At 41.2% G+C, this 57671-nt stretch carries 45 protein-coding genes (2 of these 45 only partly in view); 14 read left to right on the forward strand and 31 right to left on the reverse strand.

The window, feature by feature from the left end; genetic code table 11:
- From SNE25_RS22105 to SNE25_RS22130, 6 genes are all read right to left on the reverse strand, one after another.
- Positions 1 to 82 carry the beginning of a sigma-70 family RNA polymerase sigma factor gene (locus SNE25_RS22105; protein WP_321561182.1) on the reverse strand. It extends 497 nt beyond the left edge of the window, so only the first 82 of its 579 coding nucleotides appear in the window; it begins with the start codon at positions 80 to 82; the stop codon falls past the left edge of the window.
- 151 nt (positions 83 to 233) lie between these two features.
- On the reverse strand, positions 234 to 569 hold the full coding sequence (locus tag SNE25_RS22110; protein WP_321561183.1) for an HTH domain-containing protein: 336 nt from the start codon (positions 567 to 569) through the stop codon (positions 234 to 236).
- A gap of 138 nt (positions 570 to 707) precedes the next feature.
- The gene (locus tag SNE25_RS22115) at positions 708 to 2183 is read right to left on the reverse strand and encodes a DNA/RNA non-specific endonuclease (protein WP_321561184.1); all 1476 of its coding nucleotides are present in this window, start codon (positions 2181 to 2183) and stop codon (positions 708 to 710) included.
- Positions 2184 to 2322: 139 nt separating this feature from the next.
- Positions 2323 to 3441: a hypothetical protein gene (locus SNE25_RS22120; RefSeq protein WP_321561185.1), complete on the reverse strand. Its 1119-nt coding sequence runs from the start codon at positions 3439 to 3441 to the stop codon at positions 2323 to 2325.
- Between the two features lie 10 nt (positions 3442 to 3451).
- Positions 3452 to 6310, reverse strand: coding sequence for a TonB-dependent receptor domain-containing protein (locus SNE25_RS22125; RefSeq protein ID WP_321561186.1), 2859 nt, complete (start codon positions 6308 to 6310; stop codon positions 3452 to 3454).
- Between the two features lie 269 nt (positions 6311 to 6579).
- Positions 6580 to 7785 (reverse strand): FecR family protein, encoded by a 1206-nt coding sequence (locus SNE25_RS22130; RefSeq protein ID WP_321561187.1) that lies wholly within the window; start codon positions 7783 to 7785, stop codon positions 6580 to 6582.
- 499 nt (positions 7786 to 8284) lie between these two features.
- Between SNE25_RS22130 and SNE25_RS22135 the strand changes: the two genes are divergently transcribed.
- Positions 8285 to 9736 (forward strand): serine hydrolase domain-containing protein, encoded by a 1452-nt coding sequence (locus SNE25_RS22135; protein ID WP_321561188.1) that lies wholly within the window; start codon positions 8285 to 8287, stop codon positions 9734 to 9736.
- Between the two features lie 67 nt (positions 9737 to 9803).
- Here the strand turns inward: SNE25_RS22135 and SNE25_RS22140 are convergent, their stop codons facing one another.
- The 6 genes from SNE25_RS22140 to SNE25_RS22165 all read right to left on the reverse strand — a co-directional run bounded on the left by SNE25_RS22140 (position 9804) and on the right by SNE25_RS22165 (position 15217).
- Positions 9804 to 10394, reverse strand: a complete 591-nt coding sequence (locus SNE25_RS22140; RefSeq protein WP_321561189.1) for an RNA polymerase sigma-70 factor — start codon at positions 10392 to 10394, stop codon at positions 9804 to 9806.
- A 256-nt stretch (positions 10395 to 10650) separates the two neighbouring features.
- On the reverse strand, positions 10651 to 10896 hold the full coding sequence (locus tag SNE25_RS22145) for a hypothetical protein (protein WP_321561190.1): 246 nt from the start codon (positions 10894 to 10896) through the stop codon (positions 10651 to 10653).
- A gap of 5 nt (positions 10897 to 10901) precedes the next feature.
- Positions 10902 to 11846 carry a DUF6268 family outer membrane beta-barrel protein gene (locus tag SNE25_RS22150; protein ID WP_321561191.1) on the reverse strand — a complete coding sequence of 315 codons (945 nt, stop codon included), beginning with the start codon at positions 11844 to 11846 and terminating at the stop codon, positions 10902 to 10904.
- Between the two features lie 421 nt (positions 11847 to 12267).
- Positions 12268 to 13326 carry a S41 family peptidase gene (locus SNE25_RS22155; RefSeq protein WP_321561192.1) on the reverse strand — a complete coding sequence of 353 codons (1059 nt, stop codon included), beginning with the start codon at positions 13324 to 13326 and terminating at the stop codon, positions 12268 to 12270.
- 86 nt (positions 13327 to 13412) lie between these two features.
- Complete coding sequence (locus SNE25_RS22160) at positions 13413 to 14066, reverse strand: serine hydrolase domain-containing protein (RefSeq protein ID WP_321561193.1); 654 nt, start codon at positions 14064 to 14066, stop codon at positions 13413 to 13415.
- Positions 14067 to 14248: 182 nt separating this feature from the next.
- Positions 14249 to 15217 carry a sugar phosphate isomerase/epimerase family protein gene (locus SNE25_RS22165; protein ID WP_321561194.1) on the reverse strand — a complete coding sequence of 323 codons (969 nt, stop codon included), beginning with the start codon at positions 15215 to 15217 and terminating at the stop codon, positions 14249 to 14251.
- A gap of 308 nt (positions 15218 to 15525) precedes the next feature.
- Here SNE25_RS22165 and SNE25_RS22170 point away from each other — a divergent pair, with 308 nt between their 5' ends.
- Complete coding sequence (locus SNE25_RS22170; RefSeq protein ID WP_321561195.1) at positions 15526 to 16410, forward strand: SIR2 family protein; 885 nt, start codon at positions 15526 to 15528, stop codon at positions 16408 to 16410.
- 64 nt (positions 16411 to 16474) lie between these two features.
- On the forward strand, positions 16475 to 17668 hold the full coding sequence (locus SNE25_RS22175; RefSeq protein ID WP_321561196.1) for a hypothetical protein: 1194 nt from the start codon (positions 16475 to 16477) through the stop codon (positions 17666 to 17668).
- 24 nt (positions 17669 to 17692) lie between these two features.
- Here the strand turns inward: SNE25_RS22175 and SNE25_RS22180 are convergent, their stop codons facing one another.
- Positions 17693 to 18013 (reverse strand): ArsR/SmtB family transcription factor, encoded by a 321-nt coding sequence (locus SNE25_RS22180; RefSeq protein ID WP_321561197.1) that lies wholly within the window; start codon positions 18011 to 18013, stop codon positions 17693 to 17695.
- 199 nt (positions 18014 to 18212) lie between these two features.
- Here SNE25_RS22180 and SNE25_RS22185 point away from each other — a divergent pair, with 199 nt between their 5' ends.
- From SNE25_RS22185 to SNE25_RS22200, 4 genes are all read left to right on the forward strand, one after another.
- Complete coding sequence (locus SNE25_RS22185; protein ID WP_321561198.1) at positions 18213 to 20984, forward strand: TonB-dependent receptor; 2772 nt, start codon at positions 18213 to 18215, stop codon at positions 20982 to 20984.
- Between the two features lie 65 nt (positions 20985 to 21049).
- Positions 21050 to 22486, forward strand: a complete 1437-nt coding sequence (locus SNE25_RS22190; protein ID WP_321561199.1) for a hypothetical protein — start codon at positions 21050 to 21052, stop codon at positions 22484 to 22486.
- An 83-nt stretch (positions 22487 to 22569) separates the two neighbouring features.
- Complete coding sequence (locus tag SNE25_RS22195; protein ID WP_321561200.1) at positions 22570 to 23238, forward strand: helix-turn-helix transcriptional regulator; 669 nt, start codon at positions 22570 to 22572, stop codon at positions 23236 to 23238.
- A 98-nt stretch (positions 23239 to 23336) separates the two neighbouring features.
- The gene (locus SNE25_RS22200) at positions 23337 to 24947 is read left to right on the forward strand and encodes a beta-N-acetylhexosaminidase (RefSeq protein ID WP_321561201.1); all 1611 of its coding nucleotides are present in this window, start codon (positions 23337 to 23339) and stop codon (positions 24945 to 24947) included.
- A 10-nt stretch (positions 24948 to 24957) separates the two neighbouring features.
- Here the strand turns inward: SNE25_RS22200 and SNE25_RS22205 are convergent, their stop codons facing one another.
- Entirely contained in the window at positions 24958 to 25950 is a 993-nt protein-coding gene (locus SNE25_RS22205) for a nucleoside hydrolase (protein ID WP_321561202.1), read from the reverse strand.
- Between the two features lie 191 nt (positions 25951 to 26141).
- Here SNE25_RS22205 and SNE25_RS22210 point away from each other — a divergent pair, with 191 nt between their 5' ends.
- On the forward strand, positions 26142 to 26420 hold the full coding sequence (locus SNE25_RS22210; protein WP_321561203.1) for a CHC2 zinc finger domain-containing protein: 279 nt from the start codon (positions 26142 to 26144) through the stop codon (positions 26418 to 26420).
- Between the two features lie 21 nt (positions 26421 to 26441).
- Here SNE25_RS22210 and SNE25_RS22215 read toward each other — a convergent pair whose 3' ends face one another.
- The gene (locus SNE25_RS22215) at positions 26442 to 28385 is read right to left on the reverse strand and encodes a tetratricopeptide repeat-containing sensor histidine kinase (protein ID WP_321561204.1); all 1944 of its coding nucleotides are present in this window, start codon (positions 28383 to 28385) and stop codon (positions 26442 to 26444) included.
- Positions 28386 to 28566: 181 nt separating this feature from the next.
- Between SNE25_RS22215 and SNE25_RS22220 the strand changes: the two genes are divergently transcribed.
- Positions 28567 to 28989: a hypothetical protein gene (locus tag SNE25_RS22220; protein WP_321561205.1), complete on the forward strand. Its 423-nt coding sequence runs from the start codon at positions 28567 to 28569 to the stop codon at positions 28987 to 28989.
- A 19-nt stretch (positions 28990 to 29008) separates the two neighbouring features.
- Here the strand turns inward: SNE25_RS22220 and SNE25_RS22225 are convergent, their stop codons facing one another.
- Positions 29009 to 34342 (reverse strand): Ig-like domain-containing protein, encoded by a 5334-nt coding sequence (locus tag SNE25_RS22225; RefSeq protein ID WP_321561206.1) that lies wholly within the window; start codon positions 34340 to 34342, stop codon positions 29009 to 29011.
- 511 nt (positions 34343 to 34853) lie between these two features.
- Here SNE25_RS22225 and SNE25_RS22230 point away from each other — a divergent pair.
- A complete protein-coding gene (locus SNE25_RS22230; RefSeq protein ID WP_321561207.1) occupies positions 34854 to 35942 on the forward strand; it encodes a serine hydrolase domain-containing protein in 1089 nt (362 codons plus the stop codon).
- Positions 35943 to 36296: 354 nt separating this feature from the next.
- Here the strand turns inward: SNE25_RS22230 and SNE25_RS22235 are convergent, their stop codons facing one another.
- From SNE25_RS22235 to SNE25_RS22275, 9 genes are all read right to left on the reverse strand, one after another.
- Positions 36297 to 36695, reverse strand: a complete 399-nt coding sequence (locus tag SNE25_RS22235; RefSeq protein WP_321561208.1) for a hypothetical protein — start codon at positions 36693 to 36695, stop codon at positions 36297 to 36299.
- Between the two features lie 55 nt (positions 36696 to 36750).
- Complete coding sequence (locus SNE25_RS22240; RefSeq protein WP_321561209.1) at positions 36751 to 36972, reverse strand: hypothetical protein; 222 nt, start codon at positions 36970 to 36972, stop codon at positions 36751 to 36753.
- 69 nt (positions 36973 to 37041) lie between these two features.
- Positions 37042 to 37857: a sterol desaturase family protein gene (locus tag SNE25_RS22245; protein ID WP_321561210.1), complete on the reverse strand. Its 816-nt coding sequence runs from the start codon at positions 37855 to 37857 to the stop codon at positions 37042 to 37044.
- Between the two features lie 128 nt (positions 37858 to 37985).
- Positions 37986 to 38426: a VOC family protein gene (locus tag SNE25_RS22250; RefSeq protein ID WP_321561211.1), complete on the reverse strand. Its 441-nt coding sequence runs from the start codon at positions 38424 to 38426 to the stop codon at positions 37986 to 37988.
- A gap of 49 nt (positions 38427 to 38475) precedes the next feature.
- On the reverse strand, positions 38476 to 39255 hold the full coding sequence (locus tag SNE25_RS22255; protein ID WP_321561212.1) for a LytR/AlgR family response regulator transcription factor: 780 nt from the start codon (positions 39253 to 39255) through the stop codon (positions 38476 to 38478).
- The gene (locus tag SNE25_RS22260; protein WP_321561213.1) at positions 39252 to 40274 is read right to left on the reverse strand and encodes a sensor histidine kinase; all 1023 of its coding nucleotides are present in this window, start codon (positions 40272 to 40274) and stop codon (positions 39252 to 39254) included. The genes SNE25_RS22255 and SNE25_RS22260 overlap by 4 nt, the downstream gene beginning before the upstream one ends.
- A 157-nt stretch (positions 40275 to 40431) precedes the next feature.
- Entirely contained in the window at positions 40432 to 41625 is a 1194-nt protein-coding gene (locus tag SNE25_RS22265; protein ID WP_321561214.1) for an MFS transporter, read from the reverse strand.
- A gap of 119 nt (positions 41626 to 41744) precedes the next feature.
- On the reverse strand, positions 41745 to 42206 hold the full coding sequence (locus SNE25_RS22270; RefSeq protein WP_321561215.1) for a cupin domain-containing protein: 462 nt from the start codon (positions 42204 to 42206) through the stop codon (positions 41745 to 41747).
- Between the two features lie 46 nt (positions 42207 to 42252).
- Positions 42253 to 44274: an FAD-dependent oxidoreductase gene (locus tag SNE25_RS22275; protein WP_321561216.1), complete on the reverse strand. Its 2022-nt coding sequence runs from the start codon at positions 44272 to 44274 to the stop codon at positions 42253 to 42255.
- Positions 44275 to 44429: 155 nt separating this feature from the next.
- Between SNE25_RS22275 and SNE25_RS22280 the strand changes: the two genes are divergently transcribed.
- Positions 44430 to 44702 (forward strand): DUF4342 domain-containing protein, encoded by a 273-nt coding sequence (locus tag SNE25_RS22280; protein ID WP_321561217.1) that lies wholly within the window; start codon positions 44430 to 44432, stop codon positions 44700 to 44702.
- Positions 44703 to 44741: 39 nt separating this feature from the next.
- Here SNE25_RS22280 and SNE25_RS22285 read toward each other — a convergent pair whose 3' ends face one another.
- The 3 genes from SNE25_RS22285 to SNE25_RS22295 form a co-directional block, all read right to left on the reverse strand.
- The gene (locus tag SNE25_RS22285; protein ID WP_321561218.1) at positions 44742 to 45626 is read right to left on the reverse strand and encodes an SMP-30/gluconolactonase/LRE family protein; all 885 of its coding nucleotides are present in this window, start codon (positions 45624 to 45626) and stop codon (positions 44742 to 44744) included.
- Between the two features lie 357 nt (positions 45627 to 45983).
- Positions 45984 to 47087 carry an MraY family glycosyltransferase gene (locus SNE25_RS22290; protein WP_321561219.1) on the reverse strand — a complete coding sequence of 368 codons (1104 nt, stop codon included), beginning with the start codon at positions 47085 to 47087 and terminating at the stop codon, positions 45984 to 45986.
- Between the two features lie 64 nt (positions 47088 to 47151).
- Complete coding sequence (locus SNE25_RS22295) at positions 47152 to 47889, reverse strand: glycosyltransferase family 2 protein (RefSeq protein ID WP_321561220.1); 738 nt, start codon at positions 47887 to 47889, stop codon at positions 47152 to 47154.
- Between the two features lie 320 nt (positions 47890 to 48209).
- On the opposite strand from SNE25_RS22295, the gene SNE25_RS22300 reads away from it, so the two are divergent.
- Genes SNE25_RS22300 through SNE25_RS22310 form a run of 3 tightly spaced genes read left to right on the forward strand, consistent with a single transcriptional unit; the run spans position 48210 to position 51278 of the window.
- Positions 48210 to 48761 carry a WcaF family extracellular polysaccharide biosynthesis acetyltransferase gene (locus SNE25_RS22300; protein ID WP_321561221.1) on the forward strand — a complete coding sequence of 184 codons (552 nt, stop codon included), beginning with the start codon at positions 48210 to 48212 and terminating at the stop codon, positions 48759 to 48761.
- A gap of 21 nt (positions 48762 to 48782) precedes the next feature.
- Positions 48783 to 50354: a hypothetical protein gene (locus SNE25_RS22305; RefSeq protein ID WP_321561222.1), complete on the forward strand. Its 1572-nt coding sequence runs from the start codon at positions 48783 to 48785 to the stop codon at positions 50352 to 50354.
- Positions 50355 to 50387: 33 nt separating this feature from the next.
- Positions 50388 to 51278, forward strand: a complete 891-nt coding sequence (locus SNE25_RS22310) for a patatin-like phospholipase family protein (RefSeq protein ID WP_321561223.1) — start codon at positions 50388 to 50390, stop codon at positions 51276 to 51278.
- Positions 51279 to 51300: 22 nt separating this feature from the next.
- Here SNE25_RS22310 and SNE25_RS22315 read toward each other — a convergent pair whose 3' ends face one another.
- The 3 genes from SNE25_RS22315 to SNE25_RS22325 form a co-directional block, all read right to left on the reverse strand.
- A complete protein-coding gene (locus tag SNE25_RS22315; RefSeq protein ID WP_321561224.1) occupies positions 51301 to 52386 on the reverse strand; it encodes an NHL repeat-containing protein in 1086 nt (361 codons plus the stop codon).
- A gap of 348 nt (positions 52387 to 52734) precedes the next feature.
- Entirely contained in the window at positions 52735 to 56013 is a 3279-nt protein-coding gene (locus SNE25_RS22320) for a glycosyl hydrolase (protein WP_321561225.1), read from the reverse strand.
- An 85-nt stretch (positions 56014 to 56098) separates the two neighbouring features.
- Positions 56099 to 57671, reverse strand: partial view of a glycosyl hydrolase gene (locus tag SNE25_RS22325; RefSeq protein ID WP_321561226.1) — the 3' portion only. 1442 nt of this gene lie beyond the right edge of the window; the window shows 1573 of its 3015 coding nt (coding positions 1443-3015); its start codon lies beyond the right edge, outside the window; it ends in the stop codon at positions 56099 to 56101.

A 57671-nucleotide genomic window follows, 5' to 3' on the forward strand; every position in this document is an offset into this window, starting at 1 on the left:
GGAATAGCGGCGTATAATTATCCTTAAATATACTTTCAAATCCATCTAATGTATGCAATGAGGGCATATTTACTGTTTTCATAATAGGATTGCAAATTAAGGTCAGGTATATTTAGATAACAAAATACCAGGGTTAAATTTATATTAAAAAATTTCAGTATTCAATCTTATTACCATCAATTAATTTACAATAGTATTTTATTTAAACCACCAACGCTGCAAATATTCTGTTACTATTTCGAATTATTTTTGTCAATATCTTCGGCTGAAAGTAAGGCCATAACCTCATTTTTTAAAGTATCGGGAATAAGTATAATACTTTGTGAAACCTGCGCAGTATGTTTATATGCCGACTGGATTTCGGTTACTGGAGGGCAATATCCTTTGAGCACGAAACACCCTTTTTGGCTTTCGTACATAACGGTTATCCTCAACTCAGTAAGCAGATATATATCGCGATACACCGTACGGGTACTGATGTGGAACTTTTCCTTTAAATAATCAACGGTTACCACCTTTTTAGTTTGTAAAACCGCCAGCACTTCCAAAAGCCTGTCAACCCTGTTCATTTATTAATACTATTAAATTGCATATAAAAGTGCGGCAGCATATTGACAACTGTATGTCAGCACAAAAAATTATAATGAAACAACAAAGCCGGCTTTTCGTAAGAGCCGGCTTTGTTGTTTGTAAGTTTATTTGTAAGATCAGGCTCCGGGAATACCGGCGTCAAGCTTCACTTCCAAAGCAGCCCTTACATTAGCCGGCAGGCTCGATAATAAGGTATAACCGGTGGCAGTTTCAATATCCTTTACGGTTACAATATACTTTGTCCAATCGCTGTTAATATTGTTGACGTTTGGCGTATTAACTGCGATAACCCTTGTAGAGGCAGTTACCCTGCTCAGGTCACCATTTCCTGCGGGAATAATCACCGCCACCTTCCAAACATTGCTTGGAACATTGATATGACCATTATCAATTGTATTTGCAGCACCGTTTTTACCGGTACCTCCGGTACCATAGCTACCCATGATAATATAAATTTCATTTCCCTCTACCACCTGTTCACGCAAATAATTTTCCATGTTCGCCCAGGTATGTTCGTTGTTATTTGGGGCCTGTGGTATTATATTAGTCATTAAAAATGTAGCATCATTGGCACCTGTGGAGCTTGTACGGTCGGCCGAAGGACAATTATGTCCCCTGTCGAACCCGCTGTTTGTATAATTGGCTGTAACAACCATATACATGCTTGAGGGTAAACCTGCCCAGCCGGCAAAGTCATCTCCACGCGGGCTCGCATTTGTAGTATTTGTAGCATCCAGATGCCAGCTTACCCAGTTAGGCTCGCCTTTGGTAGCGTTATATGATTCGGTATAATATTTCTGGTCGATGAGGTAATTGTCCGAAGATGCAATATTGTTTTGAGCGTTTGACGGATTGCCAAACAGCAAATTGCTGTTATCGCCACTGGCCGGCGGAGCATCAGCACCGGCAGTTACATCACGCGGCGCAGAGCCGGACGGATTTCCGCTGTCACTATCACCGTCACCGCTGCCGTCATCAGGCGTACCTACAACAATACCCGGATCGCCTGTACCCTTAAAGGTAATATCGTCAATATTTATACGGTCGGTGGTGGTACCTACCTTTTTAATCTCAAAACGAACCTTGCCGGTAGTACTTACCTTAAATGAGTCGGTAACCAGTGTAGTATTGGTTTCGTTAATATCGCTGCCAACCTGGGTGTAGGTTTTACCACCATCTGCCGACATTAATAACTGCCAGGCCGATGGCTTGTCGGCACCCGTATATTTGCCATGTTTAATATACAAAGTAGTAAGGCCATTAATATCAAAGTTCATGGCAATATCACCAGCACGTAAACGTACCGATTTAAGACCGTCTTTTAGGTCGGCAGCAAGATTACCTATTACAGCGTCGTTAAAATTCCAACTACCGGTACTTAACGTTACATCGGCCGCGGCATAGGCCGTTTTTGTTCCCTGCTCAAAATCTTCGGTAATGGAATAAGGAGCAGGTGCCGGCGGCGGGTTAACCGGTGGGGTTTTCGTTGTATCGGTTGGAGGAGTAACTGATGGTTCACTAAGATCTTTTTTTGAACAGCCGGCAATGGTTAATATTAAACCAATACCCAGCAATAGGTTTTTAATTTTCATGATATTTTTTTAAGAAAGATGAATAAAGGACAAAGCAACAGCGTGCAACACGCTGTGCAAAAAGCTTAAAAAGGATAAGGTTTAGGGATAAAAGTAATACAGGAGCGTAATTAAGCTATGCTCCTGTATTAACTAATAATTATTTCTCAGGTACGAAAACCTTAAAAATAGAGCCATCATAGGTAAATGTTTTGGCTACGTTAGAAGTTTTACCGAAGCTGTAAACAGTGTAAGTAACTATAAATTTTTGATCGGTAATAGCAGTGCTTTTAAACTTATTTGTTAAAACTGCAATTAGTGCGGCGTTAAGATCATCATCGCTCCAATAAGTAGCATCATCTGGGCTGCTAATGTTAAAATCAGGATATTGTGCAACATTTGCCCTTGCAGCATCCGAACCAGCCTTGGTTTGCGTACCAATGTAAGTGTAATCGTCTTTAACGAGTGTGTAATTCACAGAAACATCTAAAATCCATTTACCACCGCTTTTGCTAAATGAAAGAGAACCTGTAGTTGGTGTCGCAACCCAGTTTGTGCCGTCAAATGTCATTCCGGCTATCCGTTGAAAGTTTTTACCGCCGTAATATTTATAACTTACATATTGAATATTTCCAGCAGCCGAATTTGAAGAAACCACTATGTCATTTTTTAATATTAAATTAAAGTATGTTGCGAGTTTAGCGTCATCTGTTGATGAAAAGTCATTATAGGGATGCCCGGTACTGGCGTATTGAGCGGCGGTAAGTGTATAACATTTCACCCAGGCACCATTAAGATAAATGAACGTATCTGTTTGATTTGGTATAGCCGATGGTGTAACACCAGACTCGAAATAAATATAAGTTAAAAACGACAGCTGGTTGGGCTGAGGATTTGGGTATTTAATACCTAAAAAGCTAATAACCTGTGCCGAAGTAAACTCCAGGTACTTTGGATTAGGTCCAAGAACAGTTGCATAATCAGCAGGAGTAACTGTATAAGATATATCTGTAAGTAAACTATCTGCTGGTTTTACAGAAACAGGCGATAATGTAAAAGTTACCGTTGCACTCGAACCATTATCTAATTGTGGGTATTTAGCGTCTAAAATACCAGGTATCTTAGTTTTGGCATCATCAGTTGACGTAAATGTAGTTGTTGTGGGCAATGTTATAGCCATACCTTTTTTAGTATAACCCTGCGGGGCAACATTTGGCTGCTTTTGGCAGGCGGTAAAAGCCATAGCTACAAAAGCTAATAAATAATATATCTTTTTCATGTAGTTATTTTTAAAATTTAACTTTTATACCTGTAGTGAATGTTCTGCCCAAACCATAATATACGTTGAGGTTTGCAGGATCACCTGTTGCACTTGCATCAAAACCATCTGATATAAATTTGGTATTCAGCAGGTTATTTACATTACCAATAAGTGATGCGTCAAGCCCTGCCAGTTTAAATTTGAATTTCGCATTTAGGTTCCAGGTAGAGTAATTCGGCAATTTATATGGGTGGATGCCTGGCACTGTAATATTGGCAAAGCTGAAGCTTGAATAGTAATTACCAAAGAAATTATAGTTTGTACCTAATCTTAAATCAGGCAAAACGTTAATATCAAGGCCGAACGCCGCAGTGGTTTGTGCAGCGTCGCCTACTTTAACTCCCTTTACCAAAGCCGCTTTAACGGATCCTATTTGTTCATGCTGATCGTTAAATACGGTAGCCGGACCGGTATTTTTGGTATAATACCAATCGCCATAAGAGAACATACCATTTAAGGTAATGGCTTTAATTGGCTGGTAATGTAATTCCAGTTCAGCTCCCTGGTGCATTTCGCTAACACCTGAAATATTTACGCTATATATCTGGTTAGTAGTATTATCTGTATATGAGTTTGAAAACGATTGGTCCATGTATGAACTGCGGTAAAGGTTCAGTTTGGCTACTAAGCCCGATGTTTTAAATTGGTAACCTAATTCATAGCTAAACAATTTTTCGTCTACAGTTCCGGTATTGATACTGTTTGTGAACTTCTGGAACACATTATCAAAATAAGGCGGTTTAGTGATGTAACCAATATTGGCAAACACGTTCATCTGATCATTGATGTTATAGTTTGCACCACCTTTAGCCTGGTACGTGAAAAAATTCACATACTTACTTGACTGATTTGGATCGTTGTTCAGATAGTTATAAAGGTCGACACGTTTATCGCCGGTTCCTGAACCTGATAAGGTGATAAAGGCAGAAAAATCATCCTTAGCGTACTCAGCCTGGGCAAATACGCCTCCGGATTCCACGTAATCTTTATTGTAATAATCTATCTTATCGCCAACTACCGCACGGTGATTCGGGTTATTGATATCACCTGATCTGCTTCCGGCAGCATTACCGGCAGTATACTGATCAAATACATAATCGGCACCTAACAAATCTGTAACCTCTTCATAATGGGTACCTTTATAATACCTGAGGTCAAAACCTGCAGACACATTAAGATACCTGGCGACAGTAGTATTATAGGTACTTCTTAAACCATACCAGGCATGATCATTATGTGAGGCATAAAGATAGGTTGAAGCAGAGCCATCAGGATTAGCCGCATTGGCTTTTTGAACCGCGTCAAAGTCAAATGGTGAATAAGCATTACTTACCCTTGGTGGAATAGTTGAGCCACCAACTGGCGCACCAATTGAGCCACCACCGCCCGTACCGTAAGTAGCATACAACACGGTCGACAGACTTGAATTGTCGTTAATAACCCAGTTATGGTTTAGTGAAAATACAGGTTTGCTGAAAAAGTTGTTATACGGATTGAATTGTTTACCATCCTTAACGCTCAGATAGTAGTTCCATTTAATGTCCTGAGGGGCATTTTGATATTCAGCTATAGAGCGCTCAGGTCTTTGCCCGTGTTTTTGTGTTGCTCCCATTACGGAGAAAGAGATGGTTTGTTTTGGACTTATTACTTTAGACAAGTTGAAAAAGTAGTTATAACCTAAAAAGTTGAGTCCATCGGCAAATCCGTCACCTTTGGTCCGGCCACCCTGGAACGTTGCCGCCCAGCCATTTTCAGTTAGCCCGGTTGATACTAATACTGAGGTTTTTTCATAACCGTCGCTGCCTATGGTTTGTGAAATATAACCACCTTTTTGAGTGTCGGTGTTGCGTGTAGTGATATTGATAGTACCACCAAATGATGGGATAATGATTTTTGACGCACCTAAACCACGTTGTACCTGCAATGAAGTGGTAACATCGGTAAGACCCGACCAGTTTGACCAGAAGATTGATCCGTTTTCCATATCATTAACCGGGATACCGTTAATAGTTAAGGCTACGTTACCTTTTTTTGAACCGCTTGAAAAACCACGGATGCTGATACGTGAGTCGCCAAACCCACCGCCTTGCGCTGTAGCCATGATACCCGGCGTGCTCTGCAATAACTGCGGGATATCACCTGTTCCTAATTTTTCTTCAATAAACTGCTGATTTATGGTTGAAACCGCGATTGGCGTTTTACGATCAACTGCAACGTCGCCGGTTACCACAACTTCGCTCATGGCATTGGCGCTTGCTTTAAGTTGAATTTCGCCAAGGTCGGCATTGCCCGAAAGAGTAATTTCTTTGGTTACATAACCTATATAAGAGATAACCAGCACTGTACCGGCATCCGTGCCTAAATTTAATTTAAAAGCACCGTTTAACCCGGTCGAGGTAGCTTTGCCCCCGCCCTTTACACCTACCGAAGCTCCGATAAGGGGCTCTTTAGTATCAGCATCAATAACCTTACCTATATAAACTGGAGCCAGCATTGTTTGCGTATTTGCACCGGTAGCTGTTTTATCCTGCTTTTCTTTAACCACAATGGTATGGCCAACAATGGCATACGTTACGGGCTGTCCTTTAAATACTTTTTCAAGCACTTTTGTTAAAGGTTGCTGCTTAACGTTTACCGATACCTTGTTACTGCCGGCAACCAGTTCTGTTTGCATAAAAATGTCATAGCCGCTTTGTTGTTCAATTTTATTTAAAACAGTTTCGAGGCTTACATTTTTTTCGGCAAGGGTAATATTCTGGCTAAAACTTGCGGCACTAAGATGAAGGCATACTGCAAATAATAAAGCTGCGATAAGTTTAATGCGCATAATAAATTTCCTTTTTGTAGCCGGATTTATCCGGGAAAAACAATTGGTAATCTTATTAAATGTATTTACCCGCCTGCTTTCACATACAGGCGCTGGAAATGTAGAAAAATCCATATTTTTGTTTGGGTTGTTTAGTAAAAAGTGTATTAGTCAATATGATTTATATTGTCAGCCCAATATTTAGCCGGAGGAGTGCTCGCAACACTTTCCGGTTTTTTTGTGGGCCAAACCTGACAACCGGCCTTGCGGGCTGCCATAATTGGTTCGTTTTATGATTTTACAATAATTTTCCTCCCGTTAATTGTGAAGTTTATACCGCTTGTTTTAAGTATTTCAAATATTTCTGAAACAGGCACATCTCTGGATATGCGCCCCCTGTAATGCTTTTGAGCCACATTACCCTGGTATTCCACATCCACATCATACCATCTCGACAACTGGCGCATAATGGGGCGCAGCTCGGTATTGCGGAATAGGAACTTGCCATTTTTCCAGGATACGGCCTCGTCCAAATCCGCACCTTCCTTTACGTTAATAGCATTTATGGTGTTTATTGATTGCTCACCCGGTTTAAGTTTGATGGTTGCTCCGCTGGTGCTGCTCATTACTTTTACACTGCCTTCGAGCAGGGTGGTTTTTGTAACTGCCTCATCCGCGTAACTGTTAATATTAAAGTGTGTACCTAAAACCGTTACTGTTTGGGTCGCTGTTTTTACAAAAAATGGTTTAAGCGCGTTTTTGCTCACTTCAAAATAAGCTTCGCCGGTTAACTCGACCTTACGCTCATTGCCAGTAAACGCGGTGGGGTATTTTAATGACGAAGCCGCATTTAACCAAACCCGTGTACCATCTGGTAAAACAACCTCATATTGCCCGCCACGCGGGGTAGTTAAAGTGTTCATGGCAACAAGCTGGGCTACTACCGGAACCTGGTCCGCCTGGCTGCTGGCCGTAACGTCATAAATCACTTTTCCACTCTGGGTTTTGTTAATGATTACGTTTCGCTGGCTGGCAATTTTACCGTTTTTGGTATCATCAAGAATTATTTGTGAGCCATCGGCCAGGGTTAATACAGCTTTGCTGCCACCCGGTAAAAGATCTTTTTGCTGATGGGCTAAAACTTTTTGCTCATCACCCTTTTTATACTTGCTCAGGGTAATTCCCAGGGCCAGCAGTACAGCTATAGCGGCAGCGTAACCCAACAACCTTCCGGTTATCTTTGGTTTATCTTCAGCACTTTTAAATCCTGTTTTTTTAACAATATTTTTCCAGGCTTTGTCTTTATTGGTTGCCGAAAGCAGCTCCAATTCATTGTTAATATTAGCTTCATCAATTAGCTTTCTGAATAATTCCTGGTTGCGCTCATCTGACTGGAGCCATTGCTCCAGTTCGTTTTTTTCCTGTGCTGTGAGCTCGTTGCGCAGGTATTTTGCGATCAGACTACCCAGGTCAAAGTATGGTTTATAATTACTCATAGTTGCTTTTCGTACATAAAGACACCTTACCATTAAAAAAGGATAAAGTGATGTGCATTTTTTTTAAGTTTTTGTGTGTGTTATTTTTGAGCTTCTAATACACAGCTTTTTTTGTATTAAGTTCCTTTCATTTTATGAAACATTATTCACAAACGAACAGGTAATGTATTGGAAACGGACAGTTTATTAAATCAATTCATTTAATAATTAACTCAATAACAACAACTTAAATGATTGGCATTGAGATTGTAAATTTATGGGTGGCTGGTAAATAATTGTTTTACCCTTAGCTGGGGTTGTTATGATATGACGAGATCAGTTCCCCAAAAGGAGGTTAAGCTTCACCGGGCATATTGATAAAGTTTTTACGAAACGGTAACATTTTAAAACAAAGAACTTTCAAACTAATTCACACTGAATAAAAATGTTTTTTTTTTAAACAAACGTTTTGTTAACCTGTCTGGTGTCTTCCTTGCTAATGTTGGCAACTGCCAGTGCAATGGCCCAAAACATATCGGGCAAACTGGATAGTTTGTTCATCGATCTTGTTAAAAACAACGAGTTTAACGGAAACGTATTGGCAGCCGAAAATGCCAGGGTTATATATCAGCGTTCATTTGGGTATGCTGATGCAGAACACCAGTTACCCAACACCAGGCAAACCACATTTAACCTGGCATCTGTCTCCAAAATTTTTACAGCGGTAGCAATTCTTCAGCTCAAACAGAAAGGTAAATTAAGTTTTGATGATCCTTATGTTAAGTACTTTCCTGATTTTCCCTGGCCGGCAATCACTATACGGCAGCTCCTATCGCATACCTCTGGCCTGCCCGACAATCAGATATTTGAAAAACCTTATCAGGAAAATCCGAATAAGATATACGACCTGAATGACCTTATCCCTGCTTTTAAAAACGATAAAAGAGGATTGCTCTTTAAACCTGGCGAAAAATTCGGCTATTCCAATACCGGGTTCGGGCTTCTCGCGCTTTTGGTAGAGAAGCGCAGCGGATTGAAATTTCAGGATTATTTAAAAAAATACATTTTCCGGCCAGCCGGGATGGTTCACACCTATATAGAAACGCCGCTTGTTCCCGTCGCCGATCCTGGCAGAGCCGTTCGCTACGAATTTCTCAGTTATGAGCCGGATCGTTTAAAAAGGGTTGATTCAGTAAAAAAGGACCGAATTCAGGCGGTCATTCTGGGTGCCATCTTAGGGCCCGATTGTGTGGTAAGTACTACACACGATTTGCTAAAATTCGATCAGGCCTTATATGGCAATAAATTGCTCAAGCCCCAAATATTGCAACAAGCCTTTGAACCGGCGGTTTTGAATAACGGAGAAAAGGCCATCATGGGCTGGGCCAATACAAACTCCTATTATGGTTTGGGCTGGATGATACTCTGTGATAGTACCTATGGAAAAGTTGTCTGGCATTCGGGCGGAGATCCGGGAGAAGTTACTGTTTTTTTAAGAAATATTACCCGAAAGCAAACTGTTATAGTTTTGGATAATGTAACGCACCGGAGCCTGCATCCACAAGGAGTCAATGCTTATTATTTATTAAACGACGGCCCTGTGCTGACCTTTAAAAAATCACTTACGCGGGCTTATGCCGATCGGCTGGTGAAAAAAGGTGCTGATGCAGCCGCAGTACTTTTTAACGAATTCAAAACAGATACCGCACATTATTACCCGATGAATGAAAAGGAACTGAACGCTATCTGTTACGATATGCTTGATGATGGTTATAAGACAGAAGCATTGGAGGCCTTAAAGCTCAACACCTTTTTATTTCCCGATAGCTGGAATGCCTACGATAGTTATGGCGAAGCATTGGCAAGAGCAGGAAAAAAAGAGGAAGCTATGATGATGTATAAAAAATCAATAGCCATCAACCCTGGTAATACCGGAGGTAAAAATGCACTAAAACGATTGGAAATTAAATAGTATCTAAAATGTCGAATAATTTAGTTCTGAAGGGGCGGTTATGATAATGTTTAGCGATAGGAGCCGCTTACTTTAACAGAGCAAGGGTAAGCATCAGGAACCAGGTAAACATTTCGGGGGTAAGTTTCATCCTGAGTAACTGCAACGCTCTTTGCTTTTGCTTTTTTACCGTATTTATTGACATATCTAGTTCTTCGGCAATTTCATGGTTCTTTTTACCATCAAAAAAACCCATAACAGATATTGTCTTATAGTTGGCAGGCAGCGCATGAACGGCCGAATGAATTTCGGCAATCGCTTCGGCAGTAATTATTGCTTCAATTACAGGAGGTTCTTCAGGCTCAGTACCACCTTGCTGCTGTATATAGCCTTCTACAACTTTATTATGCCTTATAGTATTAAGACTCGCGTTACGAACGGTGCTGTACAAAAAGTTTTTTATGGCTATTTTATCCTGCATCACCATTTCGCGCTGGTTCCAGTATTTTATAAACGCGTCCTGAACAATGTCTTCGGCCTGGTCTTTATCCCTTATCAGTTGTAAAGAGAAATAAACCAACCTGTCGTAATATTCCTTAAAAAGTGCATCGAGATCAATATTTTCAACTGATCCGTCTGCATTACTTTTGTGCGTAAATATTCCTTTTACAATGCTCATCTATCCTTTGCAGAAATAATTAATTGAGCATTATGCGCAGCATTATTGGTGATGCATAAATACCCGCCTCAAAATTGAAGTTTACGTGTTCAATTTAAGTTAATTCAGGATTAATAAATAACACTTAAGAAGTAACTTTTCAGTTGCAAAACAAAGGGCAAAATGAACAGCTATTACCTGCAGCAAACTTCGGCCATTTAATAAGGCATTTACAATAGTAAAAAAGGAAGAAATAATATTTCTTCCCTTTTTTAAATTAATAGTCGAGCACTTCGCACCGGTAGCCGCAATCATTAAGCAGTATAATGATACTTTGCGGCTGTATGTATTCTCCTTCAACCCGCAAAACCTTATCGCAGTCTTCCAGGTCAAAATTCACGCAACTACCTGGTATGTGCTCCTTTAATTTCCGGATAAGCAGTGCCGACTGTTTAATATCCTGAACATCCGTTTTAAAAACTTCAACCATTTTATTAAACTTTACTGTTGTTAACTTTTTCATTGTTGTTAAAACCGGTAATTAATACCCGTTTGCACCGCGATGCCTGTTTTCTTCAATTCGGCCAAGGGAACTCTTTTATTTATATCATTAAACGGTACCCAGTTTACCTTTTGATCTTTTGAGTACAGGTCAAGCTGTTGTGTAAAGTTATACCCCGCCGCTATCTCAACCGAGAAGTTTTTGGCCAGCATGTAATTATAGAATAGCGTACTTTTAAATTGTTGCACCTGGAAATAGTCGGAATTCATTTTCTTCGACAGGCGGTAAGAGCCCCCTCCTATACCAAGATCCCAATTTATGCCCATCGAACTTTTACCTGATAGCTGGTATTTTAATTTCTCGGAAATAGGCAACGTACCGCTAAAACTAAGCTTATCGCTGATGTTCCAGTCTATACCAACTATTGGCACCAGTACAGTCCCGAAAAATTGCTTTGAGAACGCCGCGCCTACAGAATAAGAGAATTTATCGGAAGTTCTGATTTTTAGCATCGCTGCGCCCGAATAAAGTATGTCCTCGCCCGAAATATCCTTCAGATCTGAAGATAACGTTGGCACGACAGAAACCAACAAGGCATATTTGGGCGAAAATGCTTTTTGAAAAGTAAGCGGTACCGAAATGGCATGAAATTTAGTGCCGCCATACTGGGAACCTGCACCAGAAAGAAACAGACCGCTGTACCCAACGCCGGCAAGAAAAAAATCAAGCTTACCATTTTGCATTTTTTTATATACGGGCAGCGTAAGTGCGCCATTTACCTGTTGTATATTCATTTTTTTACCGTTAACGGTAAATGGAGAGTAAGTATAATCGGCTTCGAACGAGCCTAACTGAATGGATGCCGGCGCTGGAGCGCTTTGCTCTACCGGTGTATTTTGCTGGGCCTGTGCAGATAATTTAAAAGATAATAAAGCTATTACTACGATTAAATACAAGATTCCTTTTTTCATAATGTGTTGTGGAGTTATTTTTTTGTTATTTTCCCCTTAGAACACATTAATCCTGAATTACCCTGACTCCTATTTTAAAAAATATTTTTTGGATAGCCCTAATGTCATTATTTGCAGTCTATAATGTCCTTTATTTATAGTTAATCATACGTTTTTTAGAAGATGTTAGAAATCAGGAAGCTATATTAATTGGCAAAAGTTCACTTTTACGCTACGGGTTACAATCTATCTATATTTCGTAGGATAGGTCCAGGAAAATCGTTCTCATTGCAAAGCCGGTAAACAGGAGCTCCCGTGCAGCATTTCGAAACTCTGCTTGAGCGGGATTGCCATTGCTGGCCGAGTATGATAATGAAATGCCTATCAGCATGAAAGCTCAACAATATTTGATTAGATAACCGTTAACACAATTCGCCTACCGTTATTTGACTTTTATTGCATTCAATTCTTTTTCTCTTTGCGCCTGCAAATTTTCCAGGTATTTTCTCGGATGTTCATCTTTGGCAGATGCCAACATGTCTTTAATTATCGCCACCTCAGCCACCAGCAATGCTTGTTCCTTAGAGCTAACGATGTCAGGCTGCACCCCTCTGCCTTCCCAGTCTGTATGTGTGACTGGATTGATCGAATAACTGAAGGGAATACTCGCGCTAAAATGATTGCCGATGCGGTAAGGCCGTGTGCCGTGTGCACCTCCGCCAGTGGCTTCGCCAATGACAATTGCTCTTTTCTGTGCCTGCATATTGTAAGCAAAGTCTTCACCAGCCGAAAATGTATCATGGCTAACCAGAAGGTAAAGCTTTTTGTCGGCCAACCGATTACCGGGTACAGTAGGGAGTGTCCAATATTGGCGCATCGTATGCTCGTCATTGTTAACCTGATCGGTCATGTGTGTCTCTTCTTTAAAAAAGTAGCTTTCAACCAGTATCACGCCGTCGGGCGCAAAGCCGTGATTATCGCGCAGGTCGAGGATGATGGCATCGGAATTTGCAAGCATCGCCATTGCGCCTGCCGCCGTTTCCTTAATCCAATCCCCCGGCCAAAAAATATTGAGCCTGAGGTAACCGATATTGCCGTCAAGTATCTCCAATTTACGAAAGGCAAAGTTATCATTGGCGCCTTGCCTGCGAAAATCGTCAATGACCTGCTGCGATGGTGGTGCGCCCGGCTTCTCATTCGGAATAACATCAACAGAATATTCCACCCCAAGGTGCCCATCATGGCTGATCGAATGGAGATCTTCGGTAAGCATTTTTGCCAGTACGGGACCGCTGCTAACAGTGTCATAAACGTGTGCCCGCATCCGCCTACGGACGGCATCAGTCATCTTTTTTGCGACATCCGGATACACATAATGGTTTTCGATTCGGGTAAGTAGCGTATCAATAGTAGACCTTTTATCGGCGGGGCTTACCTGTTGTTGTGCATATACTACTGATAAGTTCAAAATCATAAAGATTATAAATGAAAAAGTTTTCATGCAACAGTGATTACAAGGTTAAAAATGCATAGTTCATGGGTAATTGGATGTAAAATTTAAAAAGCATTTACAATCAAATACAATGATTAAGCTTTTCCATTTAAAATGTTTATTCCGCTGCCACCTGTCATTAAAGCCAGGTTATGCGTCCATTCCTTCCAGTCATTCAACGTATCCATTAGCTGCAGCTTCGTTTCGTAATGGTTATTGTACTGATAGTTTTTTGTGCGACGGGGTTGCAGCTTTTGTGACAAAGAGGTTTGGATATAGCTGTTATTCATCCCGGCCGGTAAAAAAATATGATCGCGCGTATAGGCAGCAAGCGTTTGACCACTTACTTTTTCGACAAGTAAGGCCAAAAAATGATAGCCCAAACTGGAATAAGACCATTTTTCACCTGGACGGGAAGGCAAAATGTGCCCATGGCTATAAAGAATAACTAAACCCTTCTCCTTGAGTTGCAAAACCACGGTAACAGTAAATAGCTTGGATACGGAAGCGAGTTCGAACTGGGTCTCGGCATCATTGGGTACTTTAGCGGCCATATCACGGTAACCAAATGATTGCTGGTAGAAGATATGGTCATTCTGCGCCGCCAGCACATTTCCATTCATCTCATAATCGGCTTGTAAAGCGGAATAATAGCGCTCTAGTGTTTTACTTATAGGCTGGACAGAAACGGAGGTACAGTATATGAGCACCCCAATAACAACGGCAAAAAGGATAATTGGCTTACGCATAAATGATCAGGCTGATATTATAAACCTACGAAATCAATGCCGCAACCCTAAAACACTGTAATTCAAATATATAATAAAAAATTCAACATACGGATATGTTCGTAAATGATACACCTGCCGCACGGAAATATTACATTAGCAATATTATAGAAACAGCCACCTTTTGGAGTGGCTGTTTTGTTTTAACTCAGCGCGTCTGCCGCAAATTGCCTGCATATTTTTACCTCTTTTATGGCGTCGGAACCATCGGGTATTTTATACTCCTGTTCTATAGTAACCGGAAATTTATAGCGATTCTTTTTTACGATCTGTAACACTTCTTTTATAGGAGTATCGCCCTGCCCCCATGGCTCATTCGGGCCATCGTGGAATTTGCGGTCCTTTAAATGCATGCTGGTAATGCGGTCATGGTATTTTTCAATAAAAGGAATAGGGCTGCTGCTGGTGCCTGCTACATAATGGCCAATATCCAGATTTATTCCGTTGTATTTCGACTGGCTAAGAGCGATATCCCACAATGTTGGGGTAGCTTGCGTATGCGCGTGATAGCCCACCATCATTTTATGCTTGGCAGCTATATCACCAAGCCTTTTGGTTTGGGCTTCATCGGGCAGCTCAACGGTAACATGGGTTACACCAAGCGCCTTACCAGCGTTAAAGGCATAATCAATTTCGGCATCACTGTTGCGGGCGCCAAGTGCATTCGGTTTCCAGGCATAAATGGTTATTCCTGCGTCATTATACTTTTTGCGCAGCGCTTTAAACTTATCCATTGGGGCATTAGCGCGCCATTCGGCGATCTGCTTATTAAAAGCTTCTGCCGCGGTCTTTTCCTCAGGAGTTTGTGGTCTGCCGTAACCGCCGCCTTGTCTTGTTGGGGCTCCGGCATAAGCTTCGGCGGCATCGCCCATCAGCTCAATAGCATTTATATTACAGTCGATACAGTATTTAAGCAGATCTTCGGCGGTAGAAGGCATGCTGCGGAACGAATAGGTGATCACCCCTATCTGCACCCCATTAATAAGGGAATTAGGTTTATCAGCCTTGTTAAAACCCTCAGCGAATACCGATTTTGAAAACAATAAAAGGCTAGTTGCGGCAATGGCGCTGCTGCCAATAAACTGGCGCCTTGATAGGTTATGTTTTTCCATACTATGTTTTTCGTGGTTTACTAATAAATTGGTTTATACCAAAGTTATTAATTTATTGAACCTCGCAAATTTTGTATTGAAACTGTTACCAGAAGCTCATACAAATAATAAACCATACCTTCCAAATAGTTATTAATCACGGCTGTTTACTTTTCGCAAAATGGAAATAAAACGAAATGATATATGATATTTTATGAAAGCAGAAAACATATATTTATCCAGTGGAATGATATTTGCAGTTTTTGTTTTATCAAGACTTAAACCCTAAGCTGGCAAACCTGAAATATCGATACTTGATTATTTAATTAATGAAAAGACCCTTTTTATTGGTAGGCAATGGTGTAAATAATGTTTTACAGGATTATAAATGGCAAAACCTGATCGATAACCTCATTGATCATATTGGCGCAAAAGGGCTTTTTAATACCCCAAATAAACCATTTCCGCTATTGTACGAAGAGATATTTGTGGAGGCTATTAAAAACCGTGACTACACCGAACTTGCATTGAAAGAATTTATTTCTGCGGAGGTTTTAAGGCTGAATCCCAGCAAAATACATCATGAAATATTAACATTAAAACCTCTTCATCTGCTTACTACCAATTATGATTTCACATTTGAAAAAGCATTGGACCCCGGGTTCAAAGAACCGAAAAACGAGGGAGCTGTAAAAGAAACCGTGTACAATATTTTCAGGCATCACAAAACTGGCGATATAAACCTTTGGCACATTCACGGCAGTGCAAATAATCCCTCATCGCTAACACTTGGTTATGAGCACTATAGTGGCTACTTACAACAAATGCGAAATTATATTGTAACAGGTACCGGTACATCATATAAGCAACGGTTTGAATCATTGATAAGAAGGCTTTCCAGGCCACTAAAGGAAAACCTCAGCTGGCTTGATTTTTTCTTTACCGAAGATGTGCATATTATTGGCCTGACGCTCGACTTTATAGAAATTCACTTATGGTGGATATTTACCTTCAGGCAAAGAGCTATCTTAACAAAGAAAATAAACATCCGGAATAAGATAGTTTACTACTATCCTACTGATCTTGAAACCTCCATCAGGAACAAGCTTGACTTGATGAAAAGTATGGGAATTAAAACACAACCTATACCATCAGATACAGCCAACAAAGCTATATTTTACACAAGGGTTGTTGATCATATCAGAAATCAATAAAGAGTTATTTATAGTAATAAATATATTTAATTTGCGTATATTTATTATACCGATTATTTAGCCAATGTGTAGGTTTATTAAATATCTTGTTGTTGTATTGATGCTGACCGCCAATAATTTATACGGGCAAGACAGCAGCAGGAGGTTTTCCTTTGAGTTTTATGAAGGAACATTTAATACAGCGGCAGATACATCTATTATTATAAACTCATCATTAAAATTTTCATCTGCCGGTATCAATGCATTTTATAACAGGTTAAACGCAGGTAAATACCAGTCGGTGATAAATGACCTTTTAAATTTCAAAGAAAAATATCAGCTGAATGACTGGTTGTACTATCAGTTAATTCGTAGAACAGCGCAGCAAATAAGCCCGAAAGAAGATAATTATGGTAATTATACCATGTATAAATGGTTTCTGCTTTCCAAATCAGGGTATGATGCAAGGCTGGCTTTAACAACAGATAAAATCATATTTTATGTGTATAACAATGAGGATATTTCTGATATCCCATTTTTTATGATAGATGGTAAAAAGTATATGTGCCTAAACATACATGATTACCCCAATACCAATTTAAACCAGGATCCGCCTGTTCCGGTAAACATCAACATGCCCGAGGCTAAAAAGGCATTTTCATACAAAGTAACACGGATGCCCGATTTTACTCCCGAAAATTACATTGAAAAGGAACTGCAGTTTACTTACAGGCATAAAGTTTATTATTTTAATATAAAGCTTAACCCGGATGTGGAACGCATTTTTACAAACTACCCCGGCGTTGATTTTGAATCGTATTTTAACATTCCGTTAAGTAAAGAAACTTATGGCTCACTTATTCCATTGCTAAAAAAAAATACTGCAAAAATGAGTCAAAAAAAGGGGGTTGATTACCTGATGCATTTTACCCGCTATGCTTTTTTATATGAGGATGATAACGCAAATTTCGGAAAAGAAAAACGGCTGTCGCCTGAGGAAACCCTGTTTTCCAAATACAGCGATTGTGATGACAGGGCAGCTTTGTTCTTTTATCTGGTAAAAGAAATTTACAATTTACCTATGATAGCCTTATTATATCCTACTCATATTGGCATGGCTGTCCAATTTGATAAACCTGTTGGCAATACCATTATTTACAAAGGCAAAACGTATTCTTATTGTGAACCAACCCCACAACAAAAGGACCTGCAAATCGGGCAGATTTCTGCTAAACTGAAAAAAATACCCTACCAGGTTGTTTATCAGTATAATCCTTAAAAATACGACAATGTTAAAGAATTGTTATGAAGCCTTACTCATGGTTGCAATAAGCAAATCAAGCTCTTGTGTATAAATATTCCAGCTATTCCAGTTAACGTTATACAAAGATCTTTTACCGTCAATAGCAACGGTGATCAATTCTGAATCCAACAATTCTTTTAAATGATGGGAAACCGTGGGCTGGGCTAAAGGTAAAACACCTACAATTTCACCACAGGTAAAGTGTTTGTTTTGCGCCAAAATACGGAGTATAGCTATCCTGGCAGGATGCGAAAGTGCTTTTGCAACTGCTGATATATGTTGATCTGTTGATGCGAATTCCCGCTTTTTGTGATTAGCCATACTCAGATAATTGGCAAAGATAGAAGCTATAAGCTATCAGTGTCTGAGTTGCAAATTTTCTTCATAAAATCTTCATTTTTCTCAGAATAAGACCTTTAATTAATTATCAAATTTAACATCTAAGATATTCGATTTGATAATCTTCTATTAACATAGAATTAATGACGTCGGGATAATTTTGCCTCATCATTAAATTATTATGTTGAAAATAAAACATTTACTCTTTTTAGCTTTTCCTGTCCTTTTAATTAATTCAAAGCTCTTTGCACAAAGCGGCGGAAAAATTGCGGGCAAGATAATTGACCAGAAAACAAGCGAAACCCTAATCGGTGCAACGGTTGGCTTACAGGGTTCAACCAAAGGCGCGGCTACTAATGTTGACGGAAGATATGTACTTACCGATCTTCAACCGGGTACATATGTAGTTGTTGTAAAATACATTGGATACCAAACCAAATCAATCTCAGATATTGTGGTTAAAGCAGGCGCGGTGACCAATCTCGACATAGTAATGTCAGAGGCAACTACAACAGCCCTAAAAGAGGTAGTGGTTAAAGCAACTTATCGCCAGGCATCGGTGGCATCATTATATGCTATTCAAAAAAACAGTGTCGTTATATCTGATGGTATTTCTTCCGAACTAATCAAAAAATCACCTGACAGAAGCACAAGTGATGTTTTAAAAAGGGTAAGCGGTACTACCATTCAGGATAATAAATTCGTGGTGGTACGTGGTCTTAGCGATCGTTATAATACTGCATCGCTCGATGGTACTCCCCTGCCCAGTACCGAGCCTAACCGTAAAGCATTTTCATTTGATATTGTTCCAGCCAACCTGATCGAAAATATCATCATCAGTAAAACAGCAACGCCAGATCTCTCTGCCGATTTTGCGGGAGGTAATATCCAAATATTAACTAAAGATATACCCGATCAGAACTTCATTAACCTGGGAGCCGGTTATAGTTATAATTCACAAAGCACATTCAAAAATTTTCAAAGTGGCTACCGCAATACGAGCGATTACTTTGGCTTTGACGGTGGCGCCAGAACACTGGTTGATAACTTTCCTACTACTGCTCAGATCATTGGCCCACCAAGATTAACGCCAAAACAAAATCTGCAGTCAATACAATCCCTAAACAACGATTTTACTGTATATAATAAAAATGCGTTTTTAGGTCAAAGCTATCAGTTTACCCTTGGTAACGTACAGGAAATAGGCAAAAACAAAAATCGTTTCGGTACTACAATCGCATTAACCTATCGTAATGCCGAAACCACCATTCCTGATCTGGTAAGGCAATATAACAACTTTAACTTCAAGGAAAACCAATACAAGTTTTCAACCAATATTGGAGCCCTTGCAAACTTTGCTTATAGTTTTGGTAATAATAAAATAACCTTTAAAAACCTCTATAATCGCGTTTTTGACGACATCTTTACCTTCCGCACAGGCTCAAACAACTCCAACGGCAGTTATGACAGCAGGTTTTATGCTTATGATCTTACCCAAAAATCACTTTTAAAATCAACTATTGATGGCGATCATAAAATAGGCGCAGGCAATGCAAAGTTAGACTGGAGCCTGGGTTACAGTAATATCAAAAACGATCAGCCAGATCAGCGCAAAGTAAACTATCTGCAATCAGGTCCTAATGAGCCTTTTGTAGCCAGCATAACCAATTTAGGTAAGGAAAATGCCCGTTTCTTTTCAAAACTGAATGAAAATATATATTCAGGTAAGGTAGACTTTAAGTTGCCTGTAAAGATGTTTGGTCAAACAAGCAACTTTAAAGCGGGAATTTCTTCTCAGTACCGTAAACGTGATTTTAACGCCCGTTTCCTGGGGATAATACTTAAAGATGGTACCAGCGACATCAGGTTAAGGCCTATTGAAACACTTTTTGGGCCAAACGCAGTCAACTCAGGTGCATTTGAACTTGATGAAATTTCTGCCCCGAATGACAACTACAATGCGCATAGCTATACCAACGCGGGTTATATAATGCTTGATAATAAAATAAGCGAAAAGTTCCGCGCGGTTTATGGGGTACGCGTTGAAAGGTTTGATCTGAAATTAAACACACTCGATCCTGATCAACAGCAACCGAGGGCCGAATTAAACAATACCGATTTCCTTCCTTCGGTTAACCTTACTTATAGTTTAACGGCCAAAGCAAACCTGCGCGCATCCTACTACCGTACGGTTGCAAGGCCTGAGTTTAGGGAACTTGCTCCTTTTAGTTACTATGACTATGAGTTGCTTGCTACCCAAATTGGTAACCCACTTTTAAAACGTACCATGATTGACAATGCAGATCTTCGTTATGAATTTTATCCGTCTGCCGGTCAAATATTCTCGGTATCTGCTTTTTACAAAAAGTTTGCTAACGCCATTGAGCCCAGCATTGATGATGTAAACTCATCAACCACCATATCTTACTTCAACTCAAAATCGGCTTACGTTTATGGCGCCGAATTAGAAGCACGTAAGTCACTTGATTTTATAAACGATGCAGGTTTCTTTAAAAACAGCACCATTTATGCAAACCTCGCTTTAACTAAATCAAAGATCCAAAACGATGATAATCCTCAGTTACTTGAACACGACAGACCGCTAGTTGGCCAGTCGCCTTATGTAATAAACGCAGGGTTTCAACATAACGCATTTGATAATAAACTGTCGGTAAATATTTTATATAACCGTTTAGGCAAAAGGATCTTCTATGCCGGAGGGGTAAATTTCCCAAGCGTTTATGAAGCACCTCGCGACGTTCTGGACTTTCAATTAGGGTATAAGGTACTTAAAGGCAAAGGTGAAATTAAAGTTAACGGTACTGATCTGCTAAACCAGAACGACACTTTTTATTATGACAAAGATAAAAACCCAGCCGGAGGTACAGGTAATACCTTTAAAAGGTTTACCCCGGGTTCAGCCTATTCACTAACCTTTAACTACAATTTTTAATACAAGCAAAAAAATCTCACAACTAAATTAACAATACAGATTTAATCGAACCCAAAAAGAAAATCATGAAAAAACAAGGATTATTTTTAGCGCTTATTGTAGCTCTTTTTTCAGCTGCGTGTAGCAAAAAATCGGCAACAATTGACCCACCTGTTGACGACACTACCAAAACACCTGTAAGCAATGTAATTACTGTAACAGGCGATATTTCAACTGCAACTACCTGGAAAGCAGACAAAATTTATTTGATCAAAGGATTTGTGTATGTAACTGGCGGTGCTACCTTGACTATTGAACCCGGTACACTGATCAAAGGTGATAAAGCAACCAAAGGTACCCTTACTATTACACGCGGTGCAAAAATCATGGCTGCAGGTACTGCTGATAAACCTATTGTATTTACTTCAGCATTCGAGTCTGGTGCAAGATCAAACGGCGACTGGGGTGGTATTATCCTGTTAGGAAAAGCACCTGTTAACCAAGGCGAAAACGTGGGTATTGAAGGCGGTTTGGATCCTAAGGGCGACCCTGCCAAATATATCCAGTATGGCGGTACCGATGCTAATGACAACTCTGGTACTTTAAAATATGTGCGTATTGAGTATGCAGGTATCCCTTTTTCACCTGATAACGAAATTAACGGTCTTACCATGGGTGGTGTTGGTAAAGGCACAACTATTGACTATGTGCAAGTTTACCGCTCGGGTGATGATGCTTTTGAGTGGTTTGGTGGTACCGTACAGTGTAAACACCTTATTGCCATGGGCAGCTTAGACGATGACTTTGATACCGACTTTGGTTTTTCTGGTAAAGTTCAATTCGGTATTAGCCAACGCTTTAAAACCATTGCTGATATTTCCGGCTCAAACAGCTTTGAGTCTGACAATGATGCAAACGGTGCTAATAAAACGCCGCAAACATCAGCTATCTTTTCAAACATGACCTTGTTAGGTCCGGTAACAAAAGTTGGCGAAAGTAACGTTAATGCCAACTATCAGCATGGGGCTCAAATCCGTCGTAACTCGGCTTTAAGCATCTTTAACTCTGTGTTTTCTGGTTATGTAGATGGTGTTTACATTGATGATTCAAAAGTAGAAACTGCAGGTGCTACCTCAACCAACTATACCGCTGGTCGTTTAGTTTTCAAAAACAATATCATTTTAGGAACTAAAAACAACGAAGTTAAAGGCGAAAACAAAGCGTTATTTGAAACTACATTAAGAGCTGAAAACGTTTTCAACGCAGCTTTATTTGCTGATGCTGTCGTAACTGATCCGTTCAAATTCTCATCTGATTTTGCTAATGCAGGTACACCTAACTTTACAGTTAAAGCAGGTTCAATTGCTGCTACAGGCGCTGCATTTACTGATGCAAAGCTAACCGATGCTTTCTTTGATAAAGTTGCTTACAAAGGCGCTTTTGGGACTGAAGACTGGACAGCTGGCTGGGCTAATTTTGATCCTCAGAAAATGGCTTATACTACTCCTGGAGCAGTAAAATAATATTTAAGAACATTTAAAAGGCTGCCTCATTCAATTTGAGGTAGCCTTTTTTTATATAAATAATTGAAACGCATAAAGAACATATGAAATTAACGAACCTTAATTTCAACGATAATGAATTATCACAATTTGCCAGGGCACTGGCATTACCGGTAAGGGTTTTTATTGTTAGAACAATTATTGAAAATGGGTTCTCAGTAAACCGCGGAGCACTGCATACAGCAAATTTCAATGCAGAAACCATCAATAAACATGTTTCAGAATTAAGGTCTTTAGGTTTAATTAAAGCCAACGGCGCAAAGGGTAATATCACTTATAGTATAGAACAAAACTGGTTCAAACAAATGTCGGTCAGGTTTTCTGTACTGTTCGAAAGCATTAATGGCCTTAACCCTGATTCTGCAAACATTAATAATATAGCAGATACGCCTGCTTTATTGTCCGAAAATGGGCAAGAAGATGCCTTACCAAACTTTGGTGCGTTTATTAAAAAACACCGCACCGACCTCAATATTTCGCAGGAAGATCTGGCCAAAAAAATCAAGATTGACCGTGCCCAGCTAAGCCGTATAGAAAGTGGTAAAAGCAGCTTAAATGCTGATAAGCTAAAAGCACTCTCCGGAGCTTTGTATTTAGATTTCGATGCCGTATCTAAAGAATATTACGGCTATCGTGTTGCCGAACTCATAGCTGAAAGCGGCTATAATGAGGTGATACTAAATAGAGCTAAAGAAAAACTCGGCAAACTATAATAAATCACTCCCGGAGATAATCTTCATTGGAGTAAACAAGCATTTATTACTCCGCACCTCAATGAAAAACTATATTTTTACCGTCCGATCTTCCGGATATGAAAAAAACAGGTTTTCTCTTTCTTTTTTTGTGGCTGTCATTTGCAGCAAATGCTCAATCCCCTGCTATTATCCCGCAACCCGCGGAGCTTAAAGTAATAAATCCTCAAAACACATTTATTATTGATAGCCATACCATTATTTATATTTCAGGCACTGAGTTATTAAACGCTACCAACTTTTTAAATAACTACCTGCAAAAACATTACGGTTTTATGTTAGCCGTAACACAAAACAAAAAGGAAGTTGGGGATAAAGCAATCTTACTACTATCAGATTCAGTTGCCGGCAGATCATTAAAGGGCTATCAGCTGTTAACAAAAAGCAGATCGCTTACCATTAATGCGCCTTCGGCAGAAAATATTTTTTATGGCATACAAACGCTCATACAGTTGTTGCCAACAGAAAAAATAAGCAAACAGCTGCCAATACCCGCCGTTGAAATTACCGACTACCCCCGTTTTGCCTATCGCGGCATGCACTTGGATGTAAGCCGTCACTTTTTTGATACAGCCTTTGTCAAAAAGTATATCGACTACCTGGCTATGCATAAAATGAATTATTTTCACTGGCATCTTACAGATGATCATGGCTGGCGTATCGAGATCAAAAAACATCCGGAGCTCACAACTGTCGGAGCATGGCGCAATGGAACTATTATAGGTTTATATCCCGGTACAGGTAACGATGGCAAACGTTACGGGGGGTATTATACCCAGGACCAGATTAAGGATATTGTACATTACGCAGCCGAACGATACATTACTATTATTCCCGAAATCGAAATGCCCGGCCATAGCATGGGCGTTTTGGCCGCCCATCCCGAATTAAGCACAACGCCCAATGAACCCAAACAGGTTGCCCAAACCTGGGGCATTTTTAATAAATTCAACAACGTACTCGTCCCTTCTGAAGCCACATTTACATTATTGGAAGATGTACTGACAGAGGTGATTGCGCTTTTCCCCTCCCCTTACATACACGTTGGTGGTGACGAATGTTCCAAAATCTGGTGGAATCAATCGGCATTTTGCCGCGACTTTGTTAAAGAGAAAGGACTGAAGGATATGAACGGACTACAAAGTTATTTTATGCACCGGATTGAAAAATTTGTGAACAGTAAGGGCAGAACCATCATTGGCTGGGATGAGATACTGGATGGCGGGGTAGCTCCCAATGCCACTGTAATGAGCTGGCGTGGCGAAACGGGTGGCATACAGGCGGCGAAACTTCACCATCGTGTAATTATGACTCCCGAAAAATACATGTATTTTAATCATGCCCAGTTTGAAAAGGAAGATTCGCTTACTGCTGCCAAATACGTGCCATTGCAAGACGTGTATCACTATGATCCCCTGCCCGCACAGTTAAGCCAGCAGGAAACCCAGTATATATGGGGAGCACAGGGTAACTTATGGAGCGAGTACGTTGCCAGCCCTGCAAAAGCAGAATATATGATTTTCCCGCGGCTGGATGCTTTAAGCGAGATCCTTTGGACACCTAAGCCTAAACAAAATTACAGCGACTTTCGTGAACGGTTAAAAACACAATTTAAACGCTATGACCTGATGCGTGTAAATTACAGCAAACGCTACCTGCAAACCGAATAATGGCCACAACTTATTTCACAGGTTGGTGCATCATTAAATTATTGATCAGGGTTTGTATTTCCTTTACCGGGCGTGCAAATACCAGGTAATTATGATTCCCTTTAGTGGCGTCCCATGTATTACTCCCATCGGCATTGATCCGAATACTTCCGCGCTGTAATTTAAAATAAGGGGCCGCGCCTTTTACTCCGGCCAAAACCGCTGTTTCGTCCCAACTCATACGGCCATCCGTGTCTTCTTTTGCCATGGGTATGGATATGCGAAAAACATCCTTAACCGGACTGTTTATAATGCTCTTGTTATGTATTAATGGCAACCCCGATTTTATCTTTGAACCAATCTCGAAACCACTGAATATCACCGGCCGGTTAAAATGACTGAAAACATATTTAGAAGCCGCCACCCGCTGATCAACATTAAACTCTTTGCCTGATGGAAATCTCCCGGCCATGGAAACCAGTTTAAGTACTTTTTTTTCTACCAGTGCCTGGCCTGTAAGGGGTGAAAACTTATCGGGCGGAGATTGTAGCAGTGTAGCGATATTAGTAAAAAACCCAACTGTAATAATGGTAACACTATGATCGGGTTGTTTGGCCAGAATTTTACGGTAAAGCGTTACAGCATCCGTAGCATCGATGTTTGACTTGATCTTATGCGGATATTTTGCGACTAATGTATCTGACCATTTTTGAAAATCTGCCTGATCCGAAGCGTCTTCACGCGGAACTCCGACAGGTATATCGGGTTTTTGAAAGTAAGTGTTCAGCACACTTAAAACTGCCGCCACCCGTGGGTAGCGCGTACTCGCCACAGTAGCCAGAATCCGAGCCTCGCCATGATCGGCAAAATAATGTAGTAGGGTAATGGCGCCGACATCGTCGTAATCAGGCCCCATGTCGGTATCAAAAATAACGGATACCTTCTTGCTAGCTTTACCGGATTGCGCGTAAACACTATAAGTACATAATGATATTACGATAACTAATACCAGTTTCTTTACCATGATAACCTTAAGATTGAGTTTACTTTTTATGTTTATCACAATATAGCAATTGGAAATTAATACAGAAAGCACAATGCAAACTTAAAATGCCGGTGATTGATATTTTTCAACAATGCAAATTCGCTCTTGGCATAAAAGCTCCTAATAGGTATGTTTGCGCCCTGCTTAAAGCAGTATAATATTTTTAATATATGCCAACAGATCAAACCAGCTCACCTGTACAGGCCGACCTTGTCAGGATCGTTTCCAGATATATCCTGTTAGAAGAAAGTCGCAGAAATTTAAAAGGTAAATGCCCTTTCCACGCCGACCAGGCCACTTCACTAATGGTATCTCCCGATAAAAACATTTTTCAATGCTTTGGCTGCGGCAGAGGCGGCGGGCCGATAGATTTTGTAATGGCCATAGAGAGCAAAACACGCGAAGAAGCTATCCAACTGATAACACAACACTCAAAGTTGGCAAAGTAAGGGTATACAGTTTTGCTGCTTTTACCCCGTGCTAATTTCAATATTTATAGTAGCGCCTTTTCCCGGTTTCGAATCAATATCGAGCTTGCCCCTTAAAAAGTCTACCCGGTTTTGAATATTTCTGAGCCCTATGCCTTTTTTATTTTGTAATGCCGTTTTGTCAAACCCTACACCATCATCTTCAACGGTAATAAAAAATTGATCTTCGGTTTGGCTGCACTGAACAAATATTTCCGATGCCCGAGCATGCCTTAGCGCGTTATTCAACAGCTCCTGTACAATACGATAAATGGTAATTTGAGTTTGCTGGGGAATAGTGCTTAAAATATTGAGCATCTGAAGTTCTACTTTCACAGTTCCTCCCGAAAATGATTCACAAAGATCATTTAATGCCACCTGTAACCCCGACCGCATTAATGATTCGGGCATCATATTCCGAGCTATGCGCCGCAGTTCCGATACCGAATCATCTAATTGGATTATCACTTTATTCAATCCGGCGTCTTCTGTCCGTAGCGCAGGGTGATGGGTTGCCTGCGACAGGTTAAGTTTAACACCGGCAAGCATCCCGCCTAAACCATCATGCAGGTCGCGTGCCAGGCGACTTCGCTCCCGCTCCTCTCCTTCAAGTAATGCATTGGCAATCTCAATTTGTTGTTTTTGTTGCAGCGAACTTAGTTGTTGTTCGGTTTTTACCTTTCGCTGTTTAAGCCTATAAACCAGGAAAAATATGATACCTAAAAATAAAACCGACCCGCACACGAACAATATTTTCTGAATGTTCGACCGGTTATACAGTATTAATATTTCCTTTTCTTTTTCGGCCGATTGATATTTGGCATCTAAAGCGGCTATATCTGTTTTGGTTTTAGCTTTATAAATACTATCGGCAAGCGAGTTGTATTCGGTAAGCCATTGGTATGCAGCCTTCATATTGCCCAGGCTGGCTTCTGTTTGGGCCAGTTCATGTAAAATCTCCTGCCGGTTGCGTTTAAGCGGTACTATGTGCTGCCTGTTATATAAATTCATTAAAACCGCTTTGGCAGCCTTTAAATTGTTTTGTCCCCTGTAAACCTCGTATTTTTCATACAGCATCGAATTTATGTCGTAAGGCATGTTTAGCTTATTGGCTAATGTTATCCCCGCGTCTAAAGCAGCGTTAGCCTTTTCCCATTCGGCAGAGCGGTTATGGTACATGCCATTTACCAGGTAATAAGCCGGCAGGTACGGAGAATCAACCATCGGCGATAATATTCTGAAAGCTTTATCTAAAAAGGGTTTTGCAGCTTTAACATTACCCATCAATATATTAGCTTTGGCCATGTTAACATAACAATCCGCAAGGCGCTCATCTTTTTTTCCCTGACTTATCAGCATGCGTATTGCCATGTTGTAATAATAAATAGCCCGGCTATGGTCTTCGTAATTCATAAAGCCCAGTCCAACATCCATATAATCAATCGCGACCCTTATGCTGTCTCCGGCTTTTACAGCCAATGGTATGGCTTTATTTAATAAAATATCGGTATAGCCCTTGCCGTTATCTTTTCTTTGTTCAATAATACTATAGTTATGCCATGCCCTTGACCTGTATAACCAGGCCTCTTTGGTAGAATAAATACTTAGTAAGGTATCTGCTTTCATATATTCCTGCTGACTTCGAAGCAGATCGCGATCAAAATAGGCGCCGCCGAGATAAAAATGAGCAAGCCCCTCATAAATGGACTTTTTAAGATCGAGCTGTAAAGATTGGTTGGCTAACTGAATGGCTTTGCCGGCGTCTATATTTGCCCAGTAATCGGATAGTTTAAATAAAATCGAAGCCTTGCCGGTGTCGGTATGTGCAACACTGAGCAAATGCTGCAGGCTATCTGTGTAGCGCTTGTTGTTCGCATTTTGTTGTGCATACCCAGTTATCCAGAACGTGGATAAAAATATAACCAGTGCTATAGATAGTCTTTTCAAATCGGGTTTTGGTCAGTTGATGATATGAGTATGTACCATGAAAATAAGCATTTGTAAATCAACCTGTCATTTATGGGCAATCAAAAATAGAAAATACCGAAAAACCAGTAGAGAAAAATTACAGGTTTTTGGGTATTGTTTCGCTGAGCGATCATGGGGAATTTTATTGAAAAAAATTGATATGAAACTACTATTTGCTTTAATTTTAACCTTTGCAACCCATACTTTATTTGCTCAAAGCAGTGATGCCCTGGCTAAGGGGAAAAATGTGTATGTAATGCAAACATCAGCCAATGACAATGTGAAGGATTATAAAGACGATGCAATAGCAGCCATTAAGGATTGGGGCTATTGGAATGTTGTTGATACAAAGGAAAACGCCGATATTATTTTTGATTTAAAGGCCGATTCGCACAAAGGCATTACCATTACTTCATGGGGAGGACAAACAGTATCGTTAAATGTAGCTTTGCTTAGCAAATCGGGCGAGAAATTATGGCAATCAGAAACGTATGAAACAAGTCCTAATGGTACAAATGGTTTTAATGGCGGTAAAGGTTCTTTACGCAAATTGATAAGAAACCTTAAAAAGAAATTCAATTAAGTTTGCATTCACTGGGATATTACCGCATCACCACTACATAGCCCGACAACACCTGTCCGTTAACATTGGTATTGATTTTATAATAGTAGGTTCCGGCCGGTACAGGCTGACCATTATAAGTACCTTCCCAGGCTTTCGGATAACCTACGGAGTGGAATAGCGGCTGCCCGTAACGATTAAATACATCAATTACAGCATCCTGGTAGGCCACAAGCCCCCGGATATCCCAAAAGTCATTAAACCCATCGCCATTGGGTGTAAACGTGTTTGGAACTATCAATACGGGTGATACTTTTACAAACGTTTGATCTGTGGTAACGCAACCTCTCGAATCGGTTACCTGCAGTGTGTAGGTACGGTCAACATCACCGGTTAATACCGGATTTTTTACGGTATTACTGCTTAAACCTGTTGCAGGTGTCCATAAATACTGCACATTTTCATCACTTACCGTTGGTGTAAGGGTTATTGTTTTGTCGCGCAGCACATACCTGGTGCCGCCTGCATTTAAAGTTGGGGGAGGGATGAATTTAATAGTCATTTCATCAGACGGAATATCACATACTCCGGTTACATTTGCAGTAAGCGTCAGCTTAACTGAACCACTTTGCTTATCTGCCGCACTCGGTATATAAAACGCGTCGGGTTGCGATTCGGAAGGACTAAAAGTACCGGTACCAGATGTTTTCCATGTAGCTCCACCCGGTATAAAAACCTGGCCCTCGAGTTTTACACTTTCATCCTGCATACACACTTGCCTGTCGTCACCCGCGTCGGTAGCCGGTGATGGCTTAAAGTTAATTGTCATTTCATCGGTTGAAATGGCACAATTGTCCTTACTGGTTGATGATAAGGTAAGGGTAACCGTTCCGGCCGCTTTATCCTGCGTTGATGGAATATATTGGGCATGTAAATCGTCGCTCGAAGGTAAAAATGTACCTCCGGTTTCGGGTGCAGTCCAAATACCTGTGTTTGTACCACCCGTAACACTACCCTGAAGCGGTATAGCTGTAGTGATTATACATTTGGTTAGGTCGGGACCGGCGTCGGCATGCGGAAGTTCATTTACCTTAACATCCGCCGGGGCGGCCGGACTGGTACAATCGTTAACGGTAACATATAAATTATAAGTTCCGTTATTGGCTGTAGTTGCATTATTAATATCAGGATTTTGAGCCGTGGATGTGTACCCGTTTGGCCCTGTCCACATATAACTTGCCTTTGCAACAGTAGGTGTCCGGAGCTGGATAGTATTTCCTACGCAAACCGGGGAGTTACTGTTAGCCACGGGTTTCGCGGGTTGGGGGTTTACAGTAACCACATAAGTAAACGCATCACCAGTACAACCAAAAGCGGTTGGTACAATATTGTAAGTAACTTTTACCGGTATGGTACTGGTATTAATTAACTTTTCATCAATAGTACTGCTTGTTTGATTGCTTACAGCCGGGTTGCTGATATTTGTCACCACCTCTCGGCTCCAAGTAAATGCGGCCGATTCTATGTTTGACTTTATACTGTAATTTACAGAAGCCCCGCTGCAAGCTCCTCCCGTAGGTTCGCTGGTAATACTTACTTCAGGTTTTACTGTCATTACTAAATTAAAAGGCGTTCCAATGCAGTTGGCAGTTTTATAATTAAACACATAGGTAACATCAACCGGGGCTACGGTGGTATTATGCAATACCTCCTTTATAACAGCTGCTGTTTGGCCCGATACCGCTGCGTTACTTATACCTGCTACAGCCGCCCTGCTCCAGGTGGCACTCACTCCGCCATTGTCAGGGCTAAACGCAATGGTAAAATTATGAGGAGTGTCGTTACAGGTTGAGGCCGTTGGATTATTGGTTACCACAGGCAGTGGATTAACCTTAACCTCGTAAGTAAAAGGAGGTCCCGAACAGCCGTTTGAGGCAGCAGTGATGATATATTTTACAGTAACAGGCGTATTATCGGTATTCATTAAAGTTTCGGAAATAGTTGCGGATGTTCCTGTTGATGGCGGGTTACTGATACCGGGTACAGCCGCTCTGCTCCATATATATGTAATTGCAGGTGTAGATATATCGGTATTAATAGTATAGTTAAGCGCCGTGCCACTGCAAACAATATCACCTGACGAACTTATAATATGCGGAGCCTGACCAACTACTACAGGAACAGGTTTTATTTCGCTGGTGCAACCATTAACAGTAGTTTGTACATAGTAGGTATGGTTACCTGTTAATGCAGGTGTATTATAAACGGCGTTATGTGACAACACAATACTACCAAGAGGATCATCAAACCATGTATAGGTACCTGTAGAACCACTTGCCGTAAGCGTAGCCGAATTACCCTGGCAAACAGGCGGTGCATCAACCTGCGGCGCTGCGGGTGTTAGAGTAATATTCACCGTTACCGGTGTACGGGCACTGGTTAAACCATTTTTGGTTACCTGCACATAATAAATGGCGGTTGCGGTTATAGGCGGCGTTTTAAATATTGGTCCTGTAAAGAGCTCATTGCCTCCATTGGAGGCATCAAACCATCTGTAAGTACCGCCGGGCGCAGTTGCTATTAAGGTAGCGGGATTGCCCAAACAAACAGATGAATTTGCAGCCGTTGGCGCAGCGGGCACAGCAGAAATGTAGATATTAACAGTAGACGACGCAGGCCCGCATACCCCTGATGGATTATTGGTTGTTAAAGTAAGTGTAACCGTAGTTGCTCCCGGAGCCGGTGTATAAACAGCATTTAAGGCGTCACGATCTGAAAAAGAGCCAGCTGCTGCTGACCACCGCGCAGATGAAGCGCTGCCGCCAATACTGCCGGCTAACTGAACAGGTGTACCACTGACCACATTTTGGTCGGGCCCGGCGTTAACTATGGCCCGTTCGCCAATAGTTACTTGCCTGCTGAATGTGCCTGAAGCACAACCGGCGGTGGCAAAAATGTTATTGGTTATTGTATATGTACCGGCTTTACTATCATCCAGGTTGATTTGCCCTGTTTCTTTATTTCTGAAAACCAAATCCGGCGAATCGGAACTGAATACACCCGCGCTTGCTCCAGCAGCGAAAACGGGTTTAGGGTCAGGGTTACCCTGGCAAAACGGCCCGTCATAATTGAATTGCGCGTTAGGTGTTGGTGTAGCTGTTGATATGATATTTATGTCGGCGCTGCTTGTACCAGGGCAACTACCCCCGTAAGTAAAAATCACCGTGTATTTTCCCGGCGTGCTTGCACCAACATTTATCTGGCCGGTTGTGGTGCTTACAAAAGCCAACCCGGCAGGTGTGGCGCTGAAAGTTCCACCTGCCGGATTATGAATAACGGGGGTAGGATTTCCTCCTGCTGTGCAGAACGTGCCTGAACTATATTCAAACTGTGGGTCATTAATGATTATAATTGTCACCGGCACCGGTATACGGGCACTTACGCATGGGCCATTTACCGTTTGCGCGTAATAAGTTTTAGCCGCAACTAAAGGTGGTGTGGAAAATGTATTACCTGAAGCCAGCAAGGTACCGCCTGTAGGTGCATCATACCATCGAATAATACCATCTGGAGAACTGGCCGTTAAGTTGGCTGATGAACCTAGGCATACGGAAGTTCCGCTGACTGTTGGTGCCGATGGTAAAGGTGTAATGTTTACCGTTACAGGTGTGCGCGCACTTGTACAATTATTAGCGGTACTTTGTACATAATAAGTTTGCACCGTTGTTAATTCAGGTGTAACGAATACAGAACCGGTAACTAATAAATTACCGCCTGTAGCTGCATCGTACCATTCATAATCACCGGGCGATCCTGACGCTGTGAGTGTTACCGAATTACCAGAACATACGCTGGTTGCCGGGACTGTTGGCGCGGGTAAAGCTGGCAGAACAGTCACCTTTATGGCTCTCCTGGCGCTCGCACAGCCCGATTCGGTAGTTTGAACATAATAAGTAGCATCGGCCGTTAATGCAGGTGTTACATAAACAGCATCAGACGAAAGCAATGTCCCCCCCGTTGGTAAACTATACCATTGAAAAGTTCCGCCGCCTGTAGATGTAGCAGTTAAAGTAGCTACAGATCCCGGGCAAATAACTGGTTCGGCTGCCACAGGAGGCGATGGCAGCGGGTTTACGGTAACATTTATTGCAGCACGGTCGCTGCTGCAGCCTGCATTCATGTGCTGTACGTAATAAGTTGTTGAACCGGTAAGCACAGGGGTTTGAAAATTAACACCATTTGCCAGCAAAGTGCCGCCGGTTTGCTGGTCATACCAAGCATAAGTTCCGGTAGGCGAAGGGTCTGCCGTTAGCGTAACTTTATTGCCGCTGCATATACCAACTGTTTGAGCAGCGGGAGGTTGTGGCGGAGCAGTTACGATAATGTGTACCGGAGTACGACTGCTCTGACAATTATCTACCGTTGTTTGCACATAGTAAGTAGTATTTGCGGTTAGTGGAGGTGTTGTATAATCGGGACTTGAAATTAAGGACGTTCCGCCGGTTGGAACATCAAACCAATCAAATACGCCGTCGGGCGCGTCGGCATGTAAACTAACTACCGATCCTGTACAGGTAGTAGTACCATTTGCAACAGGCGCCTGCGGAGGTGGTGTCACTTTAGCCGTTACCGCTGTGGCTACACTGGTACAACCTTTTATAATGGCCACTACATAATAAACTTTAGAGGCAAACAGCACAGGTGTTACAAACGTTGCACCTGTACCAACCTGGTTACCATTTGATGGGGCATCGTACCATGTATAACTATCACCCCCTGATGCAGACAGCGTGGCTACACCGCCCGCACATAAAGTAGCACCGGTAACAGATGGCCGGCCTGTAACATTAACGGTTACAGCAGTTCTTGGGCTGGTACATTGCGAAACTGTCGTTTGTACATAAAAGGTAGTGGTTTCTGTAATAAGGGGTGTTTGATAAGTATTGCCGCTTGCCAAAAAATTGCCCTCCTCAGGTGCATCGTACCACTGATAACTGCCCCCGGGGCCCGTGGCTACAAGCTTTGCGGAAGTATTTGGACAAACAGTTTGGCTTGAAGCGGTGGGCGCATTAGGTGTAATTATAGATGTTACACTAATGCTTTTTTTTACCGGTTGGCAGCCGGGTGTTTTATCACTTACAGTTACGGTATAGGTACCCGCTTTATTTACGCTTATTGACGACGTATTTTCTCCGGTATTCCAAATGTAAGTGTAAGGGCCGATACCTCCGGATGCGTTAGCGGTTAAAACAACACTGGTTCCTGAGCATATAGAAGTGCCCGATGATGACACAGTTACTTGCAGTGTACAATCCTTGCCAAATACTGTTTGGGATACCAGTACAAATAATAATATCAGTAAATATTTATACATACCGCCCTATTAAGTCACTTTATGCCTCAATTATTCTTATGACCGGTAACTTTATTCCGGGCTTTTCATTTTGAGCATGATATTTAAAGAGCTATTTATTGCAGATGTTTCTAACACCTGTTCAACTAAGATAGCGCGGGCATTTTTACGTATAAATATAGCTATTTGTTCTAAAAAATGAATAAAATGAACAATACAATTCGAAGTAATTAAATGAACATTCAAATCCACTATTGGAAAACTTTGATCCTCAAGAGGTTTCGGAGCCCCCTATTCTTCGATAATAATTACTAAATCAAATAATTTTTATCGCGGGATAATAACCCGCCCTGCTAATCGGCAAAACAGACTGTAGTCATTTCAAACCTAACACAGGAAAACTCAAGTCTGATTTTTAACCATTTATAAAAGATATTCCAACCCTGAAATTTGAAGCTTCACCAATTTTCAGCGGTCCGGGCAGTCTACAAGCATAGTTATTTGTATCATCAAAAGATTAAAAAAAACAACTATGAAAAAATTATTTATTTATGCTGCGTTTACCACACTTTTACTTTCATGCAGCAGCAAGGATGACCCCAAGCCGCCTGTGGGCTCAACAGGCAAGTATGACTTCTCTGCCGTTGATAAATTTCTTATGGACCACCTTTCCGTTTATGGTAACCATGTAGCCATTCTGGTATCACAAAACGGTCAGGTAATTTATAAGCAGCAAATCAATCTGGCAATAAACAGCAATCTGCCTATCGCGTCGGCATCCAAATGGTTGTCGGCCAGTGTAATCATGAAATTGGTTGATGAGCACAAGCTATCACTGGATGATACCGTTGGTAAATACCTGCCTATTTTTACGCAAAACCATAAGGGAAACATCACCATCAGACAACTGTTTTCGCTCACTGCCGGATTTGAAGGAGAGATCGATGCCGATAATATTGCCAGTAAGCCCGAATATCACAAAGACTTTACCCTGGCCCAGGCGGTAGATTCTATAGCGGTTTACAGTCCGCTTATTAACCCTCCGGGTAAGGCTTTTAATTATTGTAGTACAAGTATGCAGATAGCCGGCAGAATAGCCGAGCTGGTTTCCGGCGAATCATGGCAAGCCTTATTTAATAAAAAGATAGCCGGCCCATGCCACATGACTGCGCAATACTTACAAATGAGCGCCCAAAACCCTTTAATAGCCGGTGGGGTTCATACTACTGCCCAGGATTATTTAAATTTTTTGCAAATGATTGTTAACAAAGGCCTTTACAATGGCACAAGGGTACTAAGCGAAGACGCCATTGCCACCATGGAACTGGACCAAACCCGGGGCGCGGAGATACAAACCACACCTTACGTCTCTAATGTTTATTCCCCGTTCCCTACTTCTCCTGTAAGATACGGCATTGGCAACTGGCGTGATGAGGTCGACAACTCCGGTAATGCCGTTGAAACCAGCAGCCCCGGCTTATTCGGTACCCACCCATGGCAGGATTCCAAACACCTGATTGCCGGTATAATTTTCACCCGTACCGAGCCCCGAAAAAGCGCTAACATAAGTCTCCAGATCAGGCAGATGATCAGAGATATTGTAGATAAAAGCAGTAATTAATTTATGCACGATACAGAAAAAAGGGATGCTATGGTATCCCTTTTTTTTGTTTAATCATATATAGCGGATAGATTTCCAAAATCAGTTATTATAATGGAACACATCAGTGCATATTTGAAAGATCCAAAACATGAATAGAAGCAAACCATAGCTAAGTATGAACTTATAGCGTTAATTGACACAGCGCGAGTATAATCTTCTATTACTAAAAAATACAGTTTACTGAATACCCCCCCCAAAAAAAAAATCAAAAAGGTAAAAATCAGTTCCAGGCACTTATCGCTTTTAAAAAATCTCGTTAACACAAAAGGCCATGATAACCATGGCCTTTGTTTTTTGACAACTTGTATTTAATTAATTATTGGATCGGTAGTCTTTTAATTTCTCTTTCATTTCTGCCTGCAATTGCTGGTATTCTTTAAACTGACTGGCGGTAAATACGGCCTTTAGTTCTTTTTCCTTGTCTTTTTGTATTGATTTCAGTTGTCTGAACTTTGACAGTTTACCGCCATCTCCCTTAATAACGGGATCAAGCTTTTGAGCGTATTTCAGGTTGATGCCCTGAACTTTCAGCATCTGTGTCGAATCGAGCTTGAGTTTGGCTTTCATCATATTGGTTTGCATTTGCGCTCGTTGCTCCGGGGTTTTATCTTTCAGACTTTGAGCCATATTTTGAGCGGAGGCCGATTGTATCATTAACATCATAAAGCAAAAGCTTACTAAAGCGGCGATCTTTGATTTTAGGGTCTTCATATATTACTGTTTTTGTTTGAATGATTTATTTGTCTTTATTGTTTAAACATACTGTCTATGGACGCACAATTACCACACGCCTTCTTGCCACCGGGCGTACAACTACCGCTCCTACTGCCGGGCGTACTACAACACGCCTTACCGGTGTTACCACTACGGCCGGCCGCCTGATTACAGTTACCCTGCGTACAGGTGTTCTTACTATTACACGGGTTTGAGCATTGGCTGATAATGCAGTGGTAAATGCCAGGGCGATGATGAACAGGATCTTTTTCATGATTCTTTTTTTATGTTTTTATAAATTTTGATTAACTGATATATAGACTATAATATATAGGGCGGGTTTCTACTCTTCCGGCGAAGCTTCCAAAACAGGGGTTGAATTATCTTTTAGCCTGGGCGAATTATCCGGTTTAAACCAATCAATAAATCCCTGCATAACCAGTTTAAAAGGATTGTAACTCAAAAAGCCAGTGGTTAAACCATAGTTTACCTTTTCGGTTTCGGGCTGGTAAGTACCAAATAGCCTGTCCCAGATAATAAAAACTCCTCCGAAATTCTTATCAATGTAAATGGGATTGCTACCATGATGAACACGGTGCGATGATGGCGTATTCAGTACCTTTTCTATCACCCCAAGTTTGTCAACCACCTCCGTATGCAGCAAAAACTGGTAAGCAAGGTTTAGCGTGTAGGAAATCGCTATAAAATTTATAGGCATGCCAAGAAGGGCTACAGGTATAAAAAACAAAGGGCTGATAATTGCCGAGAACCAGTTAAGCCTGTAAGAGGATGTTAGATTGATGTGCATACCCGAATGGTGAATAAGATGAAATGCCCATAAGGGCTTCCAATTGTGCGATATGCGGTGAAACCAGTAATAAATAAAATCGGCGGTAATAAAGGTGAGCAGGAATGACCAGCCGTTACGCGGCAGTTGCAAAGGAGATAAATGATCAAAAAAGCCGAGTATGGTTAACTGGTACCCGGCAAACAGGTATTTAGAAAGCTGGAACCCGGCGAAAATGGCCAGGTTGGTAAAAGTTTCCTTAACCTCGTATGAGCCTTTTTCCTTTTTCCAGCTCCAGATAATTTCTGCCGTAATTAACAGGAACAGCAATGCTAAAATATAAATGCGGTATGGACCTATGTGATGTTTCATTTTTCTTGTGTTTTTATTTAAGCATAAAATTCACGAAGAAAATAATCACATGGCCTCAATAATCAGGTGAGCCTGTAAAAGCAAAGGGTGAACTGTCATTACCCCTGCTCCGGCAATTCCAAATAGTATTATCTGGCGGTAACGCCGCCCCAGTCCTCGGGTGCCAGATCTTCTATAGATTGCGAAAACGTCCACATATGTCCGCCGAGATCTTTTACGGTATATTGTCTTTCGCCGTAAGGAAAATCGGCAGGCGCATGTATAATTTCGGCTCCGTTTCTTTTAGCATGGTCATAGTGTGCTGCAATATCATGAACACGTACCAGCAGAGAGTGTAATTGACGATCTGATCTGGCTTCCGATACCATCTGCCCTTCGTTAATGGCTATGGTATCATTACCAAAGCTCAATTGTGCCCGATGGTTACCTACCCGCCACCTTTCGTTAAAACCAAATGTATTGCATAGCCAATCAATTGTTTCGGCCACGTTAGCGTAAACCAGCACCGGGATAATGGTACAGGGCGGCATAGTACGATTAGCCGTATAAGTATTTGCTGAATTATCCATAACCTTATTCTATTAAAAGTTGATATTAATTTGTGTTAACAGCTCCGGATTACTTGTTCATCCAGTTTTTAAACTCCGGCACACGCGCCTTGCTTATCAATACGCGTTCAGCTGGTTCGGGTTTTATTTTAACAGCAAGGCGGCCATTAAAATAAAAATCCACTTCGGTAATAGCCTGCCGATTGATAATAAACTGCCTGTTGGCCCTGAAAAACTGCTGCATATCAATCTGCTGTTCCAGCATATCCATGGTAAACTCCATTACATATTGCTTATCGTCGATAGTGCGCGCATATACCACTTCGTTAGCGGTATAAAACCAGGCAATCTTAGCCGCTTCAACTGGAATGAGCTTTTCGCGATAATGTACCAGGAATGATTTTTTGTAGGGTTTGCTGATCTGGTTTATCTGTTCCAGCAGCAACTCTATCCTACCGGTATTGATATCCTTTTCTCCTAATGAAAACAAGTTTTTGAATTTAGTTAACGCGTTACCTATTTCCTGTTCATCAAAAGGTTTTAATACATAATCTATCCCGTTGTTTTTAAAGGCTTGTATGGCGTAGTCATTATAAGCGGTAACAAAAATTACCGGTTTGGTAATACTAACCGCTTTAAAAATATCAAATGATATACCATCGGCAAGGCGTATGTCCATAAATATCAGGTCGTATGTTCCGACATTAAGGTTAAACCATGTTATGCTTTCACTTACCGAATTAAGTATGGCGGTAATAGCTATATCTTCATCAATAAGCTGCAGCAGGTGCGCCAGGTTACGCGCGGTTACGGCTTCATCTTCAATGATTACAATACGGGGCGATTTCATGCTTTTAAAGGTAGTTTAACAATAAATAGATCGTCGTTTTTTTCAATTTCTATCTCCCGCTGCAGCATAATCTTAAATCGCTCATTCAGGTTTATCAGACCGAGGCCGTTGCTGCTTTCGGGTGTCGGAATTTCCCAAAGATTATTACTGATAACCAGGTAATCAAACATAATATATATTTCCACTCTTAAAGGTCTGGAAGTTGTAGCGGCATTATGTTTCACCGCATTTTCCAGCAGCGGCTGTAAGGATAAATGCGGGAGCTTATGGGATAAAAACGGCTCGGTTACCATTATATCCAACTGGAAAGCATTTTCGAGTCGCATAGTGATCAATTGTGCGAATGACCGCAGCATGGTTAATTCTTCCTCAACCGTCACCAGATTTATTTTTGACCGCACAAGGGCATATCTGAATACATTAGACAATTCGCGCACATACTTTTGCGCCAGGTTTGGGTTTTCCCTAATCACACCTGAAAGGCTGCTCAGGGAATTGAATAGGAAATGTGGGTTCATCTGATCCTTTAGCAATTCCAGTTCGGCGGTCATATAAGCATTTTTGAGCTGTTCATTTTCCACCTCCTTCTTTTTCCCTTCGCGCATTAAAAGTATGATATTGATCACGATGCCCACCAATATTGTACTGAGTATAAAACGCACAAAGTACCCGCTGCCCACTACTGCAGGCAAGGCTTTAAAGCCAAAACCAAGACGCTGTATAATACCGCCTGCTATCATACATAACAGTATAGCCATGGAGTTGTACAAAACATAAATGCTATACTTTTTTTGATCGCGGTAAGCAGAAAAGCGTCCCCTGCTGCTTAAATTTAGATAAAACATCAGGTAGCAAAAGGCAAAGTTATATAACAGCTGGAAGCTCCATTCGCCAAAATCAAAATGCCAGTAGTGCGCAATAATACTGTTTTCGCGCAGGGCAAGCAATTTTGCCGAATTCATCATCAATGAAATAAGCAGCGAGCTATACCAGCAAATACGTCTTTCGGTTTTATCCATCAGATAAAGTTAATTCAATATTTTTTCAATAATTGAATATTACCGGTGAAGCTGAAAAAACGGAAGGTGAATTTTAGTAAGAGGTTTTAGAAATGCGAAGAGACAAAAGCTCGGTTTTTATTTATTTAAAGAATAACATGTGGGTGATGATCTGCAATTAAGCGATTGATCTCTTGCGGTTAATAAGTACGGCTAAAAGAAAACCGGTAAAAACCATTGCCATACTAAACGGAAAAATATACAGCATACCAAAGTGACTGGCTACCCCTCCTACCAGCGGACCTGTAAGGCCGAGAGAAAGATCTAAAAACAAACCATAACCACCAAGGGCTGCCCCTTTGTTTGAACCAGGCACCAATTTTACAGCCTCTACACCCAAAGCAGGGAAAATAAGGGAAAACCCAAGCCCTGTTATCCCTGCCCCAACAAGAGCAATATGAGGTATATTTGCCAGCCAAAGCACCAATAAGCCCGCAGATTCCAAGGCAAGGCAAGCCATCGCTGTTTTCATTCCGCCATAGGTATCTATGGCATTGGCAAATAAAATACGACCGAGGATAAATAGTGTACTAAAAACAGATAAACACAAAACGGCATCTGTCCAGTTCAGGTAAGCATAATACAGGGTAATAAAGGTTGATATCGTACCAAATCCTAAACCTCCAAGGGTGAGACAAATGCCATAAGGCGTAACCGTTTTTAACACTTTGAGGAAAGATTCTCTCGGTGCTTTGCTATTACCCATAAGCGCTTCTTTGTATTTTGCGTAGCAAAAGCCTATTATTGCTGCAAACATAATTACCAAGCCTATACTGCTGATACCGTAATTATTACTAAGAATAATACCCACAGGTGCACCGATAGCCAACGCGCCATAACTGGCAATACCGTTATAAGAAATTGCCTTGCTGGTGTGCTGGTCGCCAACGGCAAAAATAGCCCAGTTAATCGGGCTTGCCCCTATCAAACCTTCGCCGAAACCGGTTACCAACCGGGTTATTATCAACAAACCTAAACTCAGCGCGACATTGGCTTTTAACCAATAAGCAGCGCATAAGAAAACACCGCTAAGGGCAAAACCAATCATGCCCATAATTACTGCGGGCTTAGGACCTTTTTTGTCGACTATGCCCCCGGCAAAGCCGCGAAAAAGAAAAGTAGTAAGATATTGCAGGCTGATCACTACGCCGGCCACCATGGTGCTATAACCCAATTGCTGATGGATAAACACGGGTAATACCCCAAGACTTAAACCGATGATAAAATAGCCTATAAAAGTAAAGGTAACAAACCCGGCTATGGTTAAGGTAATTTTTGATGAGGGAGTGCCGACGCTGGTTTCTGCTTGCATAATGGCGCAAAGATAAGCAGATGAATGCACGGCACATAGTGTAAAATTAACACTTTACTTTTTCCAAACAATTTAATGCTTTTTACAGGGCCGGATACATATCTCCGGCCCTGCCAATATTAATTTGTTTTTTGAGGTTTCCCTGTTTTAGCGGTTTTCCATTGCAGCGCGTAATAGGTTGTGCGCACGCTGGTGGTGTTTTTTATAGAATGTAAACTGTTGGCGGCCTGGTAAATGACAGATCCCGGACTAAGTTGTTTCCACTGCCCGGAAACGAGGGCTGTTGGGTTTCCTTCTTTTACAATCAATAACTCCTCATTGGGGTGTTGATGCGGCGCATGCGCCGAGTCTCCGGGGTTCAATGTAGTTACGTGGAGCTCAAACTGATCAAGTGTTTCTGTGGGCGAGTTAAAAACATCGCGACGCTCTCCCTTTGCGTTTGGTATCACTTTAATATCTTTCCAGTCGTAAGCGGCAGATGTTAATACTTGCTGGGTATTATGCATACGTGCCACAATTGCTAAAGGGATACACATTACCAGGGCGGTGATGGTTACGAGGGTCATGTCTCTTCTGGTCATAAATTTGGTTAATTTGATTTGTAATGATTATACGGATAGATATTATTTAGTTTTTTACGGGTACCAATAAAACAGCATCGGCAACAATGGCCCCGTCGGCACCATCATTGGTAACCTGTACATAAGCTTTTTTGCCCCGCGGCAGTGTACTGGTGCCCAATGATACCCATTCGCCAGAGGTTTGTCCAACCACTTCTATATCCTTTTTATAGATGGTTTTATTGGTGGTATTTTGTCCGTCGAATAGTTTTATATCAACAGCATTTGAACCATGCGGGAGTTTGGCATAATAAAAGTAAATATGATATTCGCCTGCTTTTTGCACCGCAGGGATAAATTTCACATCAGCTTTAGCAGATAAGGTATCTATCAAAAGCGATGGACCATACCCGCCAACAGTTTCCCGTACCCAGTTTCCTGTTTTCACTATTCCATGCGGGTCATCATTATCAACCAGAATTTCGGGTACACTATGGTCAGCCAGCGGATTATTTTTCAGTTCTGTTTGTAAGTGCTTAATGTCTACACCTTGCACAGTTGTTTTGCCGTTGATAGCCTGACAAGCGGCAACTGCAGCCGATTGTCCCAGCACCATAAAAACCGGCTCCATGCGGATAGACCCATAAGCCATATGACTGGCGGATAAACAAACAGGCACCAGCAGATTAGTACATTCCCTGCTCTTAGGCGTGATAGACCGGTATGCCACCGGGTAAGGATGAACATCATGGTACTGAACATCACCTTCATTTTTTACCATGCCGTTAACCACAATACGCTCGGCATTATGGGAGTCCATAGCATAGGCTGCCTTTGCCACTTCATCATTTACGACTTCTTTTCCCATACAATTGGCCTGCGTCATGATGTAGGTCCCTAACATGCGCCGGGCCTCGCGCACATAAAGTTGTGGTGTCCAATGGTTATTCTCTAAATACTCATCCTTTGGGTAACCCCATTCCTGCATTTGCTTACGCAGGTGTTCCGGCATACGCGGGTCATGCCCTATAAAATAAAGCAGGCCTTTGGTATAATCTTCGTGTTCTTTAATAATTTTAGCACGGGTGTTATAATCGCCATCAGGGTATGCATAGTTCATGCCGATCATATCGGTTGAAAAGGGCCCGTTATTATTGATGTCGGTTTTATGATTGGGCATCAGGTCCATTTTCAGGAACCCATTCAGGTCTTTTGACGGCTTTGCGGCAAGGTATCTTAACAAAAGTTCATAGCGGGTTGAATCATAATTTGCGGGCTTTGTAATAGCTATGCGATTGGACGGATCATTACTCAGGCATAATCTGAAATTATAGGATTGTATCCTTTTATCGCCTGTTCCGTTTTTAGCGAGCACATCCGGGCTGATGCCCCAAAGCAGGCCGCTCTCCGGTTTTCCGGGTATTTTATAAGGATCGATACCATCCGGAAACTGATGCTTATCTTTTAGCTGCACGCCATTCACTGTTTCATGATACACATCATTACCTTCGCGACCGGTTGTATAGCTCACCCCGGCCTTAGCCATCAGGTCGCCCTCATAGGTGCAGTCAATAAATTCTTTTGATTTGATAATCTTAGGTGCCGATGATTTCCTGGAAGAATTTTCCAGTTCGATGGCATCAATATGAGTGCTCGTTTTATTAACTTTTCTGAGCCTGCTGTTCAGTACTACCTGGAAACCACCTCTTTTAACATAACCGGCAAAAATGGCTTCGGCCACTTTGGGTTCAAACGTCCATTGTTCAAATTTACCATAGTGCTGACCAACGCGGCGGTAAAAATCGAGTGCCAGCCCGGTAACTACATATTTGTTGCCTATATCGGTAAACCCCAACCCTCCGGATGATAAGCCACCCAACCGGTTACCCGGTTCAATAAGCAATACCTTTTTACCCATTTTGGCCGCGGTGTAAGCGGCAATTACCCCCGCCGAAGTACCACCGTAAATACAAACATCAACTTGAGTAGGTTTAGGTTGGGCCCGCACAAAAACTGATATAAATAGCAGCGGGACCATTAGAAATTTTGAAATAACTGAGGCAGGATTCTCAAATTTATTTAAAAACATATTCTAAGTTTATTGGTAGCCTTGAAGGTACAATAATTGGGCTGGTTATGGCAAATGTTTAATGTAATGAATTAGTTGCATACCAGTATTTACGTTATTTTCGTAACAACCCGATGGTATTGTCACTCTAATAGACAACCTTACAAATTAAAACAATGAGCAAAAAAGAAACATTTTCAATTAACGGCGAGGCCCTGCTTGGAAAAATAAAATCACTGATTAATGAAGGCAATGTAAGCCGCATTACCATTACAGAGAAAAATGGTAAAGAGCTAATGAGCTTTCCGCTGACTGTTGGCTTAATTGGTGTTATACTGGCACCTATTTTTGCAGCTGTAGGTACATTGGCAGCTTTAGTTACAGAGTGTACCATTACTGTAGAAAGAACAGATGATGATACCACCAAAGACGTCCAGTCTTTTGATTAATATTTGCCGGGCTTAAAGTAATGCCACTTTTTAATGCTATTATTCCTGATCATTAAATTCAAAAGCCGGCATTCCTTTATACCCGCAATTTTTCCATACAAAGAGCGCGCCTGCTAACGGTTGATTTTTCAGGTCATCGTCAGACAGGTCTTTTTGGGCAGTAGTGATATATAAATCAATCAGATTTTCGCCGCCAAAGGTGCAGGAGGTTACATTGGCCACCGGCAATGGCAGCGAAAATAATTGTTTGCCCGTTAACGGGTTCCATCGGCTTACCTGCCAGCCGTTCCAGTGAGCAATCCAGAGCATACCTTCATCGTCTATGGTCATTCCATCGGGATAACCGTCTGTTTTGGGTATGGTTATAATTGTTCTTTTGCCGGTTATTTCTCCGCTTTTATTGTAGGTATAAGCTACCACTTCGGATGTTGGCGTATCTATATAGTAAAATGTTTGATGATCCGGGCTCCAGGCCATGCCGTTTGAAATAGTGACATTACTCATTTTACGGGTAACCGGTCGATTGTTCTCCAGCATATAAACGCTCCCGGCCTGGTGTTCTTCGGTAAGCGACATCGTGCCGATCCAAAACCTGCCATCAGGGTCGCATTTGCCGTCATTATACCTGTTTTGAGGTAAGTGAGCTTCGGGGTTTACGATCATATCAACCCCGCCGGTTTTCCTGTCAATTATTGCAAGTCCGCTTTTTTTTAGCGCAGCCAGTAAGTTTCCGCTTTTGCACAATGCAACAGCACCCACCATTTCGCCCAATGGTGCAATTTCATGCAGGCCTTGTGTTGTTTTGTATTGGTGAATTTCTCCGCTCAAAATATCAACCCAATACATAACGCCACGTTTGGCATCCCATACAGGGCCTTCGCCAAGTTTACACAGGTGGTTAACTGCAACATCAACTTTGTTCATGTTCAAATTTAACAAAACATGTTGTTTACGCCGAAGAGATAGCGCGCTTTGAAGATTAAAAGTAATAAGGTTCCTATAAAAATACCAATTAGACAATTTGTTGTTAAGATAAATTGTTAACTGTAACATGTTAGACTATAATTTATCTGATTATCATATCCAAAACTTTCAATTCGGTATTTAACGCTTTAAAAACAATCGTTACGATATGTCGCATTTAAAAATGTCACTGCTGATTCTTTTATTTTTCAATTATCTTCCAACTAAACAAGCCTGGGTGCTATCTACCGTTTTGGCAGCTTAGGTTTCAGATTTTTTATTCCAAAACCTTATTCAGTGTTTCCCAGGTTGTATAACTTACACTAAAAAGTTTCGTAGGCTTATCTGCTCACGTTCTTTTGAACGCAGCGCAAAGGTGATGATCCAGTTTGTTATTATCGTAAACAAAAGGATAAGCACAATAAGCAGAGAATTACCTAACCAATTCAATAAAAACATCATGCCTATACATATTAAATTGACAATCGACAAACAGATTGTTGCCTGCAGGTGGTTAAGTCCTAAGCGTAAAATACGGTGATGAATATGGTTCCTGTCGGGTTCAAACGGCGACTTGCCCCCTATAATCCTTAAAGTGAATACCCTGAGTGTGTCAAATACCGGGCCTATCAGTATAGCAAATGTTAATGCTGGCGCATTTGAAATAAATGGCATACCCGGGCCGGTAATTTTACTCACCTCCATAAACCGGATGGCCATTACAGCCGATACCAGACCAATAAGTAACGCGCCGGTATCGCCCATGAATATTTTGGCAGGGGTTAGATTGTACCTCAAGAACCCGGCTACGGCCCCGGCTATGGCAAAAGCGACCGCTGCAAGTTCATACCGTTTAAAATAAACGAATAGAAATGCAAAGGTGCAGTTTACAATTATACCTGTCACCGCCGCCAGGCCGTCTATCCCGTCGATCAGGTTAAAAGAATTTACGATAAGCATGATAACCAGTACAGACAGCAACGAACTTGGAATATAAGGAAGCTGATAAATGCCAAACACGCCATACATACTGGTTATCCGGATGTCGCCGAACAACACCAATATAGCTGCCGCTACAAACTGTATCATGAATTTAGTACTTGAATTTACACCGGAAAGATCATCCTTTAACCCCATTGTAAATAAAATAATGCATGAAATGAACAGATAACTAACGGGCAGGTCCTTATCAATTAAACTGAATAAAAGCATGGTGATGATAAAGCTTATAAATATGGCTACACCTCCTAAACGTGGTATACCATGATCATGCTGTTTCCGGAAATGACCTACATCATCATATAAGTGCCGTGCCCTGGCTACATGCAAAATGGACGGAATTGCCAGGGATGTGATCAGTATTGATATGATAATGATCAAAGCATGATAAACAAAGTGATAAGAATGTAAAAGTTCTGCCATAGAAACAGTTCAGCATTATTTCTGCATTTTTATACGTATGAAAAAAAAATAAGTTAATTTGAAATTAAATAAATTGTATAATTTTTTGGAGGGGTTTGAGCACCAAAGCCAGAAACGGCAATTTGATTTTATTTTCACGCATAGCTTTTAAATCAAATTTCCATGCTGATATTCTGTTTTTTAGGCTTCTGCTGCTTACGCCGCCCGTAAGCATTTTAACCATCACCCGGTTAAGATAAAAGGTTTTGATTTTATGAAAATGAATAAAACGAACAAGGAGCTCATAATCGGCGGCCGAACCATATCCCATTTTATAAGGACCGAATTTCTCAAATAAACTTCTCCGGCAATAAAACGTAGGATGAGGCGGCATAAACCCCAGGTTGAATGAATTTGCACCATGCTGACATGAACGCCATTTACGTAAAATTTTACCTTGTTTGTTTATAATATCCAGATCGCCATACAATGCATCGGTATTTTGCTGTTCAAATACTGTTGCTACCGACTGCAGGATATCCTGATCGGCAAAAAAATCATCAGCATTTAAGGTACCTACCACCTCGCCGGTGGTCTGGCTAATGCCTTTATTCATGGCATCGTATATCCCCTTGTCAGGTTCAGAAACTAAGACAGTAATATATGGCCGATATTGATTAATTATTTGCAATGTATTATCGGTAGAACCGCCATCAACAACAATATATTCCAGATCGGGATAATTTTGCCCGATAACTGATTCAATGCATTGCCTTATTGTATCCTGCGCGTTATAAACAACTGTAACCAGGGAAAGCTTCAAACTGTACAAATTATGAACATACACCTATATATCCACAAATTAATATAATTTTAAAATCAATGCCTAATTATAAATTATTTAACAGCATATATGCTTCATTCTGCTTCTATATCACAGCTTCCTGTACCTCTTATTAAAACAGCAAAATAAATTGAGACGGTTTGGTGAACATTGCAGCGCTTGTTTTGTTAGCATTGTGTTCACACAAAAAAAAACCAAATAATTGATGTTCATATCATTTTTAATATCATTGTTGTAATAAATTATTATGATTAGTTTGTATTTTGGGATAAAACAAGGGAATAAGGTTATTGTTAAACATGCATAAAACTGATCTGTCTGCTTACAATAATCATCCTTTTAATCCAGGTGGCACTGCTTTTAAAAGATTATTATGGTACTATGTAAATGCTTTGTTTTTCAAAACCAGCGTTATTCCGTCAAGCGCTTTTAAGGTGTTTTTATTGCGGGCGTTTGGCGCTAAGATTGGGAAAAACGTAACTATAAAACCTTGTGTAAATATAAAATATCCCTGGTTTGTAAGTATTGGCGACCAAAGCTGGATAGGCGAAAATGTATGGATAGACAGCCTGGTGATGATTAATATCGGGGCTCATGTGTGCCTGTCGCAAGGCGCTATATTGCTAACCGGAAGCCATAATTATAAAAAAACGAGCTTTGACCTACTTACTAAAGGTTTAATTTTGGAAGATGGTGTTTGGATAGGCGCCGGAGCCATTGTAAACCTTGGCACAATCGCGGCAAGCCATTCGGTGCTCACAAGTGGTTCCGTGGCTACAACAAACCTTGAACCTTACTCTGTTTACCAGGGTAATCCTGCTGTCAAGATCCGTGAACGTAATATCAGTTAACCATATTTATTAACTTCAACTATGTCACTACAAAAACCTCGTCCCCATCAAATTATACTTATCGCGTTGGGTATAATGGTAATTATATTGGGAACGATGATTTTCCTGTACCCAACAGCTATTTTCCCCGACTCCAGCTGGGGGTTCCAGGTTCTGCAGAAAATGCAGGCCGGCGGCGATTTTAATCTTGCAGTTAAACCCTCCCAATCTGATATCAGTAAAAGTTATACAGAGTTTTTAACATGGTGGTCGCCAGGGCAATATCTCGTCCCCTATGCTTTCATATTAATCTTTGGTATTAATATAGGTCAGGCATCAGCAATCACTATCACCATATTTACCCTGTTGGGCCTGGCCGGTTTTTATTCATTTTTTAAAAAGGCAGGCTTTACACCCATTATAGCTACCGTTAGTGTGGTAATAATTGCATGCCAGCAGGCATTTATTATTCCTTTTGTTTTTTATAATGGCGGTGAAGTTTTGATTTTTGGCACCATAGGATGGTTCCTTTATGGCCTTGTTGCTATTGATAAAGCCGACTGGAAGCTGGCTGTATTCCTGTTGCTTTCGGGGTGGGTAGGATTTTTTTGCAAATCATCCTTTTTATGGATGTACGCTGCGGGCTGCCTGTATTTGTGGATAAAGCTGTCATCAGGACAAGCCACTATTGTAAACTGGATAAAAAAAGGTTTATGGATAGGTATTCCGGCTATTATTTCGTTGGGGGTTATTTATATTTCCTACTTATCAAAGGGTGTAAATCCGGCATCGGGATCAACGGGCTTAAAACTAACCTTGGAAACTTTCAGCTTCCCCCTGGCTTCGCCTATATTATCAGGTTTTTCGGTAGACGACCTTATGGGTGGCCTGTTGTATCATTATGACGTAGGCATGCTCAATGCTTTCTGGTCGTTAATTGCGGTACTGCTGGCGGCCGTACTAAGTATTTTAATCATCACCCGTATTGCGCAGCGCGTGCCCGAAAAGAGGTACACCCTGCTGGTTACCGTTTTTTATTGTGTTTCGGTGGTGTTTTTTTTCTATAACTTTTTACGGCAGGTAAATATATCATACGAAGCAAGGCACATGCGCGTTATCGGGCTGTTAATAATACCCGGAATTGTATACTTGGTAAGCAAAAGCAATTTAACCCTTAAGGCGGCTTTTGCTATGATTTGCTTTATTATCGCTTTTTTCAGCGTCCGGTATTTTGTACCAAGCTACAAACAAAACATGGCTGATAATGCCCGCGGGACTACCGGGCTGGCCCAGATATTTGCCGATCAGGAATCATTAAATTACATCATGGATCTGGACAGGAAAAACACCAATGCCCTGTTTGTATTTATTAGCCCCGACCTTGGGCTGGAAATAAAGCATAACCGTATAGTTACCCTTGACCCTATCGACGATGATATAAGTATAGATTATGACGATTATGTGCATCGCGGCCATGCCGGGCCAATATTTATTTTCCTGCCGGCAAGTTACATGGGCCCAAAATCAAATATAGTACGCAAATGTTTCCCTGGCTATAAAGGTTTTCGAATGGAAATGCTAAGTAATGATTATGTGCTGTACTCAGCCAAATAAACGCAGCGTTATTATAGTAACTATTTAATTTCCATGAGCATAAAACCAAAGGTGGCTTTAGTATTATCAGGTGGCGGCGCCCGCGGAATGGCGCACATTGGGGTAATTGAGGAGCTGGAAAGACAGGGGTTTCAAATCAGTTCGCTTGCCGGCACATCAATGGGTGCACTGGTTGGTGGCGTGCATGCATTGGGCAAAATGGAAGTGTATAAGAACTGGTTATACACACTGGATAAAATAAAGATATTCAGGCTGATTGATTTGAATTTCAGGGGGCAGGGTTTGGTTAAGGGGGATAAATTGCTTCACAAAATGCGCGATCTGATTGCCGACAGGAACATTGAAGACCTGCCCATCCCCTACGCGGCTGTTGCCGCGGATATTATTAACAAAAAAGAGGTGGTGCTAACCACAGGCAGCGTGTTAGATGCCATCAGGGCATCAATAGCTATTCCTACCATTGTTACACCGGTAAAAACCAAAGATGGTTTGCTGGTTGACGGTGGTGTAATTAATAGTTTACCCATTGACCATGTGAGCAGGCTCCCCAACGACATATTGATTGTAGTAAATGTAAATGCCCCCATACCTAAAGATAAAAGGCAGGTAACAGCTTCAGCGGATAAAGCCAATGTACCTGTTTACAGAAAAAGGATAAAAGCAATTTATAAACAATTACCTAAGATTAAAGCGTTGCGCCGCGAAGAAAAATTCGGGTATTTTGATGTCATCAGCAAAACCCTTAGTTTAATGACCTATCATAACACCCAGTTAACCCTCGAAAAATATACGCCCGACATACTGATCAACATCTCGAGGGATAGTTGTGGCCTTTACGACTTTTACAGGGCCGAAGAGCTTGTAGAAACCGGAAAACGCGCGACTATAACTGCTCTGGATGCTTACAGGAACAAACTGGGTTAATTAAATGCGGCCCCCCCAATTATTACTTAAGCAGTATTTTCCGTACTGTTGAACGCCCCTGATCGGTAAAGTACAGGGTACTTTCATCCTTTGAAAGGGCCAGCTTATAAGCAATAACATCGGCCTTTGCCCCTACGCCATCACCCTGCGCATTCTTATTATTTAGATTACGGCCTGCCAGAAAAGAAAGCTTACCATTAAATATGCTTTCTATTTTTCCCCGGTTAACAATGTATAGGGTCCTGGTATCCCTTGTAGCGATAAGACTGCTAACATCCATTAAATCAAGATCGCGGTAAATAAGTGTGAATACTCCTGATGGTGTGAGCTTGTAAATATGTTTGTTGCCGACAACCATAAATTTAACACCATTATATGCGCAATAAATTACGACAAAGGCTGGCAGCATTTTATCGTCCCCGATTAATGAATCCACCGGTGGGGTGTAGGTATTGGTACCCATACGAAAGCGGACAACCTCAAAATCCTCCAAAATTGCTTCGTGCACGGTATTATCTTCTTTAAGGCGCCGGTCGCCGCTTAGTTTTAAAAATTTACCATAGGGGTCAAACTGAAGGTCAAGGTAATGATAACTGAAACTGGTACTTTTAATTAACGGCGTAACAACCTGACCGTTAGGGCTAACTATCCAGAATGGATGTGTTGTAACATCGGTATAAGCAACATCTGCCAGTATATTGAGTGTCCCGTCCGGCGATACCACAATCTGGTCGGGAAATTTAAGCGATTGGCCAGTGGCACTATTAGGGATGGCCACGGTAGATACCACGTTGGATGTTGATATTTTACGGATGCTATTGTTCAGTCTATCGGTAATGAAAATGGTACCATCCTCGGTAATTTTAATGTCGCCCGGAGTTTCGAACCGGGCCTTAGAGCCCTGCCCATCAACATTGCCCTGCTGGTGGGACATACCGGCAATAGTTACAACCGTTAAAGGCGCATAAGGTACTTTATTGGCATTTAACAGCAAGCTCTTATTTGCATCGGCAACGGTATCATTCAGGGTTGGTTCTTCATTTTTTTTACATGCAATAATCATCAACAGTATACCTGTAAGCATAATTGGATAAAAATACTTTTTCATGGCAATTGATTTTTAGATAAGTCACTGCAATATAATCACTTAGATAACAGTATTCTTATACAATTTCAGCACGATTTGATGGCAAAATTGTACATGGTTTTCAATTGCCATGTTATTTATTATTTGATGCCGTAGAAAGGTTTAATGTTACCTCTTCGGTGATCTTGGGCGCGCGGTTCCAGAAAACGGATAAAATTAAAGATGTTCACAATTTTGGGTGACCTTTGATTTGTATCCTTTTCAATTTTGCTGCTTTTTTTGTTAAAAGAAGCCAAAAGCACGCGCATAACATACAAAAACAAGCAAAAAATGCTTGTTTTTGCATCATATTTATCATTAAAAGATCATTTAATATTTAATAACCGTTACACTAACCGGCCCCAGCAACCCGGATGATTCCAGCAAATTTTCCGGCCGGAAGCGATTGTTAGCAAGCCAGGTTTTCCGTTCACTTAACGGTAGTTTACTGTCTCCAATTAACCTATTAACCCAGGTATTTACGACCCTGATTTCCAATGAGTTTTCACCATTTTTTAAAGCTTTGGTGATATCTACTTTATATGGTGCAGTCCAAGCCCCGCCAACATCAACGCCATTGACGGTAACTTTAGCAATTGCCCTCACCATACCCAGGTTTAAGAAAACATGTTCACCATTTTTAACCGCAGACAAGTTAAATACATTATGATAAACAGCTGATCCTGAGTAATAACGAATACTATCATTAGGGTTAACAGACCAGTCCGTAAGGGTATTAAAAACAACCGGTTTGGCAGGGCCGCGCATTTTTGTATCAAAGCTCACTAACCAGGGTTTCACAATATTAACCGATTGTGATGGTAAAGGATAGTTAATTTTAGCATTATCACCATTTTTCGCGTCTGTATTGTTTCTGAATATGATAAATGCACTCTCCAAAGCCGCCAGTTCAAGGGGAACCATAGTGGCAGAGTCATTTTGCGTATATGAAGGAAGATTGCGTCTTTCGCCTGTTACAGCATCCCATAACTCAGGACTTTTGCCTGTGATGCGGAATTGCGGAGTGATTTCAACTGTTTTATTCTTTTGATTTGAAATAAAATACACAGATCCCTCATTTAAAGTACGATGAATAAACAACACCGAATCGCTTTGCGTTATTTTGCAATCAGGTTTTACCTTAACAAGGTTCAATACTTCCTGAGGCCCCATACCACTGATAACCATACCTTTACCTACCCTATTGACGATAACGGAAGATCCATCAATGTGTCCCCATAGTTCGTTTGCAAGATCCTGAACTTGTTTATCGGCCGAAGGATAGTTTTGTAAGCTGGGAGACGATAACGGTTTCGGCCCTAAAACCACCGCCCCCTCATTTACCAGCTCTTTAATCTTAAGCAAAAGCTCAGGCCTGATGGTTTTGAGTTGGGGCAAAACAAGAATTTTATAGTTCATTCCATCTGGCAGCCACATCCGACCTTGCTTTACGGTCATCCTTGTTTTAATCACTTCTGCATTTATATAATCAAACGAATATCCCTGCGGTAATTGTGGGTCCTGCACACCGGTCATTTTGGGAGCATCTTCACTGATAAAATAGGCTACATCTGCAACATACTTGCCTTGTTGCAGCATCATATTGCATCGTTTAATATATTTTATAAATATATCCATATCATAAAACCACGTGTTTAACCGGTTAAATTCAGTTCCAAAGAAAGCATTCACTCCCGGCGCCTTATCCTCATAAGGCTGATGGATATAAACATGCAACAAGCTGTTATTAATGCCTTCGGTAAAAAAACGATCAGCGCGCTGTTTCATCAAGGCAGGATACCGCGAAAATGGTGCGCCGGCACAGGTAAAAGACTCGGCAGATACCCTGGTTTTACCGTAGATATGCGCACTTGATGAAGCTGCACGGTTCTCGATATTACCTAAATCCCCTTCACTCCAAAACTCTCCCCCAATTTCATCTGATTGCCCCCCGTATTGCAGAAACTCCCCGGGAAATCCCCAGTGCCCATAATTTTCAAGCCAGGTAGTAAGCCCATTTTGATGGCTGATCTCTCTTAAACCGGCAACGTATTCGTAGGCAACGTTATCAGCTATAAAACGCCGCAGATCCCACAAAAAGCGATCACATTTGTCGGCACTACCAACCACTTTACCTTGTAATGCAGGAATATAAGGCGTGGGGTCGTAACCGTAGTTTTTTTGAAATTTACTTATAAAGTCGTCACTCCAGTTTTGCCCTCCGGTTTCATAACTGTCTTCAACAGTTACTTTCCAGGTTTTACGGTCCTCGGCAGGTATACGTTTGATAATTTCACCCAAGAAAGCATTAAAATGAGCTTTGATATGTTCTTTGCTCATTTTATCGGTCTCCAGTCCTGTACCTTCTGCTGACGCGGGTCCATTATGCACTTTGGTGGGTGTCATTCCGCAACGCTCTATTATCCAGTCACCGGCAGGCACGGTCCAATTCAATGTACCATCGGTAGTCAGGTAAGATGATATATCTAAAACCTTTGCAGGATCAATTACATATTTATTATCGTCGACCACTGGCTGCGCTGCCCATTGGTAGGCATCCCAATATGGAAAAGGTGTTTGCCACATTTTTGCCAGCGACTTTTCAATATAATCTTCCACCACAGGGGTGGCCGAAAGTTTCAACTCGGCTATTCCGCTATTTAGTGATGTTTTAGTAAATATGATCCGGAATTTTTTTGATGTACTTGCCGGCAAAGCAATAGCAGCAGGCCCATAAGGTGAAAAACCCACATTCAATTCACTATTACTCCGGTCTACAATAAAATGCTTTATGGTAGTATATGCACCATTTTCCAAAACCTGGATATCGCCCTCCAAATTCATAGCTGAATGTATGGGTACTATAGTTAAGCTACGGACTGTATATGGTTGCGATGAGTTTATATTAATGGTAAATTGTTTCCCGTTTTGAAATTTAAGGCTGGTAGTATCATTGTTATCGAAAACTTTATTAAGATTATTGATAACGGGTGTTGAGTTGATTTGTGGTTTTAAACTAATGATATTACTATCAAAATCCTTATTCACAGGATACGCTATAACTTTAACATCCTGAAAATTCTTTTCGGGTTGTACCAATTTTTTATGGAGTTTAATTGGCCCCTTTACTGAAATCTCTGATGAGGTAAGGTATCGCATGGCCTGTTCTGGTTTCACCCACGGACCACCAGACTGGCTCCAGCCTGGACTATTAAAAATACCTATTTGAATATTCAGTTCAGCAGCTTTCTTAAGCGCCGTATGCAATATATCCCACCATTCATCGCTAAATATTTTCACCTTGCCCGCCGGTACGTCATCCTGCCATATATTACCTATAAAAGCCCGGTTAATACCTACCTTTTTCATGGATTCCAGGTCACGGATTACGCCTTCTTTTGAGATGTTATCAGATATCCAATACCAATAAACACTGGTTTGAATAGAATCCGGCGCCTTTACAAAATTGTCTTCAAGCGCCTGCATTGGCATCGGTTTTTCTTCGGCCTTTGCTATTTGCTTTTTAACTGTACACGCATACAATAATATCCCACATAATAAAACCAGAACTAATGGTAATTTAACTTTAATAAACTGTTTTTGACCCATAAAAAGATTGTAATGATTAGGTTTTTGTGTGTTATTATAACCGGTTAAATTAAAAATATTTGTTCGTTTTTATCCATCACAAATATCAAAAGTCGCTTTGTTGTATAGTAACGGGACCAATCAGCCCAGATTTGAGTAAAGGTGAATCTTTGGTATAAAACTTATACGTTGAAAATGTGAACCTGTGGCTGGTACGAGGTAACCCTTTAGTTAGCCAATCTGGCCATTTACCATTGTTTATACCATCATCCGGAAAGTTTTCATCACCGATGAGCCTGTTTGGCCACAAATTCACCACTTCTATTTCCAGATGATTCTGCTTTTCCAGCACTGCGTTAGTGATATCAACCCTGAAAGGGGCCGTCCACGTTACACCCAGATTTTTACCATTCAATATTACCCTGCCCATATTCTTTATTTCGCCAAGATCAAGGTAAAGCCTCTGATTCTCTTTAGAGCTGAGATTCCGTGGCAAATCAAATATTTTATGGTAAACAGCTGTGCCCGAATAGTATTTAATACCTTCTTCTGTTCTTTGTGTCCAATCTTTTAGTTCATTGAAAACTATATTTGGGGGGCCACCCCATTTGGGATCAAACGAAACTAGCCACGGACCCGCGAGTGTTTTAACTACCTTGTTTATGGAGAAATTTTTATTGGTTGATGATACAGGCAGCACATTATTCACAAAGCACACAAAATAGCTTTGATACGCATCAAATTTTAAGGGCAACGTAGTAAGCTGACCTTTTACCACACATTCTGGCAGCGCTCTGCTTTCGCCTGTAATTGGATCCCAAAGTTGCGCATGGCCTTTAACGCTCCTGAACGAAACATCAGTTTGCACAACCTGATCTGTACGGTTTGATACAAAATAAATATCCATATCATCGGTATAGCGATGTGTATATCTCAGCTGTCCGTCGGCTGTAAAATCCTGCTCAACGTTCATGGATTTTAATATTTGTGCTGTAAGATCATACTCAGGATATAGATCATTAATTTGTGTATCAAGGCTTCCTCCCCATATGATTTTCCCTTTGCCATAAGTATGCGTGATTTGCTCAGAGGGTTCCTGCAAGGTTCCCCAAAGCGATCTGGATATTGTACGCACCTGCTCGTCGCATGAAGGATAACCAGATAATCCAGGTGATTTTAACGGTGGAGCACCCACTACTACCGCCCCGTCATTCACCAATGAGGTTATTTTTTGCAGTAAAGCCGGGGTCATTGTTTTAATAGCCGGTAACACCAGTAATCTATAACTCGAACCTCCCGGAAATACTATCTTTTTATTTTTCACTATAGCTTTGTATAACTGCCCGGGAGAGCAGCCGTCAAAGTTATATCCTTTCCTATCGGGCAATACTAAATCACCGTCCATAGCAGATGATGGCGGACGAAACACGTGAGGTGATCCTTCGGGCGATAAATATAAAATATCGGCTACAGCCTGTCCCTGCTGCAAAATATATTGGCAGCGCGATATATAATCGTGGTAGCCTCCAACCATCGGCCACCAAGTTTGGTTTCTGTCCCAATGTACTCCATACGGCCCCATGGTTGCGCCTGGGCGTAAAGAATCGGCCAGAAACTGGTTTTGAAAAGTATGGTATACAAAACGATTAATGCCGGTAGCAAAAGCCCAGTCACCTTGA

Source organism: Mucilaginibacter sabulilitoris, from assembly GCF_034262375.1.
Classification (GTDB): Bacteria; Bacteroidota; Bacteroidia; order Sphingobacteriales; family Sphingobacteriaceae; genus Mucilaginibacter; species Mucilaginibacter sabulilitoris.

Bases quoted from the DNA above. Each gene is read 5' to 3' on its own strand.
- SNE25_RS22135 (WP_321561188.1), top strand. From the start codon at position 8,285: ATGGCCCAAAACATATCGGGCAAACTGGATAGTTTGTTCATCGATCTT.
- SNE25_RS22160 (WP_321561193.1), bottom strand. From the start codon at position 14,066: ATGCGTAAGCCAATTATCCTTTTTGCCGTTGTTATTGGGGTGCTCATA.
- SNE25_RS22190 (WP_321561199.1), top strand. From the start codon at position 21,050: ATGAAAAAACAAGGATTATTTTTAGCGCTTATTGTAGCTCTTTTTTCA.
- SNE25_RS22315 (WP_321561224.1), bottom strand. From the start codon at position 52,386: ATGAAAAAGTATTTTTATCCAATTATGCTTACAGGTATACTGTTGATG.
- SNE25_RS22250 (WP_321561211.1), bottom strand. From the start codon at position 38,426: ATGGATAATTCAGCAAATACTTATACGGCTAATCGTACTATGCCGCCC.
- SNE25_RS22175 (WP_321561196.1), top strand. From the start codon at position 16,475: ATGTGTAGGTTTATTAAATATCTTGTTGTTGTATTGATGCTGACCGCC.
- SNE25_RS22230 (WP_321561207.1), top strand. From the start codon at position 34,854: ATGAAAAAATTATTTATTTATGCTGCGTTTACCACACTTTTACTTTCA.
- SNE25_RS22235 (WP_321561208.1), bottom strand. From the start codon at position 36,695: ATGAAGACCCTAAAATCAAAGATCGCCGCTTTAGTAAGCTTTTGCTTT.
- SNE25_RS22150 (WP_321561191.1), bottom strand. From the start codon at position 11,846: ATGAAAAAAGGAATCTTGTATTTAATCGTAGTAATAGCTTTATTATCT.
- SNE25_RS22205 (WP_321561202.1), bottom strand. From the start codon at position 25,950: ATGGTAAAGAAACTGGTATTAGTTATCGTAATATCATTATGTACTTAT.
- SNE25_RS22200 (WP_321561201.1), top strand. From the start codon at position 23,337: ATGAAAAAAACAGGTTTTCTCTTTCTTTTTTTGTGGCTGTCATTTGCA.
- SNE25_RS22260 (WP_321561213.1), bottom strand. From the start codon at position 40,274: ATGGATAAAACCGAAAGACGTATTTGCTGGTATAGCTCGCTGCTTATT.
- SNE25_RS22145 (WP_321561190.1), bottom strand. From the start codon at position 10,896: ATGAAAAAGTTAACAACAGTAAAGTTTAATAAAATGGTTGAAGTTTTT.
- SNE25_RS22265 (WP_321561214.1), bottom strand. From the start codon at position 41,625: ATGCAAGCAGAAACCAGCGTCGGCACTCCCTCATCAAAAATTACCTTA.
- SNE25_RS22245 (WP_321561210.1), bottom strand. From the start codon at position 37,857: ATGAAACATCACATAGGTCCATACCGCATTTATATTTTAGCATTGCTG.
- SNE25_RS22305 (WP_321561222.1), top strand. From the start codon at position 48,783: ATGTCACTACAAAAACCTCGTCCCCATCAAATTATACTTATCGCGTTG.
- SNE25_RS22275 (WP_321561216.1), bottom strand. From the start codon at position 44,274: ATGTTTTTAAATAAATTTGAGAATCCTGCCTCAGTTATTTCAAAATTT.
- SNE25_RS22170 (WP_321561195.1), top strand. From the start codon at position 15,526: ATGAAAAGACCCTTTTTATTGGTAGGCAATGGTGTAAATAATGTTTTA.
- SNE25_RS22130 (WP_321561187.1), bottom strand. From the start codon at position 7,785: ATGAGTAATTATAAACCATACTTTGACCTGGGTAGTCTGATCGCAAAA.
- SNE25_RS22195 (WP_321561200.1), top strand. From the start codon at position 22,570: ATGAAATTAACGAACCTTAATTTCAACGATAATGAATTATCACAATTT.
- SNE25_RS22140 (WP_321561189.1), bottom strand. From the start codon at position 10,394: ATGAGCATTGTAAAAGGAATATTTACGCACAAAAGTAATGCAGACGGA.
- SNE25_RS22320 (WP_321561225.1), bottom strand. From the start codon at position 56,013: ATGGGTCAAAAACAGTTTATTAAAGTTAAATTACCATTAGTTCTGGTT.
- SNE25_RS22220 (WP_321561205.1), top strand. From the start codon at position 28,567: ATGAAACTACTATTTGCTTTAATTTTAACCTTTGCAACCCATACTTTA.
- SNE25_RS22255 (WP_321561212.1), bottom strand. From the start codon at position 39,255: ATGAAATCGCCCCGTATTGTAATCATTGAAGATGAAGCCGTAACCGCG.
- SNE25_RS22120 (WP_321561185.1), bottom strand. From the start codon at position 3,441: ATGAAAAAGATATATTATTTATTAGCTTTTGTAGCTATGGCTTTTACC.
- SNE25_RS22110 (WP_321561183.1), bottom strand. From the start codon at position 569: ATGAACAGGGTTGACAGGCTTTTGGAAGTGCTGGCGGTTTTACAAACT.
- SNE25_RS22310 (WP_321561223.1), top strand. From the start codon at position 50,388: ATGAGCATAAAACCAAAGGTGGCTTTAGTATTATCAGGTGGCGGCGCC.
- SNE25_RS22165 (WP_321561194.1), bottom strand. From the start codon at position 15,217: ATGGAAAAACATAACCTATCAAGGCGCCAGTTTATTGGCAGCAGCGCC.
- SNE25_RS22210 (WP_321561203.1), top strand. From the start codon at position 26,142: ATGCCAACAGATCAAACCAGCTCACCTGTACAGGCCGACCTTGTCAGG.
- SNE25_RS22280 (WP_321561217.1), top strand. From the start codon at position 44,430: ATGAGCAAAAAAGAAACATTTTCAATTAACGGCGAGGCCCTGCTTGGA.
- SNE25_RS22155 (WP_321561192.1), bottom strand. From the start codon at position 13,326: ATGAAAACTTTTTCATTTATAATCTTTATGATTTTGAACTTATCAGTA.
- SNE25_RS22285 (WP_321561218.1), bottom strand. From the start codon at position 45,626: ATGAACAAAGTTGATGTTGCAGTTAACCACCTGTGTAAACTTGGCGAA.
- SNE25_RS22125 (WP_321561186.1), bottom strand. From the start codon at position 6,310: ATGCGCATTAAACTTATCGCAGCTTTATTATTTGCAGTATGCCTTCAT.
- SNE25_RS22240 (WP_321561209.1), bottom strand. From the start codon at position 36,972: ATGAAAAAGATCCTGTTCATCATCGCCCTGGCATTTACCACTGCATTA.
- SNE25_RS22300 (WP_321561221.1), top strand. From the start codon at position 48,210: ATGCATAAAACTGATCTGTCTGCTTACAATAATCATCCTTTTAATCCA.
- SNE25_RS22180 (WP_321561197.1), bottom strand. From the start codon at position 18,013: ATGGCTAATCACAAAAAGCGGGAATTCGCATCAACAGATCAACATATA.
- SNE25_RS22290 (WP_321561219.1), bottom strand. From the start codon at position 47,087: ATGGCAGAACTTTTACATTCTTATCACTTTGTTTATCATGCTTTGATC.
- SNE25_RS22115 (WP_321561184.1), bottom strand. From the start codon at position 2,183: ATGAAAATTAAAAACCTATTGCTGGGTATTGGTTTAATATTAACCATT.
- SNE25_RS22225 (WP_321561206.1), bottom strand. From the start codon at position 34,342: ATGTATAAATATTTACTGATATTATTATTTGTACTGGTATCCCAAACA.
- SNE25_RS22185 (WP_321561198.1), top strand. From the start codon at position 18,213: ATGTTGAAAATAAAACATTTACTCTTTTTAGCTTTTCCTGTCCTTTTA.
- SNE25_RS22270 (WP_321561215.1), bottom strand. From the start codon at position 42,206: ATGACCAGAAGAGACATGACCCTCGTAACCATCACCGCCCTGGTAATG.